The sequence below is a fragment of the Mycetocola saprophilus genome, from assembly GCF_000718085.1.
In the GTDB taxonomy this organism is placed as follows: Bacteria; Actinomycetota; Actinomycetes; order Actinomycetales; family Microbacteriaceae; genus Mycetocola; species Mycetocola saprophilus.
The window spans coordinates 1,208,920-1,264,500 of sequence record NZ_JOEC01000002.1 but is presented as its reverse complement, the minus strand read 5'-3'; the positions used below and the strand labels follow the sequence as shown (position 1 = coordinate 1,264,500).

The 55,581-nt window shown below is 65.7% G+C and carries 57 protein-coding genes, 4 tRNA genes and 1 pseudogene (2 of these 62 cut by a window edge); 22 read left to right on the top strand and 40 right to left on the bottom strand.

Annotation, left to right across the window (positions count from 1 at the left end; genetic code table 11):
• The 4 genes from murA to IE92_RS0111625 all read right to left on the bottom strand — a co-directional run.
• On the bottom strand, positions 1-1,047 hold the 5' portion of the coding sequence (gene murA, locus IE92_RS0111640) for a UDP-N-acetylglucosamine 1-carboxyvinyltransferase (protein WP_030148665.1). 324 nt of this gene lie to the left of the window's left edge; only the first 1,047 of its 1,371 coding nucleotides appear in the window; the start codon lies at positions 1,045-1,047; its stop codon lies beyond the left edge, outside the window.
• A 13-nt stretch (positions 1,048-1,060) separates the two neighbouring features.
• The gene (gene leuD, locus IE92_RS0111635) at positions 1,061-1,681 is read right to left on the bottom strand and encodes a 3-isopropylmalate dehydratase small subunit (RefSeq protein WP_030148664.1); all 621 of its coding nucleotides are present in this window, start codon (positions 1,679-1,681) and stop codon (positions 1,061-1,063) included.
• 11 nt (positions 1,682-1,692) lie between these two features.
• Positions 1,693-3,129: a 3-isopropylmalate dehydratase large subunit gene (gene leuC, locus IE92_RS0111630; RefSeq protein ID WP_030148663.1), complete on the bottom strand. Its 1,437-nt coding sequence runs from the start codon at positions 3,127-3,129 to the stop codon at positions 1,693-1,695.
• A 139-nt stretch (positions 3,130-3,268) separates the two neighbouring features.
• Positions 3,269-3,958, bottom strand: a complete 690-nt coding sequence (locus IE92_RS0111625; RefSeq protein WP_030149583.1) for a FadR/GntR family transcriptional regulator — start codon at positions 3,956-3,958, stop codon at positions 3,269-3,271.
• Positions 3,959-4,144: 186 nt separating this feature from the next.
• On the opposite strand from IE92_RS0111625, the gene IE92_RS0111620 reads away from it, so the two are divergent.
• Positions 4,145-4,723: a dihydrofolate reductase family protein gene (locus IE92_RS0111620; protein ID WP_030148661.1), complete on the top strand. Its 579-nt coding sequence runs from the start codon at positions 4,145-4,147 to the stop codon at positions 4,721-4,723.
• A gap of 85 nt (positions 4,724-4,808) precedes the next feature.
• On the opposite strand, the gene IE92_RS18380 is transcribed toward IE92_RS0111620, so the two are convergent.
• Complete coding sequence (locus tag IE92_RS18380; RefSeq protein WP_156027517.1) at positions 4,809-5,558, bottom strand: hypothetical protein; 750 nt, start codon at positions 5,556-5,558, stop codon at positions 4,809-4,811.
• Positions 5,559-5,949: 391 nt separating this feature from the next.
• Between IE92_RS18380 and IE92_RS0111610 the strand changes: the two genes are divergently transcribed.
• The 9 genes from IE92_RS0111610 (at position 5,950) to IE92_RS0111570 (ending at position 14,342) form a co-directional block, all read left to right on the top strand.
• A complete protein-coding gene (locus IE92_RS0111610; RefSeq protein WP_245601266.1) occupies positions 5,950-6,693 on the top strand; it encodes a DUF1684 domain-containing protein in 744 nt (247 codons plus the stop codon).
• A gap of 101 nt (positions 6,694-6,794) precedes the next feature.
• The gene (locus IE92_RS0111605; RefSeq protein ID WP_030148658.1) at positions 6,795-8,303 is read left to right on the top strand and encodes an ABC transporter substrate-binding protein; all 1,509 of its coding nucleotides are present in this window, start codon (positions 6,795-6,797) and stop codon (positions 8,301-8,303) included.
• A 9-nt stretch (positions 8,304-8,312) separates the two neighbouring features.
• Positions 8,313-9,290 carry an ABC transporter permease gene (locus IE92_RS0111600; RefSeq protein WP_030148657.1) on the top strand — a complete coding sequence of 326 codons (978 nt, stop codon included), beginning with the start codon at positions 8,313-8,315 and terminating at the stop codon, positions 9,288-9,290.
• Between the two features lie 150 nt (positions 9,291-9,440).
• The gene (locus IE92_RS0111595; protein ID WP_030148656.1) at positions 9,441-10,304 is read left to right on the top strand and encodes an ABC transporter permease; all 864 of its coding nucleotides are present in this window, start codon (positions 9,441-9,443) and stop codon (positions 10,302-10,304) included.
• Entirely contained in the window at positions 10,301-11,215 is a 915-nt protein-coding gene (locus IE92_RS0111590; protein WP_081863877.1) for an ATP-binding cassette domain-containing protein, read from the top strand. The genes IE92_RS0111595 and IE92_RS0111590 overlap by 4 nt, the downstream gene beginning before the upstream one ends.
• Positions 11,212-12,012, top strand: a complete 801-nt coding sequence (locus tag IE92_RS0111585; RefSeq protein ID WP_030148654.1) for an ABC transporter ATP-binding protein — start codon at positions 11,212-11,214, stop codon at positions 12,010-12,012. Before IE92_RS0111590 ends, IE92_RS0111585 begins: the two co-directional genes overlap by 4 nt.
• 39 nt (positions 12,013-12,051) lie before the next feature.
• Complete coding sequence (locus tag IE92_RS0111580; protein ID WP_030148653.1) at positions 12,052-12,240, top strand: DUF5302 domain-containing protein; 189 nt, start codon at positions 12,052-12,054, stop codon at positions 12,238-12,240.
• A 144-nt stretch (positions 12,241-12,384) separates the two neighbouring features.
• Positions 12,385-13,071, top strand: coding sequence for a TetR/AcrR family transcriptional regulator (locus IE92_RS0111575; RefSeq protein WP_030148652.1), 687 nt, complete (start codon positions 12,385-12,387; stop codon positions 13,069-13,071).
• An 80-nt stretch (positions 13,072-13,151) separates the two neighbouring features.
• Positions 13,152-14,342, top strand: coding sequence for an FAD-dependent oxidoreductase (locus tag IE92_RS0111570; protein WP_051701569.1), 1,191 nt, complete (start codon positions 13,152-13,154; stop codon positions 14,340-14,342).
• 94 nt (positions 14,343-14,436) lie between these two features.
• On the opposite strand, the gene IE92_RS0111565 is transcribed toward IE92_RS0111570, so the two are convergent.
• From IE92_RS0111565 to IE92_RS0111535, 7 genes are all read right to left on the bottom strand, one after another.
• Complete coding sequence (locus tag IE92_RS0111565) at positions 14,437-15,675, bottom strand: MFS transporter (protein WP_051701570.1); 1,239 nt, start codon at positions 15,673-15,675, stop codon at positions 14,437-14,439.
• A gap of 77 nt (positions 15,676-15,752) precedes the next feature.
• The gene (locus tag IE92_RS0111560) at positions 15,753-16,757 is read right to left on the bottom strand and encodes a TerC family protein (RefSeq protein ID WP_030148649.1); all 1,005 of its coding nucleotides are present in this window, start codon (positions 16,755-16,757) and stop codon (positions 15,753-15,755) included.
• Positions 16,758-17,124: 367 nt separating this feature from the next.
• Entirely contained in the window at positions 17,125-18,006 is an 882-nt protein-coding gene (locus IE92_RS0111555; protein WP_043321526.1) for an EamA family transporter, read from the bottom strand.
• Positions 18,007-18,097: 91 nt separating this feature from the next.
• Positions 18,098-18,173: transfer RNA gene (locus IE92_RS0111550), tRNA-Glu, on the bottom strand.
• A gap of 119 nt (positions 18,174-18,292) precedes the next feature.
• Positions 18,293-18,368, bottom strand: a tRNA-Glu gene (locus tag IE92_RS0111545).
• 78 nt (positions 18,369-18,446) lie between these two features.
• Positions 18,447-18,522 (bottom strand) — tRNA-Glu (locus tag IE92_RS0111540).
• Positions 18,523-18,836: 314 nt separating this feature from the next.
• Positions 18,837-19,775: a carbohydrate kinase family protein gene (locus tag IE92_RS0111535; protein WP_030148647.1), complete on the bottom strand. Its 939-nt coding sequence runs from the start codon at positions 19,773-19,775 to the stop codon at positions 18,837-18,839.
• Positions 19,776-19,933: 158 nt separating this feature from the next.
• Between IE92_RS0111535 and IE92_RS0111530 the strand changes: the two genes are divergently transcribed.
• Entirely contained in the window at positions 19,934-20,332 is a 399-nt protein-coding gene (locus IE92_RS0111530) for a VOC family protein (RefSeq protein ID WP_030148646.1), read from the top strand.
• Positions 20,333-20,384: 52 nt separating this feature from the next.
• On the opposite strand, the gene IE92_RS18375 is transcribed toward IE92_RS0111530, so the two are convergent.
• The 3 genes from IE92_RS18375 to IE92_RS0111515 all read right to left on the bottom strand — a co-directional run bounded on the left by IE92_RS18375 (position 20,385) and on the right by IE92_RS0111515 (position 24,120).
• Positions 20,385-22,487 carry a choice-of-anchor Q domain-containing protein gene (locus IE92_RS18375; protein WP_043321527.1) on the bottom strand — a complete coding sequence of 701 codons (2,103 nt, stop codon included), beginning with the start codon at positions 22,485-22,487 and terminating at the stop codon, positions 20,385-20,387.
• Between the two features lie 182 nt (positions 22,488-22,669).
• Complete coding sequence (locus tag IE92_RS16755) at positions 22,670-23,479, bottom strand: zeta toxin family protein (RefSeq protein WP_051701572.1); 810 nt, start codon at positions 23,477-23,479, stop codon at positions 22,670-22,672.
• Entirely contained in the window at positions 23,476-24,120 is a 645-nt protein-coding gene (locus IE92_RS0111515) for a hypothetical protein (RefSeq protein WP_030148644.1), read from the bottom strand. The genes IE92_RS16755 and IE92_RS0111515 overlap by 4 nt, the downstream gene beginning before the upstream one ends.
• A 487-nt stretch (positions 24,121-24,607) precedes the next feature.
• Between IE92_RS0111515 and IE92_RS0111510 the strand changes: the two genes are divergently transcribed.
• A complete protein-coding gene (locus IE92_RS0111510; protein WP_030148643.1) occupies positions 24,608-24,811 on the top strand; it encodes a hypothetical protein in 204 nt (67 codons plus the stop codon).
• 130 nt (positions 24,812-24,941) lie between these two features.
• On the opposite strand, the gene IE92_RS0111505 is transcribed toward IE92_RS0111510, so the two are convergent.
• Both IE92_RS0111505 and IE92_RS0111500 read right to left on the bottom strand, forming a co-directional pair.
• Positions 24,942-26,057: an LCP family protein gene (locus IE92_RS0111505; protein WP_051701573.1), complete on the bottom strand. Its 1,116-nt coding sequence runs from the start codon at positions 26,055-26,057 to the stop codon at positions 24,942-24,944.
• Positions 26,058-26,134: 77 nt separating this feature from the next.
• A complete protein-coding gene (locus IE92_RS0111500; RefSeq protein WP_030148641.1) occupies positions 26,135-26,368 on the bottom strand; it encodes a hypothetical protein in 234 nt (77 codons plus the stop codon).
• A 33-nt stretch (positions 26,369-26,401) separates the two neighbouring features.
• Between IE92_RS0111500 and IE92_RS0111495 the strand changes: the two genes are divergently transcribed.
• The gene (locus IE92_RS0111495) at positions 26,402-27,154 is read left to right on the top strand and encodes a polysaccharide pyruvyl transferase family protein (RefSeq protein ID WP_030148640.1); all 753 of its coding nucleotides are present in this window, start codon (positions 26,402-26,404) and stop codon (positions 27,152-27,154) included.
• A gap of 107 nt (positions 27,155-27,261) precedes the next feature.
• Positions 27,262-27,915, top strand: coding sequence for a GntR family transcriptional regulator (locus IE92_RS17390; RefSeq protein WP_051701574.1), 654 nt, complete (start codon positions 27,262-27,264; stop codon positions 27,913-27,915).
• Positions 27,916-27,972: 57 nt separating this feature from the next.
• Here IE92_RS17390 and IE92_RS0111485 read toward each other — a convergent pair whose 3' ends face one another.
• From IE92_RS0111485 to IE92_RS16745, 6 genes and pseudogenes are all read right to left on the bottom strand, one after another.
• On the bottom strand, positions 27,973-28,344 hold the full coding sequence (locus tag IE92_RS0111485) for a hypothetical protein (protein ID WP_030148638.1): 372 nt from the start codon (positions 28,342-28,344) through the stop codon (positions 27,973-27,975).
• Positions 28,345-28,346: 2 nt separating this feature from the next.
• Entirely contained in the window at positions 28,347-28,550 is a 204-nt protein-coding gene (locus IE92_RS0111480; RefSeq protein WP_030148637.1) for a type II toxin-antitoxin system HicA family toxin, read from the bottom strand.
• Between the two features lie 167 nt (positions 28,551-28,717).
• A complete protein-coding gene (locus IE92_RS18555) occupies positions 28,718-29,386 on the bottom strand; it encodes a GntR family transcriptional regulator (RefSeq protein ID WP_030148636.1) in 669 nt (222 codons plus the stop codon).
• Positions 29,386-30,114 (bottom strand): GntR family transcriptional regulator, encoded by a 729-nt coding sequence (locus IE92_RS17385; RefSeq protein ID WP_051701575.1) that lies wholly within the window; start codon positions 30,112-30,114, stop codon positions 29,386-29,388. Before IE92_RS17385 ends, IE92_RS18555 begins: the two co-directional genes overlap by 1 nt.
• A 70-nt stretch (positions 30,115-30,184) precedes the next feature.
• Positions 30,185-31,435, bottom strand: a complete 1,251-nt coding sequence (locus tag IE92_RS0111465; RefSeq protein ID WP_051701576.1) for a sensor histidine kinase — start codon at positions 31,433-31,435, stop codon at positions 30,185-30,187.
• Positions 31,428-32,097 (bottom strand): annotated as a pseudogene (locus tag IE92_RS16745) (response regulator transcription factor). Before IE92_RS16745 ends, IE92_RS0111465 begins: the two are co-directional and overlap by 8 nt.
• A 180-nt stretch (positions 32,098-32,277) precedes the next feature.
• Between IE92_RS16745 and IE92_RS0111455 the strand changes: the two are divergent.
• The 4 genes from IE92_RS0111455 to IE92_RS0111440 are packed head-to-tail and all read left to right on the top strand — an operon-like array spanning position 32,278 to position 35,802.
• Entirely contained in the window at positions 32,278-32,799 is a 522-nt protein-coding gene (locus IE92_RS0111455; protein ID WP_030148633.1) for a hypothetical protein, read from the top strand.
• Positions 32,799-33,893: a peptidoglycan-binding protein gene (locus tag IE92_RS0111450; RefSeq protein WP_030148632.1), complete on the top strand. Its 1,095-nt coding sequence runs from the start codon at positions 32,799-32,801 to the stop codon at positions 33,891-33,893. The genes IE92_RS0111455 and IE92_RS0111450 overlap by 1 nt, the downstream gene beginning before the upstream one ends.
• Positions 33,890-34,576 carry an ABC transporter ATP-binding protein gene (locus IE92_RS0111445; RefSeq protein ID WP_030148631.1) on the top strand — a complete coding sequence of 229 codons (687 nt, stop codon included), beginning with the start codon at positions 33,890-33,892 and terminating at the stop codon, positions 34,574-34,576. The genes IE92_RS0111450 and IE92_RS0111445 overlap by 4 nt, the downstream gene beginning before the upstream one ends.
• Positions 34,573-35,802 carry an ABC transporter permease gene (locus IE92_RS0111440; protein ID WP_051701577.1) on the top strand — a complete coding sequence of 410 codons (1,230 nt, stop codon included), beginning with the start codon at positions 34,573-34,575 and terminating at the stop codon, positions 35,800-35,802. Before IE92_RS0111445 ends, IE92_RS0111440 begins: the two co-directional genes overlap by 4 nt.
• Positions 35,803-35,953: 151 nt before the next feature.
• Here IE92_RS0111440 and IE92_RS0111435 read toward each other — a convergent pair.
• The 8 genes from IE92_RS0111435 to IE92_RS0111400 form a co-directional block, all read right to left on the bottom strand.
• Positions 35,954-36,025: transfer RNA gene (locus IE92_RS0111435), tRNA-Gln, on the bottom strand.
• Between the two features lie 56 nt (positions 36,026-36,081).
• Positions 36,082-37,068, bottom strand: coding sequence for an NAD(P)/FAD-dependent oxidoreductase (locus tag IE92_RS0111430; protein WP_030149589.1), 987 nt, complete (start codon positions 37,066-37,068; stop codon positions 36,082-36,084).
• Positions 37,069-37,073: 5 nt separating this feature from the next.
• Complete coding sequence (gltX, locus tag IE92_RS0111425; protein ID WP_030148628.1) at positions 37,074-38,588, bottom strand: glutamate--tRNA ligase; 1,515 nt, start codon at positions 38,586-38,588, stop codon at positions 37,074-37,076.
• Between the two features lie 199 nt (positions 38,589-38,787).
• Complete coding sequence (locus IE92_RS0111420) at positions 38,788-39,555, bottom strand: fumarylacetoacetate hydrolase family protein (protein WP_030148627.1); 768 nt, start codon at positions 39,553-39,555, stop codon at positions 38,788-38,790.
• Positions 39,556-39,629: 74 nt separating this feature from the next.
• A complete protein-coding gene (locus IE92_RS0111415; RefSeq protein WP_030148626.1) occupies positions 39,630-40,739 on the bottom strand; it encodes a branched-chain amino acid aminotransferase in 1,110 nt (369 codons plus the stop codon).
• 19 nt (positions 40,740-40,758) lie between these two features.
• Entirely contained in the window at positions 40,759-41,817 is a 1,059-nt protein-coding gene (locus tag IE92_RS0111410; RefSeq protein WP_030148625.1) for a 3-isopropylmalate dehydrogenase, read from the bottom strand.
• Positions 41,818-41,891: 74 nt separating this feature from the next.
• Entirely contained in the window at positions 41,892-42,404 is a 513-nt protein-coding gene (locus IE92_RS0111405; RefSeq protein ID WP_030148624.1) for a hypothetical protein, read from the bottom strand.
• On the bottom strand, positions 42,401-43,888 hold the full coding sequence (locus IE92_RS0111400; RefSeq protein ID WP_051701578.1) for a glycosyltransferase family 39 protein: 1,488 nt from the start codon (positions 43,886-43,888) through the stop codon (positions 42,401-42,403). The genes IE92_RS0111405 and IE92_RS0111400 overlap by 4 nt, the downstream gene beginning before the upstream one ends.
• A gap of 212 nt (positions 43,889-44,100) precedes the next feature.
• Between IE92_RS0111400 and IE92_RS0111395 the strand changes: the two genes are divergently transcribed.
• Positions 44,101-45,342, top strand: coding sequence for an NAD(P)/FAD-dependent oxidoreductase (locus tag IE92_RS0111395; RefSeq protein ID WP_030148622.1), 1,242 nt, complete (start codon positions 44,101-44,103; stop codon positions 45,340-45,342).
• 50 nt (positions 45,343-45,392) lie between these two features.
• On the opposite strand, the gene IE92_RS0111390 is transcribed toward IE92_RS0111395, so the two are convergent.
• On the bottom strand, positions 45,393-46,910 hold the full coding sequence (locus IE92_RS0111390) for an MFS transporter (protein ID WP_030148621.1): 1,518 nt from the start codon (positions 46,908-46,910) through the stop codon (positions 45,393-45,395).
• 89 nt (positions 46,911-46,999) lie between these two features.
• Here IE92_RS0111390 and IE92_RS0111385 point away from each other — a divergent pair, with 89 nt between their 5' ends.
• The 3 genes from IE92_RS0111385 to IE92_RS0111375 all read left to right on the top strand — a co-directional run bounded on the left by IE92_RS0111385 (position 47,000) and on the right by IE92_RS0111375 (position 48,825).
• Positions 47,000-47,554: a TetR/AcrR family transcriptional regulator gene (locus IE92_RS0111385; protein ID WP_030149590.1), complete on the top strand. Its 555-nt coding sequence runs from the start codon at positions 47,000-47,002 to the stop codon at positions 47,552-47,554.
• A gap of 91 nt (positions 47,555-47,645) precedes the next feature.
• Complete coding sequence (locus tag IE92_RS0111380) at positions 47,646-48,305, top strand: hypothetical protein (protein ID WP_030148619.1); 660 nt, start codon at positions 47,646-47,648, stop codon at positions 48,303-48,305.
• A gap of 337 nt (positions 48,306-48,642) precedes the next feature.
• Positions 48,643-48,825 (top strand): YegP family protein, encoded by a 183-nt coding sequence (locus tag IE92_RS0111375; protein ID WP_030148618.1) that lies wholly within the window; start codon positions 48,643-48,645, stop codon positions 48,823-48,825.
• Positions 48,826-48,902: 77 nt separating this feature from the next.
• On the opposite strand, the gene serA is transcribed toward IE92_RS0111375, so the two are convergent.
• The 8 genes from serA to IE92_RS0111335 all read right to left on the bottom strand — a co-directional run.
• Positions 48,903-50,492 carry a phosphoglycerate dehydrogenase gene (gene serA / locus IE92_RS0111370; RefSeq protein WP_030148617.1) on the bottom strand — a complete coding sequence of 530 codons (1,590 nt, stop codon included), beginning with the start codon at positions 50,490-50,492 and terminating at the stop codon, positions 48,903-48,905.
• A 132-nt stretch (positions 50,493-50,624) separates the two neighbouring features.
• The gene (locus tag IE92_RS17380) at positions 50,625-51,209 is read right to left on the bottom strand and encodes a hypothetical protein (RefSeq protein ID WP_051701579.1); all 585 of its coding nucleotides are present in this window, start codon (positions 51,207-51,209) and stop codon (positions 50,625-50,627) included.
• Positions 51,209-51,703, bottom strand: a complete 495-nt coding sequence (locus IE92_RS17375) for a hypothetical protein (RefSeq protein ID WP_030148615.1) — start codon at positions 51,701-51,703, stop codon at positions 51,209-51,211. The genes IE92_RS17380 and IE92_RS17375 overlap by 1 nt, the downstream gene beginning before the upstream one ends.
• A gap of 9 nt (positions 51,704-51,712) precedes the next feature.
• Positions 51,713-52,201: a hypothetical protein gene (locus tag IE92_RS0111355; protein ID WP_030148614.1), complete on the bottom strand. Its 489-nt coding sequence runs from the start codon at positions 52,199-52,201 to the stop codon at positions 51,713-51,715.
• A 64-nt stretch (positions 52,202-52,265) separates the two neighbouring features.
• Positions 52,266-52,901, bottom strand: coding sequence for a DUF4166 domain-containing protein (locus IE92_RS0111350; protein ID WP_030148613.1), 636 nt, complete (start codon positions 52,899-52,901; stop codon positions 52,266-52,268).
• Positions 52,902-53,077: 176 nt separating this feature from the next.
• Positions 53,078-54,103 (bottom strand): ketol-acid reductoisomerase, encoded by a 1,026-nt coding sequence (gene ilvC / locus IE92_RS0111345; protein ID WP_030148612.1) that lies wholly within the window; start codon positions 54,101-54,103, stop codon positions 53,078-53,080.
• 83 nt (positions 54,104-54,186) lie between these two features.
• The gene (gene ilvN, locus IE92_RS0111340) at positions 54,187-54,696 is read right to left on the bottom strand and encodes an acetolactate synthase small subunit (protein ID WP_030148611.1); all 510 of its coding nucleotides are present in this window, start codon (positions 54,694-54,696) and stop codon (positions 54,187-54,189) included.
• Positions 54,697-54,699: 3 nt separating this feature from the next.
• Positions 54,700-55,581: the 3' portion of an acetolactate synthase large subunit gene (locus IE92_RS0111335; protein WP_030148610.1), read on the bottom strand. It continues 936 nt past the right edge of the window; only the last 882 of its 1,818 coding nucleotides appear in the window; the start codon falls outside the window, past its right edge; it ends in the stop codon at positions 54,700-54,702.

Below are 55,581 nucleotides of genomic sequence, written 5' to 3'. Positions count from 1 at the left end.
GGTCTCGTGCACGATCGACACACCTGTGGCCTTGGTCAGCGCCACCACGAGCGGCTGCTGCCAGTCGGTCATGAATCCGGGGTGTACGTCGGTCTCGATGATGACCGGGTTCAGCGGGGTGCCCGGGTGACGGAAGCGAATGCCGTCATCCTGAATCTCGAACACGCCACCCACCTTGCGGAAGACATTGAGGAAGGTGCCCATCTCGGCCTGCTTGGCACCGGCAACGAAGATGTCACCCTCGGTGGCCAGCGCGGCGGCGGCCCAGCTGGCGGCCTCGTTGCGGTCGAACAGCGCGCGGTGGGTGTACCCCTCCAGGCGGTCCACACCCTCGATGCGGATCACCCGGTCGGTGTCCACGGAGATGACCGCACCCATCTTCTGCAGGATGTTGATCAGGTCCATGATCTCGGGCTCGATCGCCGCGCCACGCAGCTCGGTGGTGCCCTGGGCACGCACCGCGGTCAGCAGCACCTGCTCGGTGGCACCAACGCTGGGGTAGGGCAGCTCAACCTTGGTGCCGCGCAGACGCTGCGGGGCCGAGAGGCGGATGCCGCTGGGGAGCTTCTCGACGATGGCACCGAACTGGCGCAGCACGTCGAGGTGGAAGTCGATCGGACGGTCGCCGATGCGGCAGCCACCCAGGTCGGGGATGAAGGCCTCGCCCAGACGGTGCAGCAGCGGTCCACAGAACAGGATCGGGATGCGGCTGGACCCGGCGTGGGCGTTGATCTCGGCGAAGTGAGCGGATTCGACCGCCGACGGGTCGAGGATGAGCTCGCCATCCTCGTCCCCGTCGGTGATCTTCACACCGTGGGCACCCAGCAGGCCACGAACCACCCGAACATCAGAGATCTTCGGGACGTCGCGCAGCGTGGACGGGGTCTCCCCCAGCAGGGCCGCAACCATCGCCTTGGTGACGAGGTTCTTCGCGCCGCGCACCTGGACACGACCGTTCAGCGGCGTGCCGCCGGTGATCGTGATGGTGTCGGCGGCCATGCCAACGCTTGCGCCGGCTCGTGCGGCATCCTGAAGGAGAGAGTTCACCCGGTGTGTCCGTCTATTCTGTGGGCGCTCCCGAGGGAGCGGGGATCGGCAGCGTTTTCGGTCGCCAGGAAGCCCTGGTTTCCTCAAACGTCGAAATCTGAGTTTCGTTGCGCAGGGTCAGGCCGATGTCGTCCAGACCTTCACGCAGTCTCCACCTAGTGTAATCATCAACCTCGAAGGGAACGGTCAGCGCGCCGACGGTGGCCGTTTTCGCTTCCAGATCAACCGTCATGTTAATGCCGGGGGTTTCCTCCAGGATGGCCCAGATCGCCTCCAGGTCCTCCTCGGAGATGACGGCCGCCAGCAGCCCCTGCTTGCCCGAGTTTCCGCGGAAAATGTCCGCGAAGCGGGGGCTCAGGACCACCTTAAAGCCGAAGTCGCGCAGCGCCCAGACGGCGTGCTCACGGCTGGATCCGGTCCCGAAATCGGCACCCGCCACCAGGATTTCTGCGCCCAGGTAGGGCTCCTGGTTCAGCACAAACTCGGGGTCGGTGCGCCAGCCCGCAAACAGGGCGTCCTCGAAGCCGGTCTTGGTGACGCGCTTGAGGTAGACGGCGGGGATGATCTGGTCGGTATCGACGTTGGAGCGCTTCAGCGGAGCGGCGATCCCGGTGACGGTTTCAAACTTATCCATGGGGATACTCCTTACTTAGCGACGGCCAGATCGGCCAGGTCGGAGGGGCTGGACAGGGTGCCGCGAATCGCGGTGGCGGCGGCCACCAGCGGGGACACCAGGTGGGTGCGGCCGCCCTTACCCTGGCGGCCCTCGAAGTTACGGTTGGAGGTCGACGCGCAGCGCTCGCCCGGGGCCAGCTGGTCCGGGTTCATGCCCAGGCACATCGAGCAGCCGGCGAAGCGCCACTCGGCACCAAACTCCTTGATGACCTTGTCCAGGCCCTCGGCCTCGGCCTCGATGCGCACGCGGGCGGATCCGGGGACCACCATGACGCGCACACCCTCGGCCTTCTTCTGACCCTTGATGATCGAGGCGAAGGCGCGCAGGTCTTCGATCCGCGAGTTGGTGCAGGAACCCATGAACACGGCGTCCACCGGGACCTCCTTGAGCGGGGTGCCGGCGGTCAGGTCCATGTACTCGAGCGCACGCTCGGCGGCGGCACGCTCGTTGGGGTCGGCGAAGTCGGCGGGGTTAGGTACCGGGTCGCTCAGCGAGGCACCCTGGCCGGGGTTGGTGCCCCAGGTCACGAAGGGCTCCAGGGCATCGGCGTCGAGGAAGACCTCGGCGTCATACACGGCGCCCTCATCGCTCGGCAGGGTCTTCCAGTAGGCCACGGCCTCGTCCCAGTCCGCGCCCTTGGGGGCGTGAACGCGACCCTCCAGGTAGTCGAAGGTGGTCTGGTCGGGGGCAACCATACCGGCGCGGGCACCGGCCTCGATCGACATGTTGCAGATGGTCATGCGGCCCTCCATCGACAGCGCACGAATCGCGCTGCCGCGAAACTCCAGGACGTAGCCCTGGCCGCCACCGGTACCGATCTTGGTGATGATCGCCAGCACGATGTCCTTGGCGGTCACGCCCGGGCGCAGGGCGCCCTCGACGTTGATCGCCATGGTCTTGAAGGGCTTCAGCGGCAGCGTCTGGGTGGCCATGACGTGCTCCACCTCGCTGGTACCGATACCAAATGCCATGGCACCAAATGCGCCGTGGGTCGAGGTGTGCGAGTCGCCACACACCACGGTGATCCCGGGCATGGTCAGGCCCAGCTGCGGACCCACCACGTGAACGATGCCCTGCTCGATGTCGCCCAGCGAGTGCAGGCGCACCCCGAACTCGGCGCAGTTCTTACGCAAGGTTTCGATCTGGGTGCGGCTGGTGAGGTCGGCGATGGGCTTATCGATCGCCCAGGTCGGGGTGTTGTGATCCTCGGTCGCGATGGTCAGGTCGGGGCGACGCAGCTGACGACCTGCCACGCGCAGGCCGTCGAAAGCCTGGGGGCTCGTGACCTCGTGCACCAGGTGCAGGTCGATGTAGATCAGGTCGGGGGTGCCGTCCTCACCCTTGGCGACGAGGTGGTCATCCCAGACCTTCTCGGCCAGGGTACGGGGTTTGGTTGAGGTGCTCATTGTGGGGTGCTTTCGCTTGGGAACTACTGTGGGGTGACCGGAGGGCGACGATGCGACTCCGCGACGAGGGTTCCGATTCTGCTAAACCTCGTCGCGGCGACGAAGCAGGAGACCGGTGGTGGGGACGGTGATCAAAAAATTAGCCACGGGACACCAACCGAATCGTGTCGGCGAGGATCTCCCCCGAGATGCGTCCGGCCGCGTCGGCATCCCGGCGCTCGATGGCCCGGACGATGCCGTGATGACCCTCGGTGTGCTCGGCCAGGATGTCATCGCTCAGCTCGAACTCGACCACGTCGGCAAACGCGTCGGCCAGGCGCGAGGCCAGGGCGTCAAACACGTCCACCAGGACGCCGTTTTTGCTGGCGACCAGGATGGCCCGGTGGAAATCGAAGTCGATCGCGACAAACGCGGGCGAGCCGGAGGCATGGGTGTCGCGCTCGCGCAACAGGGCGTCCAGCGCCTCCACCTCGGCATCGTCGCGGTTCTCGGCGGCCAGGCGGGCGGCGTGGGTTTCCAGCGCGAAGCGGGTGTTCAGGACATCCAACAGCGAGGCCGCGGACAGGCGGCGTTCGAGCGAAGCCAGCGGGGTGCTCGCGGCCACGAAGACGCCGGAACCCTGACGGCTGACCAGCAGGCCCTCGGCGGCGAGCGCGCGCACGGCCTCGCGGATCGTGGTACGGCCCACGCGGAACGATTCGGTCAGCTCCCGCTCGGTGGGCAGCTTGGTTCCTACCTCGAAGGTGCCGGCGGCCAGGGCCTCGCGCAGCTGGGTCGCGACCCCGTCGGCCAGGGACGCGCGCGGTGCGGGTTGCAGGGTGCTCGGCATCACGTCTCCTTTCGCCGGTTTTGCTCGGGCTGGATCTTCTCGGACCAGTTTTACCTGGGCCGGTTTCTCTCGGCCACTTCGTCAAAGTTGTCTGTTGACCTGTCTAATGTAACCCGATTTGCCCGGGGTGTCGAGCAAGGTGAGCCTTACCCGCCCGCCGTCGGTGGCTCCCGCTAGCGTGGAACCATGACCGTTCAGACCGAGACCTCTGCCCGAACTTTCACCGGCCGCGTGTTTATCGCGGCCAGCATCGACGGCTTTATTGCCCGACCCGACGGCGACATTTCCTGGCTCGAGGAGGTCACGCCCGCGGCCGAGCACAGCACCGCGCGCTCCGACGAGGGAGCCATCACCGACTACGACGCCTTCATGGCCTCGGTGGATACCCTGGTGATGGGCCGCGCCACCTATGAGAAGGTCCTCACGTTCGGCTTCTGGCCCTATCCCGACCACCGCGTCATCGTGCTGAGCTCGACTCTGACCACGGATGACCCCAACGTCACCGTCGCTCGCGACCTGGACGAGGCGCTGGCGCTCCTTGCGACGGCCGGATCGCGCGGCGTCTACGTGGACGGCGGCGGCGTCATCCGCTCGTTCCTGAACCACGACACGATTGACGAGATCACCATCACCCGTATCCCGGTCATCCTGGGCTCGGGACTCCCCCTCTTCGGCACGGGCCTTCCCGAGGCACGCCTGGAACACCGCGGCACCGCGGTGGCCGAGAACGGCTTCGTCACCTCGAGCTATCGGGTGCTGAGGTAGGAGGCAAGCCGATTCAGACATGACTCGATTGGGCGAAGAGTGGGCGGTGCTACTCACGGTCAGGCCAGGGGTTGCTTCAGAGGGATTATCGGTCCAGTTGAATAGCGGCATTCGACTCAATGTGATCGAGCGCCTTCTCTAGTAGCGGGTGCGAAAGTAGAGCGGCGGTTTCGTCCCAGCGATCAAACCAGGGTTCCAGCCGTGAAGAAATAGCGCTCATGAGGTCTTTGACATCGTCAAAGATCAGAGCCGGTGACCGGCGAACCTGGGTTGATGGGCCACCCAGGCCAGGCATGGGTAGCCCAAAAACCACCGGCTCACAGTGGCTGATGCGATTTCGCGCCCAGTTGACGCGCTGCGTGAGCCTCGCTACGTGCCGACGTGGAACCTGTAGCGAATTCTTCAAACCCGGTTCCCAAACATCGCGCACATAGTGCGCACGGGTACCATCCTGTTTGCGTGTGCCCGTACCCAATAGGCTCACCCAGACGCCCAGCATGATTTGTGACACAATTTTCCCCGATGCCGCAGATGGCCCTGCATTGCGGACCGCATCTTGGAATGCACGCGCCGTATGGGCGTCAAGTTGATCATTAAGAGCGATGTACCAATGAGAACCAAAAGCGTCCGACATTCCTCGATGAATTGCTTCACGCAGGGCAACCTCGGCGATACGAACCGCCGCGTGCAGGTGGGAGGCAATATGACAGTCAAGAACATACAGCTCGATTGCCTCCCGTTCTCCCCGGGTGGCGGCACGAAAGCGGCGCAATCGCTGCGGCGCTAGGCTCCGAACGAGCGCCGCCTGCTCCTGGGGAGTGGGTTGCGGAATCATGCTTCCGAGCCTAGGGTGGAGACATAGTCCCCCGGCAGAGGCCGTAGTGGGTTTGGAAGCCGCCGTAGATCATCGATCACGGCGGCTTCATTTTTCCCCACATCGAGTTCGGCGTGAATTCAATGAAGTCTGCCACGAGACACCCCGCGGTTGCTGCAATGTTCCCCACACCCACACAGCCGCGGACATCGCGGGCATCCGCCGCATCGGTTGCGCGACTGGGGGTGGTGCAGGGCAAACGCTTTACGAAGGCTCACTCGCTTCGTAACATTTCCCCCGCGGACGGAATGAAATCGCCCATATCGCGGTTATTTCGAGTCATAACACCGACTTTTCGACATAATCTGTCATCGGTTGGGCGATGCTCGTCCCGACCGGGAAAATGGAAAAAATGACCCCCGCAGATATCTCCACCGTTGACGCCGCGGCCGCCCTCGAGGGCTGGCACCGCGCCCGCACCGCCTACGTGACCGGCGCCCACGGCCCGCTCTCGCTGGTGTTCACCCACTGGGGTCAGGCCGGAGAAGAACCTGTGGCCGAGGATGTGGCCCGCGCCGACTGGCCCGCCCACGTCATCTTCAGCCGTCTGCAGCGCGACAACATCGACAACGGCGAGCTTGAGCACGGCTACCGCATCTGGGACACCCAGTCCCCCGCTCAGCAGGCCTTCCAGGGCATCGGCTCGTATGGGTTCAACCCCGAGTGGATCATCGACGCCGAGTTCGAGTACGTGGACGAGTCTCGCTTCATGCCGTTTGAGCACCTGCGCGACTCCGGTGCCACCCGCGGCCTGCCCGTCTCGGGCGACATCGTGTTCACCCTGAACGGTGTCGAGCACCGCCTGGCCGCATTCGATGCCGGAGACAAGCTGCAACTCGTCTTCGCCGACGCCACCAGCCGCACCGACACCTATGCTTCGGGCCGCTTCCTGTTCATTCCGCGTCCGGACGTCTCGGCGGATCAGACCCCCGGAACCCGGTTCCCGGTCACCCTGGACTTCAACCACGCGGTGGTTCCGCCCTGTGGATTCTCCAATCAGATGAACTGTCCACTGCCCCCGGCCAGCAACCGCTTCACCGAGGCCATCACGGCCGGTGAAAAGAAGGTCATCTGGACCGAAGGTTTCTCCCTCTAGCCCCACCCTGGCTCGGCCGAATTCTGCCGCGTCCCCCGGGCGCGGCAGCTTTCTGCGCCCAAGATTTATCCCCTCCCCATCCTCCACAAGGAGCAATCACCATGTCATCTACCCGACGCCCCCGCCTGTTGGTGGGCCTGGCAGCCCTCGCGATCTCCGCGATTGCGCTGACCGGCTGCACCAGCAACGCAGGCTCCGGTACGTCCGGATCCGACAAGGACCCGATCAACGTCGGTTCGATCTACGAGCCCACGAGCCTCGACCCGATCAAGGGCGGCTCCTCCGGTATCACCGAGGCCTTCACCGGTAACGTCTACGAGGGCCTGTTCCGGATCACCGACGACGCCAAGGTTGAGCCCCTGCTCGCCACCGGCTACAAGGTCTCCGAAGACGGTCTCACCTACACCTTCCCGCTGCGCGAGGCGACCTTCCACTCCGGTGACCCGGTCACCGCCGAGGACGTGGTCTTCAGCCTCAACCGCATCCTGAGCCCCGAGTCGCTCGGTGCCCGCAAGAAGCAGCTCTCGGTGATCTCCAATGTGGTTGCCACCGACCCCAAGACCGTGACCGTGACCCTGTCGAAGAAGTCCTCGAGCTTCGTCTACAACCTCGGCTACGTGTGGATCATCAACCACAAGGCCAAGGACCTCACCAGCACCGAGGACGGCTCGGGTCCCTACACCCTCGCCGACTACCGCAAGGGTTCCTCGATTTCGCTGAGCCCGTACACCAAGTACTGGGGCGACAAGCCCAAGAACGCCGGGATCGAGTTCCACTACTACACCGACCCCACCGCACTGAACAACGCGCTGCTGACCGGACAGGTGGATGTGATCACCGGTCTGACCAGCCCGGACGCGCTGCCCCAGTTCGAGAAGTCGGGCAAGTTCAACATCATCGAGGGCACCTCGACCACCAAGGAACTGCTCGCCTTCAACGACCGGGTTGCCCCGTTCGACAACGTGCAGGTGCGTAAGGCCATCTACTCGGCCATCGACCGCAAGAAGCTCCTGGAGAGCATCTGGGACGGCCGCGGCCAGCTGATCGGTGCCATGGTTCCCCCGTCCGAGCCCGGCTACCTGGACCTCAAGGACAACAACCCCTACGACGTCGACCTGGCCAAGAAGCTGCTGGCCGAGTCCGGTCACGCCGACGGGTTCTCCTTCACCCTGGACACCCCGGACTCCGGCGTGCACCCCACCGTGGCCGAGTTCATCAAGGGTGAGCTGGCGAAGATCAACATCGATGTGAAGATCAACCTGATCACCGATGACAAGTGGGCCGAGAAGGTTTACGGCGCTCACGACTTCCAGGCCACCATGCAGGACCACGTGAACGACCGCGACATCTACTTCTACCAGAACCCCGATTTCTACTGGGGCTACAACAACGCCGACGTGCAGAAGTGGCTGGATGAGGCCGAGGCCGCCGCTACCCCGCAGGAGCAGTCGGACCTGATCGCCAAGGCCAATAAGCAGATCTCCGATGACGCGGCCAGCGTCTGGCTGTACCTCAACCCGCAGCTGCGGGTCGCCGCAAAGGACATCAAGGGTGTGCCGGTCAACGGCATGAACTCGCTGTTCTATGTGAGCAAGATCACCCGCGGCTAGGATTTCCTCATCGGATCCTATCTGCTGCGACGAACGGGACTGTTGCTGCTGAGCCTTGCGCTCGCGGTGACGGTCCTGTTCGTCGTGCTCCGACTGCTCGGCAACCCCGTCTATGCGCTGATCAACCTCGAGGCCACGCCCGAGGATATCCGCGCGGCCTCGGCGGCCCTGGGTGTTGACCGCCCCATCTTTGTGCAGTTTGCCGACTACATCGGCGGGCTGTTCCGCGGCGACCTCGGCACCTCCTTCAGCTCGCACCTGTCCGTATCCGACGAGATCCTGCGTCGCCTCAACGTGACCGTGCCGCTGACCCTGATCTCCTTCGCCCTCTCGGTGATCATTGCGATCCCGGTCGGGTTCATCGCCGCCTGGAAGTCCCGCACCTGGTACGGCACCGCGTTCTCAGCGATCAGCCAGCTCGGCGGCGCGATCCCCGTGTTCTGGGTGGGCATCCTGCTGGTCACGCTGTTTGCGCTGAACCTCGGGGTGCTGCCGGCCGGCGGGTTCCCGCGCCAGGACTGGGCCGATCCGCTGGATGCGCTCACCTCGCTCACGCTACCGGTGCTGACCATCGCGATCGTGTCCGGTTCGGAGCTTGCCCGTTATGTACGCAGCGCAACCCTCGACATCCTCGACCGCGACTATCTGCGTACCGCCCGCGCCCTGGGGCAGCCGTTCTCCACGGCGCTCTGGCGGCACGCGCTGCGCAACGGAATCGTCCCGGTGATCTCGATCCTGGCGATCCAGCTGGCCACCACCTTCGTGGGCGCGGTCGTAGTGGAGAACGTCTTTGCCCTGCCCGGACTCGGTGACATGCTGATCGCCGGAATCCGCCAACAAGACTTCCCCAACGTTCAGGGAGTACTCCTGTTTTCCACCGTCCTGGTCCTGGTGATCGGCTTCCTTGGCGACGTGCTGCAGCGCCTGCTTGATCCGCGCCTGCGCTCCTCTCTCTCCGGCAACCGCCGCGTGAAGGCCTCCGCATGAGCGCCATGAGCGGCTACGCCCGCGCTACTCATGCCATCCACAGGCGGCCCGGCAACCGCCGCGTGAAGGCCTCCGCATGAGCGCGCTGAGCGGCTACGCCCGCCCTACTCATGCCATCTACAGCCAGCCCGGCAACCGAAAGGCCTCCGCATGAGCGCCGTGATGACCCAGGGGGCCACCGTCCGCGGGTCGCGGCGACGTGCGCTCGGCTCGATCAACCTCGTGGTGGGCGGAATCCTGCTCGGGATCATCGTACTGGCCGCAATCGTCTCGATCTTCTGGACCCCGTTCGATCCGGCCGACACCACCGGTGGACGCCTGGCCGATCCCGACGGCACCCACTGGGCCGGCACCGACAAGCTCGGCCGCGACGTCTTCACCCAGCTGCTGATCGGTGCTCGCCTGGCAATCACCGTGGGGATCGGCTCGGTCCTGATCGCCGCGGTGCTCGGCATCCTGATCGGTCTGCTCGCCGGATTCTCCACCCGCTGGGTGGACGATGCCCTCACCAGCCTGCTGGATATCGCGATCGCCTTCCCCACCCTGCTGCTGGCGATGCTGATCGTCGCCTGGCGCGGTGCCTCGCTGGATTCGGCCATCATCGCGATCGGGCTCGCCGGTTCCGCGGTGATCGCCCGGCTCACCCGCGTGGTCACCCAGCGCATCCTCGCGCAGGACTATGTGACCGCCGCGCGGATCGCCGGAACCAGCACACTCGGTATCGCCCGGGAGCACGTGCTGCCGAACCTCTGGCCCACCCTCGTGGTGCCCGCGGCCCTGCAGTTTGGGGGCGCGGTCCTCGCCGAGGCCTCGCTGTCATACCTGGGACTGGGATCACCGCCGCCGAACGCATCCTGGGGACGCCTGCTGCAGGAGGCTCAGGCCACCGTAACCGTGGCTCCGCTCAGCGCGATCCTGCCCGGCATCCTGCTTGTGATCACCGTGGTGGGTGCGAACCTGCTCGCCGATGGCCTGCGTGAAAAGCTCGACCCAACCCTGCGGAGGGCCCAGTGACTGCACTCTCAGTACAGAACCTCTCGGTGCAGACCGAGGACCACCGCGCGCTGGTGTCCGATGTCTCGTTCGAGCTGCCCGCCGGGCAGCGCCTCGGCATCATCGGCGAGTCCGGCTCGGGCAAGAGCCTCACCGCCCTCGCCGTCCTGGGCCTGCTCCCCTCCGGCCTGCGCGCCTCGGGGAGCATCCGCCTGGGCAACACCGAGCTGGTGGGTGCCTCGGCGCGCACCCTCAATGGCGTGCGCGGATCGGGAATCGCCGCGGTCTTCCAGGAGCCGCTAACCGCACTGGATCCGCTGATGCGGATCGGTGAACAGCTCGCCTGGCCGCTCTCCCATCACCGCGGTCTGCGCGGGGACGCCCTGCAGAGGGCGATCATCGAGGCGCTGGCGGCGGTCGCGCTGCCCAACCCCGAGAAGATCGCCAGGTCCTACATTCACGAGGTCTCCGGTGGACAGCGCCAGCGAGTGGCCATCGCCCTCGCCCTGGCCTGCAACCCCGACATTCTGATCGCCGATGAGCCCACCACGGCCCTCGACATCAGCGTGCAGGCCGAGATCCTCGACCTGCTGGACGGCGCCGTGCGGGAGCGCGGGATGTCCCTGCTGCTGATCAGCCATGATCTTGCCGTGGTGTCCCAGATGACCGAACAGCTGCTGGTGCTGCGCGGGGGCGAGGGCATCGAACAGGGCCCGACCCGGCAATTGCTCACGACTCCGGAGGCCGAATACACCCGGCTGTTGGTGAACACCGCCCGCAGCCTCGAAGCTTACCTGCCCGAGGTGTCCGCGCTGCCCAAGGCTCCGGTGCCGCTCGATGACCCCGCGCGTGCCGACGATCCCGCACAGTCTCCCGGCAACCCGCCCGGCCACGCCAATCCGAACACGAACCCGGTGGAGAACCAGGCATGAACGAATACCTCCTCGCCGCGGACAACGTGGACTTCCGCTATCCGGGTCGCGACACCAACACCCTGCACGGCATCACCCTGGCCCTGCGCCGCGGCGAACGCGTAGGCTTGGTCGGCGAATCCGGCGCGGGAAAATCAACCATCCTGCGTCTCCTCCTCGGGCTGGATGCACCCACCGGCGGGGCCGTGCGCTTCCAGGGCCAGCCGCTGAACCTTCGTGATCGCGCCGGGCTGCGCGGATTCCGGAGCGCGGTACAGAACGTGTTCCAGGATCCCTACGGCGCCCTGGATCCGCGCGCCACCGTGGGACGCACCATCACCGAGCCCCTGCGCTCCCTGGGGATCGAGCGCGACCGCGAGGCCCTGAAATCCCGCGTCGCCGATCTGCTGGCCGCCGTGGATCTACCCGCCGATGCCGCCGACCGCTATCCGCACGCCTTCTCCGGCGGGCAGCGCCAGCGGATCGCGATCGCCCGCGCCCTGGCTCCCAACCCGCGGCTGATCCTCGCCGACGAGCCGGTGTCGGCCCTCGACATGTCGGTTCGCACCCAGATCATCGAGTTGCTGCGCGGCCTCGGCCGGGCGGATGCGTCGGTTCCGGATGAAAACCAGACCGGACTCCTTCTGGTCTCCCACGACCTCAGCATCGTTGCCGCGCTCTGTGATCGCGTGGCCGTGCTGCAGGACGGACGCATCGTCGAGGAGGGCCACACCTCCGAGGTTTTGGCGAATCCACAGCACCCCTACACCCGCACCCTGCTGGCAGCCATTCCCCGCCTGCCCCGCGCCGAAGGATAGTCCGGGTAGACTAAAGCGTCACCGACGAAGGAGGACATCATGAGTTCCACCGATGATGCGGCCCAGGCCAGCGCCGAGGAAACCAAGCGGAAGTTCCGCGAGGCCCTCGAACGTAAAAAGCAGCGTGCCCAGGGAGGCGAGGACCACCTCGATTCCACCGGGAGCGTGCGCCAGACCCAGGGCAAGGCGCCGAGTCAGCGCCAGTTCCGCCGCAAGGCCGGCGGATAAGCACCAGGTCCAGCACACAAACCGCCACGATCCAGCACGGACCGTGGCGGTTTTGTTTTGCCCGCCGTGCGACGAACATGTTCGTTCCTGAGAGTTCACCCCACGCGCCTGGATGAACGAACGTGTTCGTTCTATGGTGTGAGCATGACATCATCCGTTGGCAGTCGCCGTGAACGCCCCGCTAAGCCCCCGCTGTCGCGGGAGTGGATCATCGCCGAAACGATCCAAATCGCCCAGACCGAGGGCCTCGCCAAGGCCACCATGCGTCGCGTGGCGAACGCCCTCGACACCGGGCCCGCATCCCTGTACGTCTACATTTCAAACACTGCGGAGCTGCACGCGGCCGTCACCGACGAGCTGACCGGCACCCTGCCCGAGGATCCCGAAGGCACCTGGGCCGAACGGCTGGAGGCGCTACTCGGTGCCTACAGCCAGCTACTCTTCAGCTACCCCGGGTTGGCTCGATCCGCACTCCAGCTGCGTCCCATGGGACCCAACACGGTGAAGCTTTTTGACCGCGTGCTCGGCCTGCTCCTGGAGGGTGGCGTCGCCGCCGACCGGGCAGCCTGGGGTGCCGACATTCTGGTGCAGCACGCCACCGCGAGCGCCGCCGAACACAGCGCTCCCGCCCCCGAGGACGCCTATGCCGGGGCCTTCGCCCCCGATGTGGTGGCCTCCATTAGCACGACCATCCGTGAGGCCGACGCCCGCGAGGTCCCGCACGTCGCCGAACACGCCGAGCTGCTCCTCTCGGGCACCCCCGACCAGCGAGCCTCCTGGGCCATTCGCGCACTGATCGCCGGCATCACCGCCACCCCCCTTCCCCGCTGAGTCGAACGAACCTCCCGGACGCGCACCGCGCCGTCCCGAAGTCTCGACCGCACACCCGTCTATTTCAAAGGAACACCCTCATGACCACACACTTCCCCATCGTTATTCTCGGCGGCGGCCTGGGCGGCCTCACCGCCGCCCGCGTCCTGCACCTCGGCGGCATCGAGGCGGCCGTCTTCGACCTGGAACCCGACCGTCACGCCCGTGTTCAGGGTGGCATGCTGGATATCCACATCTATAACGGCCAGCTGGCGATCCGCGCCGCGGGCCTCTGGGAGCCCTTCACCGGCCTCATCCACCCGGGCGGCGAGTCCATGCGCATTCTCGATCACACCGCGACCGTGCTGGTCGAGCAGGAGGATGACGGCGAGCTCAACCGTCCCGAGGTCGAGCGCGGCCAGCTGCGTGATCTGCTGATCGATTCCCTCCCCGAGGGCACCATCCGTTGGGGACGTAAGGCTCGCTCGGTGCGTGAGGTTCCCGGACATCCCGGACGTCACGCGATCGAGTTCACCGATGGCGAGATCATCACCACCGACCTTCTGATCGGTGCCGATGGAGCCTGGTCTAAGGTGCGCCCGCTGCTCACCGATTTAACCCCGTCCTATACCGGCATCTCGTTCATCGAGGCCGACCTGCACGACGCCGATGCCCGCCACCCGCACGAGGCCGCGGCGATGGGCGCTGGCATGATGATGTCCTTCCGCGGCAATACCGGCATCCTCGGTCACCGCGAAACCGACGGCTCACTGCACACCTACGTGGGATTCCAGGTCCCCGAGTCCTGGATCGACACCGTCGACTGGAACGATGCAGCCGCCGCTACCGCCGCGGTCCTGGATCGCCTGGAGGGCTGGGATGAGTCGCTGCGCGGCCTGATTGCCCACGCTGACACCGCCCTCACCCCGCGCCGGATCAACGCCCTGCCGGTAGGCATCAGCTGGGCGCGCGTCCCCGGGGTGACCCTGCTGGGCGATGCGGCGCACGTGATGAGCCCCTTTGCCGGCGAGGGCGCCAACATCGCCATGTACGACGCCTCGGAGCTAGCCCAGGCAATCATCGATCACCCGGGTGACACCGAGGCGGCCCTGACCGCCTATGAGCAGGCCCTGTTTCCGCGCGCGGCCGAAGCCGCCGGAGATTCCGCCGAGAGTCTGGAGATGATGTTCAGCGCGGATTCCCCGCGCCCCCTGGTCGAGATGTTCACCCGATTCGCCGGAGAGGACGAGCCCGGCGAAGACGAGCCCGGCGTAGGCGAGGCCAGGGCGTAAGTGCCGAGATCGGACCGGCCGAGCTCGGAAGCCCCGGGCGTAAAACAGCCGGGGAAGACGATCGCAAAGCGGTCGTCCCGACAGCGAGCCGGAACTAGACCCGCGGCACCACGTCAATCGCGCCGGTTTCGGTGCGTTCGGGCTCATTCGGGGTGAAGGTCCAGACGATCGCGCCGACCATGAGCAGCGCCCCGGTCACGGCAAATGCCGGGCCGAAGCCCACCAGGTCGGCCAGGGCACCGATCACCAGCGGACCAATCACCGCGCCGAGGTCGGACACCATCTGGAACGTGGCCAGGACCGGTCCACCCCGGTGGTGCCGCCCCACCACATCGGCCACCACGGCCTGCTGCGAGGGCGCGCACAGTCCGGTTCCCACGCCGGCAATCGCACAGAGAACCAGCGAGATCACCAGGTTGTCGGCGAATCCAAACAGCGCGGTGGCGACCCCGGCCAGGGCCATGCCACCGATGATAAAGGGGCGGCGACCATAGCGGTCGGACCAGCGTCCGGCCGGCAGGATGATCGCCGCGTTGCCCAGCGCGAAGGTGGTCAGTGCCAGGGCTGCGGCCGATGCGGTGCCGGGGAAGAAGGCGGCCATCACCACCGGGACCAGGGCTACCCGCACCCCAAAGGCGGTCCATCCGTTGGCGAAGTTGGCGGCCACGGCGGCGCGGTAGGGTTTGCGAGCCCAGGCGGCGGCGAGGGTCAGGACGGGGCGCACATCCACGCCGGTCCCGGCCACTCCACCGGGCTCGGTCCCCGCGGGAACCTGAACCCGGCCAAGCGCCAGCGCCACCACGGCGCAGGCTGCAAACAGGGCGATGGCGTAGATCACAAACGGGGCGTGCAGCCCGAAGGGCGCGGCCAGGGCACCGAGGATCGGTCCGGCCACGCCACCGATCAGGAAGCTCCCCGAATACAGGCTGGAGATGCGGGCGCGCATGCTGGCCGGGCTGATCCGAATCAGCAGGCCCATCGCCGACACGGTGAACATGGTGGACCCGATGCCGGCGACCGCCCGCAGCGCCACCAGCTGCCAGTACTCCCCCGCAAACGCGCAGGCCCCGGTGCTGATGGCCACGATCAGCAGACCCGAAATGTAGATGTGCTTCTCACCAAAGCGCTGGACGAGCCAGCCCGAGGCGGGGGCGAAGATCAGCCGCATGGCGGCAAACACACTCACCACCGCGGAGATCTCGGTGTTGCCCACGCCGAAGCGCTGGGCGTAGAGCGGCAGCACGGGCGCGACGATGCCGTACCCCAGGGCAATCACAAATGAGGCGGCTACCAGCACCCATACTTCGCGCGGAACGGCGGAACGATGCGGCACGGCACCCCTTCTTCGGAAATCAAACAATCTCCTCAGAATACCGCTCGTTAGGGTGGTGCCGTGCCGGGGTGTCGTGACTAGTGCTGGTCCGCGTCGCCCGCGGCAACCTCCGCCTTGGGCTTATTGCGCGACTTCACCAGGCTGGCCACGGTGGCGATGGCCATCGAGGCGAGGATGACCGCAAGCGAGGTCCAGGTGGAAATCTCCGGGGCCCACTCGAAGCTCTGCCCGCCGTTGATGAACGGCAGCTCGTTCTCGTGCATCGCGTGCAGCACCAGCTTCACGCCGATGAAGGCCAGGATGAAGGCGATTCCGTACTTGAGGTATTCCAGGCGCTCGAGCAGGCCGCCCAGCAGGAAGTAGAGCTGACGCAGACCCATCAGCGCAAACACGTTGGCGGTGAACACGATGAAGGGGCTCTGCGTGATGCCAAAGATCGCCGGGATCGAGTCCAGGGCGAAGAGCAGGTCGGTGGTACCGATCGAGATGAACACGATGATCATCGGGGTCCAGTAGCGACGCCCGTTGATCGTGGTGCGCAGCTTGTTCTCGTCGTAGTCGTCGGCAACCTTCATCCGCTTCTTCAGCCACAGCGTGAAACGGTTATCCTCCTGCTCGCCGTCGTGGCCAAACGCCTGCTGCCAGGCGGTGTAGAGCAGCCAGGCACCAAACAGGTAGAAGATGAAGGAGAAGTTCTCAATCAGCGCGGCACCGGCGAGGATGAAGACACCGCGCAGCACCAGGGCGATGATGATGCCCACCATCAGCACCTCTTGCTGGAACTTTCGTGGCACCGAGAAGCGGGCCATGATGATCACAAACACAAAGAGGTTATCGATCGAGAGCGAATACTCGGTGAGCCAACCGGCGACAAACTGGCCGGCAAACTCGTGTCCGGCGAGGAAGTACATCAGGACCGCAAAGATCAGGGCCAGGGCCACATAGAAGCTCACCCACAGGGCGGATTCCTTCATCGAGGGAATGTGCGGGCGCTTGGTGACGATGAGCAGATCGGCCACGAGGACCAGAACGAGAACCACACACGTGATGATCTCGAAGAGAAGCGGTAACTGGGGGTGCATTTTATCCTTCACGATGATGCCCGAGCAGGGCAAAGCCGTGAAAGTCTCTCCCGCAGTTAGATAACTGCCGCCGCGCCCGGACCCACCGTCGTGGTGGATCGTGATGACGATCGCGGCGTGATGGGATACTCCCCTTCGCGTGGATCAGCATATCGTATCCATCGAGGCTTGGACAGCCGGAGATAAGCGAGGCTCCGATTACCGCTCTCCCCCGTCGGCGTATCGGAGCCTCGCGAACCGGGATGCTTCCCCCGAAGCTCCCGCGTTCAACGGGCCGCGAAGGCCCATCTCGCTGAAGCTACCGCGTGAGTGTGTGGGTTCCCTCCATGCCCGGAAGCGAATATTCGACATACCGGGGTGGCGGATCCTAGACGTCGAGGGTGGGCGGTGCCTGACGCGGCCGCGAGGACTGGACCGCTCCGGCACTCGCACACACGATCAGCACAATCGCCAGCGCCTCAAACAGGCCCAGGGTTTGCCCCAGGACAAACAACCCGGCAAGGGCGGCGACCACCGGGCCCAGGGACATCAGCACCGAGAACACTGCGGTGGGCAATCGCCGCAGAGCGTTGAGCTCGGCCGCATAGGGAATGGTGGAGGACATGATCGCGATCAGCAGTCCCAGCGCCAGGATCTGCGGGGCAAGCACCGAGCCTCCGGAGGCGATCAGGCCGAAGGGCAGGATCATGACCGCACCGATGGTCATGGCGATGGCCAGGCCATCCAGCCCCTGGAAACTCGCCCCGGTCCGGGCCGAGGTCACGATGTAGAGTGCCCACATGACGCCGGCCGATAGGGCAAGCAGCACGCCGATCGGGTCCATGGTGCCCCAGCCTCCGTGTCCGAGGAGCGCGACACCGGCCAGCGCCAGCGCAGCCCAGAGCCAGCGCATGCGGCCCCGCCCGGTAATAACCGAGAGCGTCAGCGGTCCGAGCACCTCGATGGCGACGGCCGGACCCAGCGGGATGCGATCGATCGCCAGGTAAAACAGGGTGTTCATGAGCATCAGCGAGAACGCGAAGCCGACAACCGTGAGCCACTGGGCTCGGGAGCGCCCGCGCAGGCTGGGGCGCGCGATCAGGAGCAGCAGAATCGCCGAGAACCCCATCCGCAGGGCCACCATGCCCAGAGCCCCGGTCTGCGGAAACACCAGAATCGCAATGGCCGCACCGACGTCCTGGCAGGCCATCCCGGCGAGAACCAGGGCCACACCGGTCAGACGACCCTTGGATGATGCGGCGGCGCTCATTCAGATTCCTCACTCGATGATCGGGCCGCGTCATCGGGTGAGCATCGGCGCAAAGCAAAACTCCCCCGGATGAACCGAGGGAGTTTTAGTGTGGTGATCCCAACGGGATTTGAACCCGTGCCGCCGCCGTGAGAGGGCGGTGTCCTAGGCCGCTAAACGATGGGACCGAACTACCTGATAAGTATGACACACAACCACCGCCGGGCAAAAATCCGGCGTGTCGCCGGCGCTCGCACCCCGACAAACACAAAGCGGGTTTTCATCCGGAGATGAAAACCCGCTTTAGTGGTGATCCCAACGGGATTTGAACCCGTGCCGCCGCCGTGAGAGGGCGGTGTCCTAGGCCGCTAAACGATGGGACCGAACACAGTCATGTACACATCACTGCTATGTAACTTCGTTTTACCTGCTCACACCCCGATTGCTCGAGGTGATTGCGATGGTGATCCCAACGGGATTTGAACCCGTGCCGCCGCCGTGAGAGGGCGGTGTCCTAGGCCGCTAAACGATGGGACCGAAGCAACGTGTAAAAGTATGCCACGGGATTCGAGGTGGACACAAATCGAGCCGCAACACGCCCCGTCAGCGGGCGTGTTTGGGGGTCTTTTGCCGCAGATCGGGGGCGAGTTTTTTGCGGCAAAACCAGCCAAAACAGTTTTCGGCGACACACCCGTGGGCGTGTCGCCGAAGCTGGCGTGGAGGGAGAGGGAGGTCTGAGGCTGCCCGGGAGCTAGGTGCCGTCGCCGAACGACTCGGCTCGGGTCCGAGGGAGGGCGTCGACTAGTTGCCGTCGCCGAACGACTCGGCTCGGGTCCGAGGCGGCGTGGCGGCTAGTTGCCGTCGAACGCGCGGTTGACCTCGCTGAGCATCGGCGGGTTCGCCCCGGGCCACTCGCAGGCGAGGGACGCGGCGGCGTTGGCGAAGCGGAGGTGTTCGATCCACTCGGTGGGTCCCTGACGCAGCAGCGCGGCGGGGTCCTTGCCGACGCCGCTGAGCAGGCGGTAGAGCAGGGCGGCGACAAAGGTGTCGCCGGCGGCCACGGTGTCCACCACGGTGGTGGGGCGCGCGGGTACGTCTACCGGTCGGACGCCCGGGCGGTATAGGCTGACCCCGTCGCCTCCGCGGGTGAGGACCACGGCGCGCGACCGGGACCAGATTTCGGCAACCTCGCCGGGCAGGCGGTCGGGGTAGAGCCAGCGCAGGTCTCCCACGCTGGTCTTAACGATGTGAGCCGACGCGACCAGGCGGGAGACCCGCTCGTGCTCGCGTTCGCGGGAAACCCCGAGGCTCGGCTGGAGGTTGAGGTCGAAGGAGATCAGGGTCTTGCCGGCGGCGAAGATTTTCTCGACGTGATCGGCGATGACCGAGGCTCCCGGTTCCATGATCGCCGCGAGCGATCCGAGGTGCAGCGCGCGGGCACCCTTTCCGAGCGAGGCCAGTTCGGCGTCGGTCCACTGCCAGTCGGCGGTGCCGTTGATATAGAAGGAGTATTCGGCCGCTCCCCCCTGCCCGCGATTAGCGACGGCGACGGAGGTGGGCTCGGAGGCCTGGACGCAGTCGTCGAGGGCGACGCCGTTTCGACGCAGGTTCTCCCCCACGAGGGCGCCGAAGCGGTCGTTGCCGAGGCGTCCGAAGAAGCGGGTGTTGATGCCGAGTCGGGTCAGCGCGATCGCGACGTTGGCTGGGGCTCCTCCGGGCGTGGGACGGTATCGCCCATCCGCCTCTTGAATGAGATCAATCAGGGCCTCGCCCACTACCGCTACAACCACGAACGCTCCACTTCATCTCGCGAGGCTACCGGGTGGTATCCGCGATCCCTCTGAGTATATCCACCCCGGGATTCCGCGAACTGACAGCTGTCTGCGATCGCCGCACACCCGTCCATTCTGTTCCCCGCAATGACACTCGCTCGGACTAGCCTGGGTGCATGACACTGACACTTGGATTCATCGGACTCGTTACCTCGGACATGCCCGCGGCCCTGGCCTTCTACCGTGCTCTCGGGGTCGACATCCCCGCCGGCGCGGAATCCGCGCCCCATGTGGACGCGGTCCTGCCGGATGGGACCACGCTGGCCTGGGACACGGTCGAGGTGATCCGCTCGTTTGATCCGAATTACGCGGTTGCGGGCGGCGGACACCGGATCGCCCTGGCGTTTGCCCATGAGACTCCGACCGAGGTGGATGCCACCTTCGCCCGACTCGAGGCCGCCGGATACACGGGCCACGTGGCACCGTGGGACGCACCCTGGGGTCAGCGCTATGCAACCATCCTGGACCCGGATGGCAACTCGATCGACCTCTTCGCACCGCTTTCCGAGGCCTAGGGTCCTGCCCCGACGTGTGGATGATACGTCGGGGCAGGGGCCTCGGCACGCGTTAGGCGCCGCGGCGGCGTAGCAGGATTCCGCCGCCGGCGAGCAGCAGGATCAGGGCGAGCATGGCTGCCGCACCGATCAGTCCGGCCGGCGCACCGGTGTCACCGAGCCGGCCGCCGGGAGGATTTGTTCCTACATCGGTCGGGGTTCCGGGTCCGGCGATGATCGTCGGGGAGCCCGGGGTCGGCGAGGCCGACGGGCCAACCGGCCCTCCGGTCGGCGTGACCGATGCCGACGGCGTCGGCGAGGGGGTGTCCGGTCCACCGGTTGGAGTGGGGGTCGGCGTCGGAGTTGGCGTTGGGGTGGGAGTAGGCGTCGGCGTCGGAGTCGGCGTCGGCGTCGGCGTCGGCGTCGAGAAGATCGTGTTGTGGATCGTTGCCTCGGCGACGGGCTCCTGAACGGTGTCCCCCGTTTCGGCCGTCAGACGCACCCGGAATTTACTGAGGTCGGTGCCCGCGGGGAGCGTGCCCACCACGACGGGAAACGTGGTCGCCGTGGACGCCGGATCCAGGGTGATGATCTGCGAGTGCGCGATGTAGTCGGTTCCCGCCGTTGCGGTTCCGTTTTCGGTGGCGACCGTGGCCGTCGACGGAAGCTCGCCCGGGGTCACCACGCGGACGGTGAAGGTCGCGTTGGCACCGGCCGTGACCGGTCCCCCGCCCTCGATGGTGAGGACCCAGCGCTGCATCTCGACCGCGCCCACGTCGCCCGCGGCACCCGAGATTCGCGGCTTCCCGCGCTGATCGGTGCCGAGCGGGCTCGTGGCCGCGGCGGTGTCCAGCAGCGGAGAGGTCGCGTTCAGCAGGCGCACCGGCAGTCCATTGGCGGCGGGCGCGAGGGGTGCGAGTCCCAGGTCGGCCGCGGCAATTACCCGATTTCCACTGGGGAACTCGGGCACGTTCACGGTGAAGACGCTGTCGGCGGCGGTGTGGGTGGCCTTCACCACGTCGAACAGCTGCGTGGTCCCGCTATCGATCACCGTATTGGCGAGGTGCGCGGTCAGCGAGGCATTGTCGGGGGTGTTGAGGGTGCCCTGAATGGTCGAGTGATCGATATCCACCACGGTGTCGGAGATCTTTCCCTGGTGCTGCTGGAAGAAGGAGAACAGACGGGTGTCGGGGAAACCCTGAATCGTCGAGTTCTCGATGACCACGCGGTCGTTCACCGGTACACCGCCGGGACCGGGGGTATTAACATCGGAGTAGAGAATGGGTGCCGGGGTCGTGCGGATGATCGAGGTTGCCGACAGGCGCACACTCGGGCCGCGCTGCTGGTTCGGGGCGAACACGTTCCCGAATCGAATGACGCCGCCCACCGGGGAGAAGGTCGAATCGGTGATCACGCTGTCCCGAAGGTCAAGAGCCGGGGAATCACCGGGGCGGGTCGCAAAGACCGCCCCCACGCGGATGGCCGCATCACCGATTTCACCGTTGCCGATGTGGGTAAATGTGGTGCGCTCGACCAGCAGGTTACTACCCGCGGACCCGTCCAGGCCCGCCACGAGAATGCCGTAGTTTCCCTGGCCCGAAAACACCGATTCACGCACCACAAACGGGGTTCCGGGCTGAACTGCCCCGACCCCCAGGCCGATGTCCCCACCGGTGAACGTGACGCGTTCGATCAGCACCGGGTTGCTTGGCTCCTCGGGCACGATCGATCGGATAAAGCCGGTGAGATCGGAGTCTCGAACCGTCAGGCTTCCGGCCCCACTCAATGCCTGAATACCGATCGCCTGCGGCTGGGTGCCGCCGACGTTAATCCCCTCAAAGGTCAACCCCGCACCGGAGGTAACCCGAATCAGCGCGTTTGGGTTTTGCGGCTGAGACGAGTGCACGGTGGGACGCGAACCCCCGGCCCCACGAATGGTCAGGGTGGTCGATATCTGAAGCTGCCCCTGAGAGATGGGGATATCCCACCCCGCGGGAATCTCGATCACATCGCCCGACTGCGCCTGGGCAAGGGCCGAGCGGAGGGAACCCGCGTCCCCGTCCACGGTCGTGGTGACGGTCAGGGTGGCCGCCTGAGCCGGAAGGACCGCGGCGAACACACTCGCGCCGACGATGAGGATGGTGGCGGAGCACGCCGCAACCAGTTTTTTGAACACCAGAACCCCTTTTCAATACAAACTATATTGATTCGGAATCTATCAGCGCGACACGCCGATCGCACTAGCGCGCGATGATCGTTATCCTCTCTCCACTTTTCGGGGTGACCACGACCTCACCGCGACCCGATCCTCGGGACGGCCCTGCTCTGGGAAATATCCAAGTTTGGGGCGGCCAGGTGTTAGGGGGCAACCACCGTCAGGTCCACATCCCATCCGAGGCGATAGGCGCGATCGTGCAGGGCCTGAGCGTTGGCCGCGGTCACCGCTCGCGTCACATCCTCCGGGTAGTACGCGCGGATTCCGGCGGGCGGCACGAAACGACCTCCGAGGGCATCGGCCCCCGATTCACGGGCGCTCCACCAGCGGTCCAGCGCACGCTCCACGGCGACCTTGGCGGGAACCTCGACGTCGTAGATGATCAGCTGCTCGTACCCGAACTCGTCCAGCTCGGCCAGCAGGGCACCCACGTAGTCGATGCTGGAGAGGGTGCCGTGGATCACGATGTTCTCGCCGTCGATCAGGCACGCCTCCCGCATCGCATCGGCAATCGCCGTGGATTCGGCGTGCACAAACCCGGCCAGCTCGCGCGGCATGATCGGGCGGCCATCCTCCAGGGTCGTGTCCAGCCAGTGATCCAGCAGGCCACGTTCCCGGGCGTCCACCAGGAGGGCGTCCTTGAAATCATCGGCGTCGATGTCGCGGAATCCGGCCAGGCGCGGGTCGCTGGCCAGCGCCGTTGATTTTCCGGCCCCGGGTGGACCGGCGGTCACCACGGCGGCGAGCACTCCCCCGAAGGATCCGGGGTTGCGGTCGCGAGCGGTGGCGATGAGGTCTTCCTGGAAACGCAGTCGGGAGGTGTCGTAGAGGAAGCCGTCGCCAAAGATCCAGCGGGTCGAGGCGTCCTCGCGGTCGCCCCAGGGATTGTCGAGTCCGTCGCGCTGCAGCACCCGCTCCAACTGTGCGGCAACCCGCTCGCGGGCGGCGCTCACCGGGCCCTGCGCCGCGCGGCGGCCTGGCGCACGGCCTCGTACTCGGCCTCGGTAATCAGCCCGTCCCGCAGCACGGCCATGAGCTGGCGGGCCGTTCCGGTGGCGCTCGCGGCACCGTCGTAGGCCCCCCGGGTGCCCGGGGTGTGGGCGGTGAGGCTTAGGGCGCTCAGCTTGCGGATCATCTCCTCGGTGGTGATCGTGCCGGACTGGCGGTCCAGGACGATATCGCGCAGATCAACGGATCCGCGGTACAGTTCGCGGCGGGCCAGACGCCGGGTAATCTCCTCCACCGGCACCTCAAGCCGATCGGCAATCTCCTGCGCGCTGCAGCCCTGATCGGTCAACGCAAACACCCCGCGGGTAAAGCGCAGCTCGGCAAACCCGCGACGCTCGTTGCCCGGGCCCCAGGGACCACCCTCGCGGCGACCGCGGCGGCGATCACCGAACTCGTGCGTTCCGGGCTCGTGGGCACCATGTTCATGCGCGCCGAGTTCGTGGGTGCCGGGACGACGGCGCTCCCCCTCGCGGCCCCAGGGCGGCGTGCGCCGCGCATCCGGGATTCGCCCCGACTTACGCTCCGGGGTGTTCTCCGAGTCGTTTTCCGGGGTCTGATCCTCGTTGTCCTGCTCGTGATCGGCCATGATGGCACCTCCACCCCCGAATTTACCAGCGTTGTCATCCGGAGGCACCCTCGGTGCCGACTCTGCCGACTCTGCCAGCTCTGCCGATCACTGGACCGCTAGGCGATGCGGACGTGTTCGTCACCAAGCTCCACCTCGGCCCGTGTCAGCGAGCGGGCCTACCGCGGCGCTTGCGGCAGAAATGAACGGATCGCCGCGAGCATTAGCTCCTTCTGGGCGTCCACATTTGCGCGATCCACCGGACGCTCGCGCAATAGGTCTTCCAAACTAACGTTCATCGTTTCCTCTCTAATTCCCAGACGACTCCTGGGCCCGACCCGAATAACAGGGCTGGGCCCCAAGACCCAGGTGTCTTATGAGCCCACGCTAGGCGCGGAAGCTCGTGGTTTTTGGGGAGCCCGGAACCGGGGCAGAGAATTTCAGTGTGTTAACGCTGGCTTAACCGGTCATCACGTTGAATGGGGATACAACCACAGGAGGTCACCCAATGTCCGTACTTCCCAGTTCCGCCGTCTCCGACGTTTTTGCCTGGTCGCTCGAAATCACGTGCGGCACCACCTCGGTGGTCTCCATCCCGTTGCCGATGGACACCGCCGCCGAAACCTCCCGCTCCCTGCCCGAGCGCTTCGCCCCGACCAGCCACCTCGACAACGCCGCGGTTCGGTTGCACTCGCCGCTCGCCGGCTCATAAGCCCCCGCTTCCCCGGGTGAACTCGGGATGAATCGGGATGAAGAGGATCCCCGGGTTTTCCCTCCCCCGGGGATCCGCCATTTAACCGTCACTCGGCGTAGGCACTCGGCGGTTGGCGGTCGTGACCGTTCTACTTCGCCGGGGCGATGCCCGGAGCGGTTCCCGCGGCAACCTTGGCCGCATAGTCGGCCACGGTATCGCGAGCGATGGCCTCGCGCAGGGCGGGGATCGCCGCGGAATTCAGGTTCACGATGGACTGCTTATGGTCCGGGGACCAGCCGGTCCCGGCGGTGGGCATCGTGAAGTAGTGAATGTTCTCGGCACGCAGGTCGCGCAGGCTCAGCCCCAGCTCAACCATCGTCGGGAAGTCGAAACCCGAATCCACCGAGAGGAACTTCGAGGTCTCTGTCACGAAGTTGGAGATCTTGGTCGGATCGGTCAGCGTGTCCTTGCTCAGCAGCGCGGAACCCAGCGCCTGCAGGTACAGCTGCGGGTTGCGCACCCGCTGGAAGTCGCCGGTCGGGAAGGCATAGCGCTCGCGCACAAACCCGAGGGCGTGCACGCCGTCGAGGTGGTTCATGCCCTGAGGGAAGGTCATGTTCTCGTCCTTGCGGGTGAAGCCGGTTTCCACGTTGACGTCGACGCCGCCCAGGGCGTCGGTCATGCCGCGGAACCCCTCGAAGTCGATGATCGCCAGGTTGTCGATGCGCACCCCCAACAGGGACTCCACGGTCTCCACCACGAGCGGGGTGCCACCCCAGGCGAGGGCCGCGTTGATCTTGGCGTTGCCATGGCCGGGGATCGGTACCCACAGGTCACGCATGATCGACATCACGGTCACGTCCTTGCGATTCGCGGCGATGTTCACCAGCATCAGCACGTCCGAGCGCTGGTTGCTGCCGGTGTCCTCCCCGGCGATGGTGGCATCGCCGCGGGAGTCGGATCCCAGCAGCAGAATGTTGCGGGACCCGTCGGTGGCCTGCGGCGGGCGTGGCTCCTCCTTGGGGAAGGTGTCGGCGCTGGGCAGTACGGTGACGTTGCTGTTATAGGTGTCGGCGAGGCTGGCCACATAGGAGCCGGCAATCGCGATGCCGATCAGCAGGATCGCCAGGATCGAGGAGGTGGACCACACGACAATCTTGCGGGTGCGGGTCCACGGTTTCTTCGCGGCCCTCCGCTCGGCGCGCGTGGGCACCTCGGCCTCGGCCTCGGCGGTGGAGAGTAGCTCGTCAATGGGGGAATTCATGTTCCGGATGTCCTTCGGGTGGTTTGGGAAAAAGAATGGGGTGGTGTGCGGGATTGCCCGCATAACGTGTCGGGGTTTTAGTGGGTGCCGCGCAGGGTGTCGCGCAGGCGGAAGGCGACATAGCGGAACAGCTCGATCGCTCGCACCAGGCCGCGGGAGCTTTGCTGCAGGAACGGGGAGAACGGCTCGGTGCCGGCGGCCGGGCGGCCCACCGCCTGGATCCGCGCGTAGATCGCGCGCAGGTGGCGCTCGTTTTCCCACCAGTACCGCCAGGAGGGGAAGCGCGAGGCGATGGTGTAGCGGGCACCCACGCGGGTGCCGCCGAGTCCACCGACACGTTTGCGTTGGGCCTGCAGGAGCAGGGCTGGTCCGACTGGGCCGACCTGTCCGGTGTTGCGCTGATGGGGGTGCGCGGTCCGCTGACCGCCCGCGAGTGCCCTGCAAACTGGATCCCCACCCCGGTGATCGGCGACCCGGCCCTGCTCTACCCGATCCTGGTGGACGTGACCCCCACCGAGCGCGATGACACGATGATCGGCATGGCCCTCGGGGCCGATCCCGAGTCCCGCTTCGATCCGCGCGTGGTCGCCGAGGCACTGCGCCGAATCAGCATGGCCGAGCGAGTGGATCGGGTGCGCGTGTTTGCGCTCTCCGCCGCCGACCGTGAGGGTGCCGAACGCTTCGCCGGGATGGTCGGTCCGCTGGCCGAGGTGGTGTTCTACGACGGGGAGGTGCGCGACACGATGCGCTCGATTGCCGAGTGTGGCCTGCTCATCTCCGAGCGCCTACACGGTGCCGTGGCCGCGGTTTCCCTCGGGGTGCCCACGGTCGCGCTGTCCAACGCGTCCAAGTGTGATGATTTCTGGCTGAGCGTCACCGGTACGCGCTCCCCGATCACCGTGGGGCACAGCGCCGAGGAGCTGCTGGCCGAGGTCCGTGCCGTGCGCGAGCCCGCCTATCAGACGTTTGTGGCCGCCGAGGTTGCGGCTCTTCAGGGCACTCTGGGCCGCGCGGCCGAGCGGATCAACCGCTGGCTGTCCGGAGAGTCCAGCACCACCGAGCTACTGCACCCGGCCCCGTCGGGTCCGGCAATTTGATCCAATCGGCGCGTGGATGCTCCGCGTGCCCCGTAGCTGTGTCCCACGATCGCTCCGATAGGATCGTGGTACTCCACCGAGTGAACCCCCATCCCAGAGGAGGCACCATGCCTATCGCTTCCGGCGGCGCGCCCGTCGCCCGCAAATCGCTGCGTGAGTCCGCCGCGGAACAGATCCGCGCGGCCATTCTTGACGGAACGTTGCAGCCGGGTGAGAACCTCAACGATGGTGAGCTGCAGGAGTGGCTGGGCATCTCCCGCACCCCGGTGCGCGATGCCCTGAACGACCTGGCCCGCTACGGCCTGATCGAGATGGCCCCGCAGCGCTACACCCGGGTCGCCAAGCCCCGTCCCGAGGATCGCACGCTGATCATGCAAACCCTCGGCGCCCTGGTGGGTGGCGTGGTGCGAGTCACCGTGCCCGGGCTCACCGAGGAGCAGCGCGACCAGCTGATCGCCGCCGTGCGCACCGCCGCCGGCACGGTCCTCGGCCGCGACTATGAGTCGCACGGCAAGCTCGGCTGGGACATGGTGTACCTGTTCCTGGACCTCTGCCCCAACCACATCCTGGTTGCCGCCACCCGCGACCGGATCGATGGCCTGGGCTACCAGCTCACCATCACCCGCGACGCCGCCAGCACCGACTGGGCCGCCCTCGAGGCCGGCTATCCGGCCCTGATCGACGCGCTCCAGGCGGGCGACTCGATCGCCGCCGAGCTCGCGATCGAAACCGTCTTCCAGCTGCCGCTGCCCACCGCGTAGCGCACAGACAAAACGCCCGTCCCGTTGTCGGGGCGGGCGTTTTGTGTGTGCGGAAGATCAGCCGTTGATCAGCTGACTCACCCGCCCCCTCGAAACACCGAGGATCGCGGCTATGTCACCGCCACTGAGATTTTCCGCATGAAGCGCCGCGGCAACCTCTCGTGATTGGCGAGCAGCGGCCAGCTGCCGTGCCTCGGCATCCTGCTTTGCCGCCTGCGCCTCACGAACCAGTTCGCTCAGCGCTCCCAAATCCGGAACGATACGAATCTCAAGCGAGCTATGATCGGTTTCCGGGTCGAGAGTGTCAAGGTAATCGCGCACCTGCTGCACCGCTCGGTCAAGGGTTCGCACCTGCGTTGCATTCTGTGCGTCTATTTCAAGTTCCCACCCGCGCTCCCAGCGGCGAGCGGTCACCACAATTTCGGCCATGTTCACTGTCCCTTCTCGGCTTCGGCGATAGCGTTCAGCGCATTTCGCACCACGGCGGGAGACACTTCCCGAGTTTGCGTAATGATCACCGGACGCAAGAGCCCCGGAAACGTCCACTTTTCGTGATCACCCTTACCTTGCTGACGAGTAAAACCCGCGGCAATGAGCAATTTCACGAGTTCGCGGTATTTCATCGGCCTCACCACGACCCAATTTTATCCCCCCTAAACGTGTTGTGTCGAGACGAATAACGACTTTCCTCGGGCACTCACATTCTCGACAGCTCCTCGCCCCGGCATCGGAACGACTATTTTCACGCAGCGACGAACATCGGAGATCACACAATTCCGACGGAAACCTTGAGTACGGGCGGCTAGTCCTGGCCGCGGAACGTCTCGATGAAGTTGCGACGGGTGGGTTCGTACATCGCATAGATCAGGTCGCCGGTGGCCGCGGCGTCTCCCGTGTGCGCGGCGGCGTTGATGGCCTCGAGCTGCTCAACAATCTCGGGGGCACCGGTCAGGCCCTCGCGCGGGGTGAGAAATCGCAACAGCTGGAGCGAGAGGCCCTCGACGGTTTCGACCATGATACGGTTGCCGGTGGCCTGTTCGAACACCAGGAAGAAGTCCCGGATTGCCGGTCCGAGCCCGGCCAGGTCATCACTCTTCAGGCACGCGCGAGCGTCCTCGGCGAAGCCCTGAAGCTCGGCCAGTTGGTCGGCACTCAGGTTGCCCACGGTCTTGCGGGCCGCGTGCTCGTGCAGCACGCCGGTGGTGAAGATCGCCTCGTTGATGTTGCGGAAGTCCAGCGGGACCACCCGCGTGTACTTATGCGGGACCAGCTCGACGATGCCGTTCTCGGCCAGGCGATTCAGCGCCTCGCGGATCGGGGTACGCGAGGTGCCCAGCCAGGTCAGCAGTTCCTCATCGTGCAGCTGCTCGCCGGCCTCCAGGGTGCCGTCGAGGATCGCGTTGAGGATGGTGTCGTAAATCTCGTCGCGCAGCAGGCGGCGACGGATCGGGGCGCGTCCGGTGCGGGGCATTAGGAGGCCTTCTCTGTGGGTGCCGAGGTGGAAGCAGACGGGGATGCGAGGGCAGCCTCGGGGCTGGCCGCGAGGATCTGTGCGTGGAAATCGCTCACCTCGGACTCGAAATAGCGGGTGCACGCACGCGAGGCCTCGAGGGCGTCGCCGGCGAGGGTGGCCTCGACCATCTCGCGAATCGCATCGTAGGTGGAGGTGCGGCTGATCTGGTCACTGTGGGTACGCAGGATGCGCTGCACGTGCGGATCGAACCGGGCGGGCTGGCGCAGCAGCACCCGGTTGTCATAGCGGGTGATGTAGACCTCAAAAATCTCGGTCAGGATGACCGGGGCCTGCTCGGCCTTGCGCCCGGCCGGGCCGACCAGCTTCTTCAGCAGGGTGGTGAGCTTTTTACGGTCGGCGTCGGTGAGCAGTGGCACGACCTCGCGGATTGCGGCGGCATAGAGCGCGCCGAGCACCTCCATCATCTCGCCGAACTGTACCGGGTCGATCTCGGCCACCCGGGTGGCCTTCTGCGGCAGAACCTCGACCAGGCCGGTGTTTGCCAGGCGTCCCAAGGCTTCGCGGATCGGAGTGCGCGAGGCCCCCAGCCAGGCTTCCAGTTCCTTATCGGAGAGCGTGCGTCCGGGTTCAAACTCCCCGGAGACGATCGCCGTGAGAATGCGGTCATACACCTGATCACGCAGGAGCAACCGCGGGGTGACACTGGGTTTCTTGGGCACGGGCATGCCCCCATACTAACCGAGAGACACTGTAAATATCTAATATACCAATTGGATTTGTCGGATTTTTGCCGCCCTATGCCCGCGCCAGCTCGGCCGTCGACTTCGCCAATGGCAGCTCCATTTCCAGGATCAGTCCGCCGTCGGGGTTGGCTCGCACCACCAGCTCGGTCCCGTGTGCGCGGGCGATATTGCAGGCCAGCGCAAGCCCCAGTCCATTACCGCGCACCTGCCCGGGTACCCGCACCCGGCCGGCACCACGATAGAAGGGCTCGGTGATGCGCTCCAATTCGTCGACGCCCAGGTGAGCGCCGGAGTTGACCACGATCAGGCGGACGATGCCGTCCTGTCGAATCAGCTCCACCGTCACCTTCCCACCATCGATGTTGTGGCGCACGGCGTTATTCAGCACGTTATCCAGGAGCCGCGAGAGCAGGATCCGATTGACCTCCACCACGTAGCCCACCAGGCACTCGGTCTCGACAAACACCCCGTGGGCGCGTGCCTCGGCGCGCAGTCCGAGGGCGCACTCCCCCACCAGTTTGCCCAGGTCAACCCCCTCGGTCTGCAATTCCCCGTGGGCGGCTTCGGCGAGCTCAAGCAGCGCAGTCACCGTGTCCACGCTGCGCGCGGTAGTGTCCTGCAGCTGCGAGATCAGCAGCCTGGTGTCGGTGGATTCGGGACTATCGGCGGCGAGAGAAAGAAGTGCCTGCGTGGTGGCCAGCGGGGTTTTGAGCTCATGCGAGGCATTGGCCGCAAAGCGCTCATACTCGGCGAAGGAGCGCTCCAACCGGGCGAGCATCGAATCGAAGGAGTCCGAGAGTTCGGAAAACTCATCCCGGGGACCGGTCAGTCCCACTCGATGATCCAGCGACCCCTCGGCAGCCTTGCGCGCAGCCTGGGTAATCTCGTGCACCGGACGCAGCAGGCGACCGGCCACGATCCAGGAAATTAGCCCACCCACGAGGACCACGACAGCCAGGATCGCACCGGAGCTTTCCAGCAGCACCGAGAGCAGGTCGTGCACACTGCGCACCACCACGGAGCCAGTTTTGCCATCGTCAGGGTTCGGCGAGGCAGGCACCTGAGCGGGGGGCGTCTGCAATGGGGCGATGTTCGAATCACTCGGCGTGAAACTATTAGGGGTGACGGCGCTGGTAATGGCATAGGTCGGCACATACTTCATGACCGCATAGAGCGCACCCATCATCAGCAAGCCACAGCCCAGCAGCATCGAGGTAAACACAATGGTGAGTCGAGCACGCGCGGTGACCCGCGGTCGCCAGGAAAGCAGCGAGGGCTTGGGTGCGGCGGCGGGGCTACTCAACGGGGGCCGCGATTCGGTAGCCCACACCCGACACGGTTTCGATGATCCCCGGCTGACCCAGCTTCTTCCGCAGGGTTGAGAGGGTCACCCGAATCGAGTTGGTAAAGGGATCCACGTTTTCATCCCACGCCTTTTCCAGGATGCGCTCGGCGCTCACGGTCGCCCCGTCGGCAGCCATCAGCACCTCAAGAATCGCAAACTCTTTTTTTACTCAGACGAATATAGGTGCCGTCGCGGGACACATCGTGACGGAAGGCATCCAGACGCACTCCGTGATACTCATAGACCACCGGAGTCGCCTCGGCTGTACGTCGACCGAGTGCGCGCACCCGGGCGATCAGCTCGGGGAACGCGAAGGGCTTGGCCAGGTAGTCCTCGGCGCCCAGTCGGAAGCCCTCAACCTTATCGGTCAACCGCCCCGAGGCCGTCAGCATCAGCACGCGAGCGCGGGATCCGGCGGCCGAGAGCTCGGGGCAGACCCGGTCTCCGTGAATCACCGGAAGGTCGCGATCCAGGACCACAACGTCGTACTCGTTGACCGAGTCCATCTCGAGCGCGGTGGCCCCATCGTAGGCGATGTCCGCGGCGATAATCTCGCGTCGGAATGCCTCGTGGATGGCCTGAGCTAGGAGCTCCTCATCGTCAACAATCAATACTCGCATCGGTGCACCCCTTTCCGGACGTTGCGATAATCGCCCGATGCGATCATCTGATATGCAGATATTTAAGCACATTAGATGTAAAGAAAACATCAATTATTTTATTGACATCACCTGAACACCCCCTCGGCTGTACTGGAAGCACGTTCACCCCGAACGCACCAACCAACGAGGAGATTCACCATGAAAACCATCCCTTTCACTCGTAAAACCCGCCTGGCTGCCGCACTGGCGGTCATCCCGATGAGCATCGCACTCCTGGCCGGATGTAGCGCGGGCTCCTCGGGCAACAGCCCGTCCCCCGAGGCCGGCGGTGACAGCAAGCCCGCCACGGGTAACGGCGGTGGCACCACCGATCAGCAGTACCAGGAATGGGTCCTGAAGTTCAACGGCTGCATGGAAAAACTCGGCCATGAAATGCCCGAACCCGGAATGGCAATGGAGGGCTTGGAGGAAGGCCCCGAGCTGGACGCCTACCTGGCAGATTCGAAAAAGTGCATCGAGGAGGTCGGTGAGGCTCCGGGCGCAAACAAGAAGTCGAAGGAGGAGGTCAACGAGGCCGCTCTGAAGTTCTCGCAGTGCCTGCGCGACAACGGCATCGATGTCCCGGACAGCGACCGTCCCAACGCGATCACGGTCCCGCAGAACGCCGACAAGGCCGTGCTCGACAAGTGCAATAAGGAAGCCGGAATCGGAGCCAACTAATGGGAGTAACCACACACCCAGCCTCACGCCGCAAGCGGCTCGGGCTCATCATCTCGCTCGCCGCGGTGGTTGCGATCGGTGCCGGAGCAGACTTCTTTGTCTTCCGCGGCGGCAGTGCCGCCGCCGATCCCCCGCCACCCGCCGCGCCGCCGCCCACCGCCGAGGTGGTTCGGCAGACCCTCCAGGAAACCATTACCGCGCAGGGCAAGCTGGGTCACGGCGAAGCTCGTGACCTGGCCACCGCCCTGGCTGGCATTATCACCGGCCTACCCGCGGGCGGTGCCACCATCGGACTGGGCCAGACCCTGTTCTCGGTGGACAATAAGCCGGTCACCCTGATGCGCGGGTCCATCCCCGCCTGGCGCGAATTTACGTCCGGCATGGACAAGGGCCCGGACATCAAGCAGCTCGAGCAGAGCCTCGCCGACCTGGGTTTCTTTGGGGGAACCCCGGATGAGAAGTTCACCGCGGCCACCACAACCGCGATCAAGAAGTGGCAGAAATCACAGAGCCAGGAGCAGACCGGAACGATCGCACTGGGCACCATCGTGTTTGAGCCCGAGGATGTTCGGGTGAACTCAGTGGAGACGGTGCTTGGGAGCAGGGCCGGGGGCGAAAAACCGATCCTCACCATCACCGGACTCGGACGCAAGATCACCACCGACCTCAAGCTCGCCCAGCAGTCCATCGCGATCGTGGATGGCAAGGTCACCGTCAACCTACCCGATGGAACCAAAACCACCGGCACCATCGCCTCGGTGGGCACCCCCATGAGCCGAGATGGCGAAGGTGGAGGTAAGGCCAGCACCGTGATTCCGGTGGAGATCATCCTGGATGATCCCGCGGCCGGGGCAGGACTCCAGGAGGCCGCGGTGTCGATCGATTTCCCCACCAAGAGCGCCGAAAACGTGCTCGTGGTCCCGGTCGGGGCCCTGACCCCGGATGGGAAGGATGGCTACTCGGTCGAGATCCTCAACGCCGATGGCACCACCAAGAAGGTCTCCGTAACCCCGGGCCTGTTCGCCGGAGGTTCGGTGGAAATCACCGGTGACGGAGTCGCCGAGGGCGACCAGGTGGTGATTCTGAAACTATGAGTGCACACGTGATCGAACTCAACCAGGTAACCCGAGAACACGGAAGTCCGCCGGTGCGCGCGGTGGACGGAGTCTCCCTGATCGTGGAGGCCGGCGAGATGGTGGCAATCGTGGGGCCGAGTGGGTCGGGCAAGTCCAGCTTGCTCAACCTGATCGGAACCCTCGATCGACCCACCACAGGCTCGGCCCTGATCGACGGTGCCGACGTCGCCCGCATGAGCGACAATGCTCTCTCGGCGCTGCGCGCCTATCGGGTGGGGTTTGTGTTCCAGCAGTTTCACCTCTCCGAGGGGGTCACCGCCATCGACAACGTGGCCGATGGGCTCCTCTATACCGGGGTCGGCGTGCGCGAGCGCCGCCGCCGGGCGGTGGACGCCCTCACCCGGGTGGGGCTCGGTCACCGCACCACGCACAAACCCTCCCAGCTCTCCGGCGGCGAGCGTCAGCGCGTCGCCATCGCGCGAGCGGTCGTCTCCCGTCCGCCACTGCTGCTGGCCGATGAGCCCACCGGTAACCTCGACCAAACCTCCGGTGCCAGCGTGGTTGAGCTGCTGCACGAGCTCAACCGGGATGGAACCACGATCGTGGTCATCACCCACGACGTGGAGCTCGCCCAGAAACTCCCGCGACGGATCATGATTCGTGACGGTCGCGTGGTTTCCGACAGTAAGGACACCCCATGAAACGCCGCCGCACAGCACGGGAACAGGTGAGCGCGCTCCCGGCCAAGACCCGCTCGCGACTCCTGCGCAAGGACGTGCTGCGCCTGGGAGCTTCGGGCCTCAAGTCACGGCCCACCCGGGTGGTCCTGTCGGCACTGGGCATCGCGATCGGCATCGCCGCGATGATCGCGGTGGTGGGCATTTCGACCTCGAGCCAGGCGAAACTCAACGAGCAACTCAGCTCGCTGGGCACCAATTTGCTCACGGTGGGGGCCGGAAAGTCGCTGTTCGGCGACCAGTCCAAACTCCCCGAGACCGCCGCCGGGCAGGTTTCCCGCATCGAGGGGGTGGAAAAAACCGCCTGGCTGGCAGAATTGGAGGGAATCAAAAGCTATCGCAGCCGGCTAATCGACTCCGGGCAGTCCGGTGGCATCACCGCCGCGGCCGTGTCGGACACCCTGCTTGATGTGACCGAGGCGAGTATGAAGTCCGGAAACTGGTTTAACGAAGCCACTGCGAACTACCCCACGGTGGTCCTCGGAGCCAAGGCAGCGCAGCGACTTGGCGTGGTCACCCCTGGCACTCAGGTGTGGATTCACGATCAGCTCTTCACGGTGCTGGGCGTGCTGGACCCGGTGCCGCTAGCCCCCGAGCTTGACACGATGGCGATGTTCAGCGAACATACGGCGATTGAGACGCTCGGTTGGGAGAAGAACCCCACCACGATCTATGAGCGTTCCTCGGATGAGTCGGTGGATGCGATTCGCGCGCTTCTCCCCCGGGCCGTGAATCCCGAGAACCCCGAGGAGGTGGAGGTCTCGCGTCCATCGGACGCACTGGCCGCCAAGAACGCCGCCGATACAGCTTTCACCGGTCTGCTGGTGGGACTCGGTTCGGTTGCGCTCCTGGTGGGAGGCATCGGCGTGGCCAATACGATGGTGATCACGGTCCTCGAGCGTCGCCGAGAGATCGGCCTGCGCCGTGCCCTCGGCACCACCCGAAAGCACATCCGCTCGCAGTTCCTCGCCGAGGCGCTGCTCCTCTCAGCCCTAGGTGGAGTGGCCGGAGTGGGCATCGGCATGGTGGTGATCACGGTGTTTGCCAACGCCAACGGGTGGCCGGTTTCGGTACCGCCGCTGGTGATCATCTCCGGCGTCGCGGCCACGATCGTGATCGGGGCGGTGGCCGGCCTCTACCCGGCAATCCGTGCGGCTCGCACGCCACCCACGGCGGTGCTGGCCAGCTAAACACCGCAAGACGCACGAAACCCCCTCGGTTTTCCGAGGGGGTTTCGTGTTGAGGTTAACCCAGCGTAGACCGACGGACGCTCTCGGAGTCCATGGTCTCCCATCGCCACAAACAAAAACTCCCCGCTTCGAAAAGCGAGGAGTTTATTTGCTGGGGTACCTGGACTCGAACCAAGAACAACTGAACCAGAATCAGCCGTGTTGCCAATTACACCATACCCCATCAGTTCGGAACCTTTTTCTCAGTGCCGTGCTGATGTTTCTAGAATAGCCCGAGGCTTAGCTGGACGCCAAATCGACGGCGTGAATGCGCGTGTCGAGCGTGTCGCGGAGGACCGCTGCGGCCGTGCGCGCACCGGCACCGGCGGCCACGATCAGCTGCTGCGGACCGGGAGGGGTGATATCCCCCACCGCGTATACGCCGGGCACGCTGGTACGTCCCTCGGCATCCACGGTAATCAGCGCGCCCACCTCGGGGTCGGCGGAATCCGCCGCCGGGCCCACGTGAGTACTCACGGTACGTTCGAGGCCCAGGTCGGCGAGGAAACTGTCCGGGACGGTCCACTCCGGGCGCACAAAACCGGCGCTGCGCTCAAGAACCTCACCATCGGCAAACCGGACGCCGGTCAGCCCGGTGCGGTCCCCCAGCAGCTCGGCAATCGGACGACGGTCCAGGCGGATCCCCGCCCCGGCCAGCTCGGCCTCGGCCGAGGCCGGAACACGGTCGCTCCCGTTACTCAGCGCGATCACATCGTTTGACCACAGCGAGGTGTGCAGTGCGCGGCGCACCAGGTCCTCGGTTTCGCCGAGCATCAGCAGCGGCTGGTCGCTCTTTTCGAACCCGTCGCACTCGAAGCAGGAGTGGATCGAGGTGCCGTAGAACGCCCGCAGGCCCTGGACCTGCGGCAGACGCTCGGTCAGTCCGGTTGCCAGCACCACCCGGCGCGCACGCACCTCGTGGTTGGCGGCCCCGCGCACGCCGGTGGCCTTGACCACAAAGCCCTCCCCCTCCGGGGTGATGCTGTCGACCTGGGCGAAGGCCACGGTTCCGTTTTCGTAGGCTTCCACGTCCTCCCGGGCGAGGCGCCGCAGCTCAAGCGGCGGCACCCCGTCCCGGGTGAGGAAACCGTGGGACATCAACGTCGCGGCGTGCCGCGGACGGTTTCCATCCAGCACCAGCACCCGCTGACGCGCGCGCACCAGGTTCAGTGCACAGGACAGTCCGGCGGGGCCCCCGCCCACAACCACAACGTCAACATCCATCATTATTACTATTCCCCTCGCAGTGCGGACAGGCGCTCGAGGCGCGCCAGCGTCTCGGCCTTGCCCAGGATTTCCATCGACTCAAACAGCGGCGGGGAGATCCGGCGACCGGAGATTCCCACCCGGAGCGGACCATAGGCGATCCGCGGCTTGAGCTCGAGGCCGTCGATCAGGGCGGACTTCAGCGCCTCCTGAATCGGGTCGGTCGTGAAATCTGCCACACCCTGCAGCGCGGCGATTGCGGCGGCCAACACATCCGTCGTGTTGGCCGGAAGGCTCTTCAGCGCGTCCTCCTGGTACTCCAAGCTGGCGGCGTCGGTGAACAGGAAGCCGAGCATGGCCGGAGCCTCGCCCAGCAGGCCGATGCGCTCCTGCACCAGCGGGGCGGCCGAGGTCAAAATCGCACGCTCGGCCTCGGTCACCTCGGCACCCAGCACACCCGCGGTCTGCAGGTAGGGAATGGTGCGCTCGGCAAAATCGGCCACATCCAGCAGTCGGATGTGGTCTCCGTTGATCGATTCGGCCTTCTTGAGGTCGAAGCGTGCCGGCGAGGGGTTCACATCGGCCACGTCGAAGGCGGCGACGAACTCGTCGATGCTGAACACGTCGCGGTCCGCGGACAGGCCCCAGCCCAGCAGCGCCAGGTAGTTGACCAGACCCTCGGGGATGAATCCACGCTCGCGGTGCAGGAACAGGTTCGACTCGGGGTCGCGCTTGGAGAGCTTCTTGTTGCCCTCACCCATGACGTAGGGCAGGTGGCCGAAGCGCGGGATCGCGGTGGCGACACCGATCTCGATCAGGGCCGAGTACAGGGCGATCTGACGCGGAGTCGAGGGCAGGATGTCCTCGCCGCGCAGCACGTGGGTGATGCCCATCAGCGCGTCATCCACCGGGTTCACCAGGGTGTACAGCGGCTGACCGTTGGGGCGCACCAGCACGAAGTCACTGAACGAACCGGCGGGGAAGGTGATCTCCCCGCGCACCAGGTCGTCAAAGCTCAGGTCGGTGTCCGGGACGCGCAGACGCAGCGCGGGCTCGCGGCCCTCGGCACGGAAGGCGGCCTTCTGCTCCTCGGTGAGGTCGCGGTCGAAGTTGTCGTAACCGAGCTGCTTGGCACGGCCGGCGGCCTCGTTACGGGCGTCGATTTCCTCGGCGTTGGAGAACGACTCGTAGAGGTGACCGGAAGCCTTGAGCTTCTCGATGACCTCGGCGTAGATCTCCGAACGCTGGGACTGACGGTAGGGGCCGTGCTCGCCGCCGACGCCCTCACCCTCATCCCAGTTGATGTGGAGCCAGCGCAGGCCATCGAGGATCTGCTGGTAGCTTTCCTCGCTGTCGCGGGCCGCATCGGTGTCTTCGATGCGGAAGATGAGCTTGCCGCCGGTGTGGCGGGCATAGGCCCAGTTGAACAGCGCCGTGCGGATCAGACCGACGTGCGGGGTACCGGTGGGCGACGGGCAGAAACGGACACGAATGTCGGAGCCGGTCGCGGTGGTTACGAGGTGTGAGAGAGAGGTAGACATCGGATTCATTCTATCGCGAACCGGCCCGCGCGGACCCGACGAGTATGTGCCTCATGGTTATGACGCTAACAGCGCCGAATGCGCCCTCCCAGGACCGCGTCGGTTTTCGAACGGGCGCGCGACGGATTACCCCGAACCAACAAGCAGGGCCCCTCCTCGACCGCGAATACGGAAGGAGGGGCCCGGCGAGAGAGTCGGGTTAGCGCACCGGGTTACTCAGGATGCCCAGGCCCTCGATCTCGCACTCCACGCGGTCGCCGGGGTTCATCTCGCCCACGCCCGCGGGGGTGCCGGTGAGGATGATGTCGCCGGGCAGCAGGGTGAAGGCGGCGCTGACGTACTCGATGATCTTGGGGATGTCGTGAATCATGTCGTCCAGCACACCGTCCTGGCGCACCTCGCCGTTCAGGCGCGAGATGATGCGCTTGCCGGCCGGATCAAACTCGGTTTCCACGATCGGGCCGATCGGGCAGAACGAGTCCAGGCCCTTGGCTCGGGCCCACTGGCCGTCGGATTCCTGCAGGTCTCGGGCGGTCACATCGTTGGCGATCGTGTAGCCAAACACGACCTTGTCGGCGTCGGCGGCGGGCACGTTCTTGGCCACCGAACCGATGATGATCGCCAGCTCCGCCTCATAGGACACACGCTTCGTGATCGGCGGGATCACGATCGGGTTCTCCGGCCCGATGACCGAGGTGTTGGGCTTGAAGAACAGCAGCGGCTCGGCCGGCGGGGTCGCATCCGCGCCACCCATCTCGGTCACGTGGTCGCGGTAGTTCTTGCCCACCGCGACGATCTTCGAGCGCGGGATCACCGGGGCCAGCAGGGTCACCTCGCCCAGCGGCACACGCTCGCCGGTAGTGTCGAAACCCGCGTACATGGGGTCCCCGTCGAGGACCACGATCTCGGTCTCGTCGATGATGCCGTAGGCGATGCGATTGTCGTGACTAAAACGTGCGATCTTCATGCGCCCATCCTAAACCTGAACGACACCGCCCCGACTCGAATCTCCGAGCCGGGGCGGTGTCGTGAATGCCTGGATTAGCCGTCGACGCGGACCATCCAGCCGTGACGGTCCTCGCGGCGACCGTACTGAATGTCGGTGAGCTCCTCGCGGATGCTCAGGGTCAGCTCGCCGGGCTCGGCGTCCTCGGATCCGATGGTGAAATCGGTGGACTTGAGCTGGCCGATCGGGGTGATGACCGCGGCGGTGCCGCAGGCGAACACCTCGGTGATGGTGCCGTCGGCCTCGCCCGCACGCCACTCATCGATGCCGATGGCGCGCTCCTCCACCGTGTAGCCACGGTCCTGGAGCAGCTGGATGATGCTCGCGCGGGTGATGCCCTCGAGGATGCTGCCGGTGAGCTCGGGGGTGACCACGGTCTTGTCGTTGCGGACGAAGAACACGTTCATGCCGCCGAGCTCGTCGATCCGGGTGCCGGTCTCGCCGTCCAGGAACATAACCTGGGCGCAGCCGTTGCGGTATGCCTCCTCCTGCGGGAGCAGCGAGGCGGCGTAGTTACCACCGCACTTGGCGGCACCGGTACCGCCGCGTCCGGCGCGGGAGTACTCGGTGGACAGCCAGATCGAAATCGGCTTGATACCACCGGTGAAGTACGCACCGGCGGGGCTGGCGATCACTAGGTAGCTGGCCTTGTGAGCCGAGCGCACACCGAGGAAGGTCTCGTTGGCGATGGTGAACGGACGCAGGTACAGGCTGGTGTCCGGGGCGCTGGGAACCCAGCGCGCATCGGCCTTGACGATCTGACGCACCGACTCCACAAAGTCCGCGACCGAGAGCTGCGGCAGGGCCAGGCGGGCGGCCGAGCGCTGCAGACGCTCGGCGTTCTGGTCGGGACGGAATGTCCAGATCGATCCGTCGGCGTGACGGTAGACCTTGAGACCCTCGAAGATCTCCTGGCCGTAGTGCAGCACCGAGGAGGCGGGGTCGAGGATCAGCGGGCCGTAGGGAATGACGCGGGCGTCGGCCCAGCCGTTTTCCACGGTCCAGTCGATCTGCACCATGTGGTCGGTGAAGTGGTTACCAAAGCCCGGGTTGGCAAGGATCTGTGCGACCTCCTCCGCGCTGCGCGGAGAGGTGTTTGCCTCGTGCGAGAACGCGAGCGGGGCGGTGGTGGTGTCATGTGCCATGATTCAAATCCTTCAAACGTTACTGTGCTGCGGTGACCAGGGCGGCGATCGCGTCGCCCACCTGAGCGGTGGAACGGGTGGCCCCGTTACGACCGGCGATATCGGCGTCCACGGCGGCCACAACTCGCTGGGCAAGTTCGGGGGCACCGAGGTGATCAAGCAGCAGTGCTGTGGAGAGGATCGCCGCGGTGGGATCGGCGATCTGCTTCCCAGCGATGTCGGGAGCGGACCCGTGTACCGGCTCGAACATGCTGGGGAAGGTGCCGTCGGGGTTGATGTTGGCCGAGGCAGCCAGTCCGATGCCGCCGCTGATTGCGCCGGCCAAATCGGTGAGAATGTCGCCGAAGAGGTTGTCCGTGACGATGACATCAAATCTAGCAGGGTCGGTGACAAAGAAGATAGTTGCCGCATCCACGTGCAGGTAGTCCACGGTTACCTGCGGGTACTCGGTGGCCACCTCGTTGACGATGCGCTGCCAGAGCTTGCCGGCGAAGGTCAGCACGTTGGTCTTGTGCACCAGGGTCAACTTATTGCGACGCTGGGTGGCGATCTCGAACGCGTGGCGGACAACCCGCTCGACACCGTAGGCGGTGTTGACCGAAACCTCGTTGGCGACCTCGGCGGGGGTCCCCACACGGATCGCGCCACCGTTGCCCACATACGGACCCTCGGTGCCCTCGCGAACCACCACGAAGTCCACATCCCCGGCGTTGGCCAGCGGGCTGGGAACACCCGGGTAGACCTTGGTCGGGCGCAGGTTGACATAGTGGTCCAGGCTGAAGCGGAGCTTGAGCAGCAGGCCGCGCTCGATGTTGGCATCGCGCAGTCGCGGGTCGCCGGGAACGCCACCGATGGCACCCAGCAGGATCGCGTCGTGCGCGGCGATGGCCTCCAGGTCGGTGTCGGTCAGGACATCGCCGGTCTCCAGATAGCGGGCCGCGCCGAGCGAAAACTCGGTTTTGTCGATGCTGAGTTCGGAACCCTCCACGACGGCGTCGAGAACCTTCACCGCCTCGGCTACAACCTCGGGTCCGATTCCGTCTCCGCGAATCACGGCAAGTTTGACACTGCGCGACATTATGCTCCTGCTCAGCCTGGGGTGGGTGTTGTTGAATCCACCTTACTCGTGCGCGGGAGTGCGCGGGAACGCGGTTACTGCAGCAGAAGCAGGACCGCGAGTGGCAGCGTCACCGCGTATCCGAGGCCCAGGCGTTCGGGGCGTGCTAGCAGTGGCGGCAGGATTGCGGCCACGATCAGGACGTAGACCATCGCCAACGGAGGGACCGTGCCGATGCCGAGGATCCCGCAGACCAGCTGAACCGGCAGTGTCATCAGGGCCGCGGTCACCCATCCGGTGCCGATATCCACCGGACCCAGGTGCCAGGTTCGGCGGGCAAAGCGGCGCTCAAGCGCGTTGCCGGTGCAGGCGACCACGATCAACACGATCACAAAGAAGACCGCGACGCCCACCACGCTCAGGGTCGCAACCTGCTCGGCGCGCACCGGGTCGCGTAGCAGCGCCAGGAGTTCCTTATGCGTGGATGTGCGTACCTGATCCACCAACACCAGGTAGCGCGGGATCGAGGCGAGGGTCGCCACAAAGACGAAGGCGATCCAGGCAAACACCGAGGAGGTGCGCGGAGGCACCGGCGTGGGGATGCTCATCGGGTCTCCTCCCGGACGTACTCGGTGACCACGGTGCGGCCCAGCGGATAGCGCTCGCGCTCCACAAACCCGTGGCGGGCAAGCTCCCGCTTCATCTCGGTGATTTCCGGGGTGGTGCGCAGGGCCGCGGCTACCCAGATCCGCTCGACGTGTTCCAGCCTCTTCCCCAGCTTGCGTGGGGGCAGGGTGACGTCGTTGAAGATGCCGCGTTCGATGTCGCTGCGCACAAACGCGATGTCGTCCAGCCCGGCAAACGCCGCCGGATATCCGTCCACGGTCAGGCGCGGACGGATCGTGGTGGTCCTGTCGTTTTGCAGGAAGAAGGCATCCCCCGGCGAGGCGTGCACGGCGATGGTCTGTGCGGTCTGCAGGAAATCGCTACCGTTCTGTTTGGCATAGGGGCCGCGCTGGGCCAGATAGGTGGGCAGGCTCGCCAGCGCGATCGCCGCGACCAGCGCCCACACCAGCCAGCGCCGCGAAAACACCGAGGCCGCCAGCGCCAGCAGCAGCGCAAACCCCGGGGTGGTGAATGACATGTAGCGGGAGGTATAGAGCGGACCAAACAGCGAGTTGGCGATCAGCATCAGGATCAGCGGACCGAACGCCCAGGCCGCGGCGAGCGCCACCGGCGGCGTGCCAAACCGGGCCAGGATCTGCGGGAGGCGACGACCGGCAATCACCAGCAGCACAATCACCAGGATCGCCAGCAGCCAGGATCCATCCAGCCACGGCTCGACCAGCGTGGTCCAGGCGTTGACGATCGGCTGCCCGGAGAGCCAGGCAATCTGTCCGCGCTGTCCGTAACCGGCACGGACCAGCGGGATCACCGCGGCCAGAATAATCAGCGTCGAGATCCCCCAGCGCAGCAGGGTCCGACGATCCCGATGTGCAAACAGCAGGTAGGCGAGGTGTGCGGCGAGGATCAGCCCGGCATACATGAACAGGTAGATCGTGACGATGGTCACCACCGTATACAGCGCCCAGGACCACCAGGTGTTGCGTCGGGCGGCCGAGATCAGCGCGATCACGCCCCACACCACGAGGGCCGCGCCCAGTGCATAGGAGCGCCCCTCGATCCCCATGAACGTGGTGCGCGGCAGGACCAGATAAATCAGCGCGGCAATCACGCCAAACCGGGGTCCGGCGAGCTTTGCTCCCAGCACCACCAGGCCCGCGGTCCCCAGACCCACGGCGAGCGCCGAGAATCCACGCAGTGCCACCTGGGAGTCGCCAAATACCTGGATCCAGAAGTGGATCAGAGCGTAGTAGAGCCCGTGCACCGCATCCTTATGCTGGAGGAATTGCCAGAGCCCCGGGCCGTCCAGGCGCGCGGCCATCAGCGTGGCGATCTCATCGAACCAGAACGAGGGAATCGCGCTGCCGATCCAGGAGATTCCGGCGGCCACCAGGCCGAGCAGGACCGCGAGGGCGGGGACGCCGCGCAGGACACGCGGGATGGACGGGGTGCGCAGGGTCGCGGGCAAGCTTGGTCCTTTCTCTCCCCGATTCACGGGGTGCCACCCGGATGGGATACGCATCAGAGCTCAACCCTAGCGCCGCCTACCCGTATATTTGCCGAGCGCCCTACCACCCTTGTTTTCCCCGCGGTTCGCGGCGAGGATGGAGGCGGGACCAGCCCACAAGGCGCGGCCCGGCACACGGAATCAACGAGGACTCCGGTGCAGAAGGAGGAACCATGAGTAGTGCTCCGCGTTCGGCGATCGTGATCGGTGCGGGAATGGTGGGTTTGGCCACGGCCCTGGAACTCTGTCGGCGCGGGGTCGCCGTGACCGTCCTGGATCGGGAGGGCGTGGCCGCGGGTTCCTCCCTCGGCAATGCGGGATGGATCAGCCCGGGCCTGGCGATGCCCCTTGCGGACCCAGCCATCTGGCCGAACGCGATCCGCTCGCTGCTGGATCCCGACGCACCCCTGCACATTCCCCCGCGGATCGATCCCCGCCTCTGGGGATTCCTCGCCCGCTTCGCGTCCCACGCTACGCACCGGCGCTGGGACCACACGATGGCGGCGCTCACCACGCTGGACACCCTCGCCCTGGACGCCTTTGACCGCCTGGCCACCGCCGGGGTGGCCGAGCCGACCCATGCGACCCCGTACACCGTTGCCTTCGAGCGTGGGCGCGATGCGCGCGGGTTTGTGGATGAGCTGGCCCGCGTCGCCCGAGCCGGACAGGACGTGACGCTCGAACGGGTCCACACCGCCCCGGCCCAGCTCTCCGGCGCGGTCAGTGCCGTCTATACGCTGAGCGGGCAGCGCTTCCTGGCGCCGGGACCCTTCGTCGCCGATCTTGCCCGGGCGCTTCGAGACCACGGCGGCACCATCCTGACCGGCGAGCGGGTGGACCGCATCGACCCGCAGCGTGGCCGGGGTCGCCGCGAGGTGCGGGTGCGCACGCGCTCCGGAACCATCCACACGGCCGACGCCGTGGTCATCGCGACCGGTGCCTGGCTTCCGGATCTCGCCCGACGCTTCGGGGTGCGTACCCGCGTGCAGGCGGGTCGCGGATACTCGTTTAGCGTGCCCACCGCCGAACCGGTCCACGGCCCCATCTACTTCCCTACCCAGCGGGTGGCCTGCACCCCGTTCCGCGGCGGACTACGGGTGGCCGGAACCATGGAGTTCCGTGGACCCGACGAACCCCTGCAGCAGCGCAGGATCCAGGCGATCGTGAACTCGGTGCGCCCGCTGTTTCGCGGGGTCGACCTGGATGATCGCTCGAATGAGTGGGTCGGCTCCCGTCCGGTGACCCCCGACGGTCTCGCCCTGATCGGGCGCACCCGGGCCCCGGGCGTGTACGTGGCCGGCGGGCATGGGATGTGGGGCATGGTGCTCGGGCCGATCACCGCCGAGCTGCTGACCGAGCAGATCATGACCGGCATTTCCCCCGAGGTCCTCACCCCGTTCGACCCGCTGCGCTAACCACGAAACCCCGGATGCACGGGGCATCCGGGGCTGTGGGGGGGGTGAGATTAGCGGGCGTTTCGCAGCGTAAACACACCGATGATCGCGGCGGCGGCCACCAGACCCGCGCCGATCCAGGCCACCACACCGGCACCACTGTCGAAGGCGTGACGGGCGGATTCCAGCAGGGTCGCGGCCAGCTCGGGCGGCAGGGTCTCGGCCACGTTGGCCGCGCCACCCAGGGTTTCCCCGGCGGCGTGCACCTGCTCGGGGGTCAGATCCTCGGGCAGCACCACCCCGGCACGGTAGTAGGCCGACAGCACGGTACCCAGCGTCGCGGTACCCAGCACCGCCCCCAGCTCATACGCGGTCTCGGACACGGCCGAGGCCGCCCCGGCCTTCTCGGGTGGAGCCCCGGAGATGATCAGCTCGTTGGACACGGTTTCGGCGGCACCGATACCGAGGCCCAGCAGGGCGAAGGCCACCATCATCTCGTAGGCGCCGATATCGCCGCCGGTGAGGGCCACCAGCACGTAGCCGGCGATACTCGTGAGCAGCGCGACCGGGATCACGATCGAGGGACGCACCCGCTTGGCGACCGGCACCACGCCGAGGCCCGCGATGATCATCACGATCAGACCGGGCACCAGCACCAGCGCCGCATCAAACGGCTTGAGTCCCAGCACCAGTTGCAGGTGCTGCGAGACGAAGAACAGTCCACCCACCAGCGCAACCACGCTGAGCAGGTTGATCAGCACCGCACCGGAGAACTGGCCACGGCGGAACAGGGTCATGTCCAGCATCGGGCTCTCGATGCGCAGCTGGCGACGCACAAACGTCACACCGCAGGCGAGACCGATCAGCAGGGTGATGACCGCCAGGGGCACGTTGGCACCCTCGGCGAAGGTCTTGATCGAGAACACAAACGGGGCCATGGTACCCAGCGCCAGCGGGATCGACAGGTAGTCGATCTTGCCGGGGTTGGGGTCCCTGGACTCGGGGATCAGGATCGGCAGCAGGATCACCAGCGGCAGCAGCATGGGCACGGCCAGCAGGAAGACCGAGCCCCAGGGGAAGTGCCCCAGCAGCAGGCCACCCACGACCGGTCCCAGGGCGCTTCCGGCGGAGAACGCGCTGGCCCAGACGGCGATCGCCAGGCGACGCTCGTTACGGTCGGTAAAGATATTGCGCAGCAGCGACAGGGTCGAGGGCATCAGCATGGCGCCGAAGAAGCCCAGCAGTGCGCGAGCCAGGATCAGTTCCCCGGCAGATCCGGCAAACGCGGCAAAGACCGAGACCAGACCGAAGCCGATCGATCCGATCAGCAGGAGTTTTCGGCGACCCAGACGGTCGCCGAGGCTGCCCATCGGGACCAGCAGGCCCGCGAGGATCAGCGGATAGATATCGACCACCCAGAGCAGCTCGGTTGCCGACGGGGTCAGCGCTTCCGAGATCGCGGGGAGGGCAAAGTTTAGGACGGTGTTATCCACCGAGACGAGCAGCACCGGGAGCATCAGCACAACGAGTGCGGCCCAGCGGCGGGTGCGGCTGAGCGAGTCTGCCGCGGTGCGGTTGACGGAAAGCATGTTCACCTCTTCAATTACGAACTCATTTACTGTACCGTCTGGACGGTATACAATCAATACGATCGTGATTTTTAGTCGAAAGGAGTCACATGGCTGCCGAGAGCACAACACGAGAACGCATCCTCGATGCGTTCGAATCCCTGCTCATCACCCAGGGGGAACGCGCCACCACCATCGAGGCGTGCGCCGCCCAGGCGGGCATCTCGAAGGGTGGACTGCTCTACCACTTCGGCTCCCGAGACGCGCTGATCCTCGGGCTGATTGCCCGGGCCGATGGTCTCTCGGCCGAGTACCTGGCCGAGATGACAGCCTCCCCCGACGGGGTCGTGGATAGCCTGATCCGCACCTCGCTGTTCAGCGATGACCGCTTCGACCACGCCACCATCGCCCTCAACCGGCTGGCCCAGGAGGATCACCGAGCCATCGCCTGTCTCCAGCGTTTCCGCCGCGACACCATCGCCCTGCTCGAGAAGGAGCTCGGGGATCCGGTCCTTGCCGAGACGGTCATGCTGATCAGCGACGGCATGTACTACGACTCGGTACTGCGCACCCCCGAGGACAGCACCGTGCCCACCCCCAATGCGGTGCCCGCCGAGGCTATCCTGGCGGTCGTTCACCGACTGCTCCCCTCCCGAACCTCCTAGCTTCCGCACAACCGCTCGATATCGCCCAGCCCCGGAACCACTCCCGTCTGAGACTTCACTCGCCCCACCCAACCCGAAGAGGAGAACTGCAATGACCCGCCCGCACCCGCGAGCGCGCCTGCGCCGCTCAAACCGAATCGAATTTGCCACCTATGTGGCGCTCGCCGTGGCGGTCGCCATCGTTTTGGTGTTTGTCCTGCTGGATGTGCTGGATCAGATCCTGCCCCTCCCCCGGATCCTGGTGCTCGCCCTGGGCATTCTGGTGGTGATCGCCGCCGGCTTTGGAATCCTGGTCCTGATGAGTGTGAAGGCACGCCGCAAGATCGGTACCCTGCGCACCGAGCGCCCCGATGCCCTGGTGTGGTGGATTACCCCGGCCGACAGCTTCGGCCCCGCGCTCGCGGCCCTGGGCGGACCCGAGCTCACCCGTCGCGAACTCGCCGACGGCCTGGCCCTGGTCGCCGAACCCAGCGGACTGGGGTTCTTCCAGACCGAGCGGGCAGACGCCCAGCAGATCTTGGCCCTCCCCGCGGATTCCCTCATCCGGGTGGAAACCGGCCGCCTCACCGCCGGCGTGAATCGCCGCATCGGCATCGCCGTGACCGTGCGCGATTCGTCCGGCGATCAGCACCTCCTGGGGTTCCTCGGGGTCCACGACGTGCTGCCCGCCTTCCTCACCCAGCACGCCACCCGGGCCCTCGCCGCCGAGATCCGCCGCACCCTCGCGGAGTCCACGGAGCGACCCGCTTAGCCCCCACTGGTGATCGAACTCTATGGGATGCAGGGTGTTCTTGCCACTCACCTGAGTCGTGAGGCAAACACCGCCTTTGTGCGGGAACTCAAGCAGGCTCTGGGCCGCCGCCCGCGGGCACCTCGGCGGCCTGATACGCCCATCGCTCCCGAGTCCGTGTAATCGCAAATGTCTGGCCATGACATCTCTGGGAAACCAAAGACCGGCCTTACCGTCCGCGCGCCACGATCTGCGGGTCGCGTGCGTGACCCGCACTGGGGGCTATTTTCCGCACGACACGCAACTAATCTGACATCAGGATTCGGGCGCGCCGCGTCGGACCGGAGAAAGGGGCATCATGGCGGGAAAGTTTGAGCTCTACACGGATAAGGCCGGGCAGTATCGGTTCCGGCTGAAGGCAGGAAACGGCGAGATTATCGCGGTTTCCGAGGGATACGCCTCCAAGTCCGGCGCGCTGAACGGCATCGAATCGGTACGGCGCAACGCTCCCGAATCGCCCGTAGTGGAGATCGAAAAGTAGCGTCGTCACAGACCAAAAACAAAACCCCGGGCCCGAGAAGCACTCCCCCCCCCGCCCCGCCGTTCTGTGTTCGAGTGTTACGCGGTGATACCCACGGCGCGCACGATCGCGGCGTCGATGTCGGTGCGCACCTGCTCGAGCAGCTCCTCCGAAACCGGGGAGTCCACGGTCAGCACGGTGAGTGCCTGGCCGCCGGCCTCGGTACGGGCAATCTGCATGCCGGCGATGTTGATGTTGGCCTCACCGAAGCGCGCACCGTACTGGGCGACGATTCCGGGACGGTCGGTGTAGAGCATGACCACGTGGTGCTCGGCGATCGGCACCTCGATGTCGTAGCCGTTGATGGCCACGAGCTTCTCGATCTGCTTGGGACCGGTGAGGGTACCGGACACCGAGATCTGAGACCCGTCAGCCAGCGCACCGCGCAGGGTGATGACGTCGCGGAAGTCCTCGCTCACCGGGTCGGTGACCAGGCGCACCTCGACACCGCGGGCCTCGGCCAGCAGCGGGGCGTTCACGTAGGAGACCGACTCGCTCACAACCTGGCTGAAGATACCCTTCAGCGCGGCCAGCTTCAGCACCGAAACATCGAAGTTGGTGATCTCACCGCGGATGTCGACCTCGACGCTGGAGAGCGGGGAGACGGTCAGGGCGGAGAAGATCTGGCCCAGCTTCTCGACCAGCGAGATGCCCGGACGCACGTAGGGGTCGATGACGCCACCGGCAACGTTCACCGCGTCCGGCACCAGGTCGCCACCGAGGGCGAGGCGCACGGACTTGGCCACCGAAACGCCGGCCTTCTCCTGTGCTTCCTCGGTCGAGGCGCCCAGGTGCGGGGTCACGATGATGTTTTCCAGACCCAGCAGCTTCTGGTCGGTGGGGGGCTCGCTCACAAACACGTCGAGACCGGCACCGGCGATTTCCCCAGCGACCAGGGCGTCGTGCAGGGCGTCCTCGTCGATCAGGCCACCGCGAGCCACGTTGACCACATACGCGGTCTTCTTCATGGCCTTGAGCTGCTCGGCACCGATCATGCCGATGGTCTCGGGGGTGCGGGGCATGTGGATGGTGATGAAGTCGGACTGGACGAGCAGGTCGTCCAGGCTCAGCAGGGTCACGCCGAGCTGCTGCGCACGAGCCGAGGTGACGTAGGGGTCATAGGCCACAACCTTGACGCCGAAGGCCTTCAGACGCTCGGTGATCAGCGCGCCGATGCGACCCAGGCCGATGATACCGACGGTCTTCTCGAACAGCTCGGTGCCGGTGTACTTCGAGCGCTTCCACTGTCCCTGAGCCAGCGCGTTGTGTGCGGCGGGGATGTGACGGGCGAGCGAGAGGATGTGACCCACGGTCAGCTCGGCGGCCGAGATGATGTTCGAGGTGGGGGCGTTGACCACCATGACACCGGCGTTGGTGGCGGCCTTGATGTCCACGTTGTCCAAGCCCACGCCGGCGCGGGCGATGACCTGCAGGTGCGGGGCCGCGGCAATGGCCTCGGCGTCTACCTGGGTGGCCGAGCGCACCAGAATGGCGTTTGCCTCGGCCAGGGCCGAGAGCAGGGCGGGACGGTCGGTGCCATCCACGTTACGAATATCGAAGTCGGGCCCGAGGGCATCGACAGTGGCGGGCGAGAGTTCTTCAGCAATCAGGACGACGGGTTTCGACACGAAAACAAATCCTTCTGGAACGAGGGTTGGGAAGACTCGCGCCGCATCATCGGGACGCCAGGTACGTACACTCTACTAGGTGATTCATGCCCGTTACGCCGCGCATGAACGATCGTTCACCGCGAGGTGGTATTAGGCGAGGAAAAACGCGGCGGCGAGGCTCAGGGCGATGGCGGAAGACGCGGCCACACCCACCAGATAGGTGAGGATCATCGAGATCCAGCCGCGACGACGACCAATCCGGTAGGAGAGGTAGAACGCGATCAGCGGGACGATGATGCTGAGCACCAGCATGGTCCAGCCGAGCGCCGACACCGATCCGCCGGCCTCGGAAACCCGGCGCGGAATCGTAATCGCGCTGCCCACGCCGCCCCACACCTGGTAGGCGAAGAGCAGGCCAAACACCACGGCAATCGCGATGGTCAGCCAGCGGCGAACCTTCGAGATCGGGGTCGCCTTCTCGGCCGGGGTGGCCAGGGCGTCGAGGTCGGCATCGTCCAGATCCGTCTCGTCAAGATCCGAATCGTCCAGGGCCGCATCGTCGAGGTTGACCTCGTTGCGGGTCACCCCGCCGATCCGCGACTCCGTGGCGGCGGTGTCACCCGAGGCGGTTTCGGGAGCTGCGATGTTCGTCGCGGATACCTCGCCCGCATTCACGTGCTTATCGTCTCGCGCATCGGGGGTGGCCGGGGTGGTGCCGGGGGTGGATTCGGTCATTAGCGCACTCCAAGCAGGAAGGGAATCGGGGCCAGCACGATGGCACCCACGACGAGAGCCACCACGCGCCAGCGCAGCGACTCGGCATGACGGGTGTTCCACAGGGTCGCACCAAACCACAGGGCAGGGGCCAGCACCGCGAAAATCTTACCGATCGAGGTCATCCCGGTGGCCAGCGGATCGGCCCCACCAAAGACGATGGTTCCAATCGACAGCAGCCAACCGATCATGTAGAGCAGGTACACGCCGGCGAGGATCCCGTGCACAAGCAGCAGCACCGAACTCATCTGAGTGCCGCCGGTGTTAACGGCAACCTCTGCCTTGGGTCCACCCACCACGCGCCATCCCGGAGCCACCTCGGTGCCCGCGGCGGGGACCGTGGATTCCTTGAGGGGCTTCTTCTTGGGGGCTACGGCCGGGTTGTGACCAACCAGCGTGGCATCGGTCGCGTCGCCGGCCCAGCTCAGGGCGTCGTCATCGGAGGGGGTGCTCATACCTCCAGATTACCGGACGCGCCGCGCCTCTCGACCAATGCCAGACATCAGCTCTGCGGGACACTCCGAACGCAGGGTATACGCGGGTCGATTCTGCACCGTCAGCGTGACCGCGGGGCCCCCGCTCAGCAACAAGAACCGTTGCCCCGGCATCAGACGATAACCAATGCCTCCCGCGGCGCGCGGCGAAACCGTGACTTCCTGCATCGCGACGATGGACGTTACCGGAATGCGCACAACGCGCAGCGGGGACAGATAGCCGCGAATCTCACCCTCGCTCACACACACCGTGGTTCGGTTCAGGATTCCCACGGCACTCGCAAGACCAAGGATCAGGAGCACCCAGATTCCCGCCGCGACAAGCACCGGGAAAGCGGGGGTTCCCCAGAGGGACCCCAGCGACCCGATAATGAGGCCTTCCGATCCGGCGGCAATGACCGCCGCCGTGATACCCAGCCAGGTCAGCCCGCGTGGACCACGCAGCGTTTCGGTGTACATCCTCCCCCGATCATCCCCGTCGTGTCCCGGCACCAGGAATGGGTGAGGGGTCCTTCTCTAGAACCTAGACCAGGGAGTAGGTGAAATGGCCGCGGTAGTTGGTGACGGTGCCGAGCAGCGGATTGGTCACGAGCACCTGCACGGTCCGGCGATTATTCTCCGAGTCCCAGCCGTCCTCCACGCGCACGCTCACGCCGAGCAGTCGCGGCAGGCGCAGGCGGAGCGGCCCAAGGCGTAGCGCGCACTCCTCCGAGCGCAGGGACAGGTGACCGCGTTCGGTCGCGGTGCAGCGCAGGATGATCTCGATCACGCGCCAGGATCCCACCCGGTTGCGCAGGGTGCCCGGTGTGGGTCCGGCGAGGAGGATGTCGCTCATGGCCCGGGTGGCCCGGCGGAAGCGGAATAGGCGGAAGGCGGCGAGGGTGGGGGCACCGTGCTCGTCGGTTCCGGGCTGGTTGAGGATCGTGAAGGGGACGTTGCTCTCGTGCCGATCCAGCAGCATCGCCGGACCCACCACGGGCATGGCGAGCCAGGTCAGCCGGCCAAACTTGGTTCCGGCGGAATCGAAGACGCCGGTGCCCACACCGACACCGGACTCCCCCGGACCGACCACATACTCGCGCACCTCGGGCTTGAGCCTGTCGATATCCGGACCGAGAGCCTCGGTATACACGGATCGAACGGTGTGCGGATCGGTCATGCGTGCGGGTCCCCTTCGCGCGTGGTGCTGAGGCCCACCCTAGCAGGACGCACAAACCCGCCCCGGAAGAAATCTTCCGGGGCGGGTTTCGGCTAGTAGCTAGCGACTAGCGTGCGGCGGAACCGTCGGTCCTCGTAGCGAGCACCTCCGAATCCTGCTGCGATCCGTGAACGCTTTTAGCGTGCGGCGGAACCATCCGTGTAGTCCTCATCCTGCTGCTTCCAGGCGAAGAGCGAACGCAGCTCGCGACCGGTGGTCTCGATCGGGTGCTGCTCGGCCTTGGCACGGAGCTCCAGGAACTCCTTGCCGCCGTTGTCCTGGTCGTCGATGAAGCGCTTGGCGAATGCACCGGTCTGGATGTCGGAGAGAACGGCCTTCATGTTCTCCTTGACCTCGGGGGTGATCACGCGGGGGCCGGAGACGTAGTCGCCGTACTCGGCGGTGTCGGAGACCGACCAGCGCTGCTTGGCGATGCCACCCTCCCACATCAGGTCCACGATGAGCTTGAGCTCGTGCAGCACCTCGAAGTAGGCGATCTGCGGCTGGTAGCCGGCCTCGGTCAGGGTCTCGAAGCCGTACTGAACCAGCTGCGAAACGCCACCGCAGAGAACAGCCTGCTCACCGAACAGGTCGGTCTCGGTCTCCTCGGTGAAGGTGGTCTTGATGACACCGGCGCGGGTTCCACCGATGGCCTTGGCGTAGGACAGGGCGATGTCCCAGGCGGTGCCGGTGGCGTCTACCTCAACGGCAACGATGTCCGGGATTCCGCGGCCGGCGACGAACTCGCGACGCACGGTGTGGCCCGGAGCCTTCGGGGCGATCAGCACAACGTCGACACCGGCGGGTGCCTCGATGTAACCGAAACGGATGTTGAAGCCGTGGGCGAAGGCCAAGGTCTTGCCCTCGGTCAGCTTGTCCTTGACCGACTCGGTGTAGATCGAGCGCTGGTGCTGGTCCGGCGCCAGGATCATGATGAAGTCGGCCCACTCGGCGGCGTCGGCAACGTTCTTGACGGCGAAGCCGGCCTCTTCGGCCTTGTTGATGGACTTGGATCCGTCCTTGAGGCCGATAACGACCTCAACGCCCGAGTCCCGGAGGTTGAGCGCGTGTGCGTGGCCCTGCGAGCCGTAGCCAATGATGGCTACCTTCTTGCCCTGAATGAGCGTCAGGTCGGCGTCCTGGTCGTAGACAATCTCAGTCACTGGTTATTCTCCTTGTTTGATCCCGCGGCCGCCGGTGCGGATCCGCAAGTGGTGGACCGTGTTCCCCGTTGGGGCACGGAAATTTAGTGTTTGAAAACGCGCTCGGTGATGGACTTGGAACCGCGTCCGATGGCGAGCAGGCCCGACTGTGCAAGCTCCTTGATCCCGAAGGGTTCGAGGACACGGAGGAACGCCTGGGTCTTGCCGGTGTCTCCGGTGACCTCGATCACCAGGGCGTCGGTGGCCACATCGACCACCCGGGCACGGAACAGGTTCACGGCTTCGAGCACCTGAGAGCGGGTGGTGTTATCCACCCGAACCTTGATCAGCATGTGTTCGCGCTCCACCGACTGGGTCGGGTCCAGCTCCACAATCTTGATCACGTTGATCAGCTTGTTGAGCTGCTTGGTGACCTGCTCAAGGGGCAGGCCCTCGACCTCGGCGACCACGGTGATGCGCGAGAGGCCTTCGACCTCGCTGGCACCCACCGCGAGCGACTCGATGTTGAATCCGCGACGGGCAAACAGACCGGCAACGCGGGTCAGCAGACCCGGCTTGTCCTCCACGAGGAGGCTGAGAACGTGACGCGACATGGCTTAGACCTCCTCATCGAATGCGGGAGCGTGCTCCCGGGCGTACTGAACAAAACTATTGGATACTCCCTGCGGGACCATCGGCCACACCATCGAGTCCGCCGAGACGACGAAGTCGATGACCACGGGGCGGTCGTTGGTTTCCAGCGCGAGCTTGATGGCGGCGTCGATCTGGTCCTCACGCTCGACCCGGATGCCCAGGCAGTCATACGCGTCCGCGAGCTTCAGGAAGTCGGGGATGCGCACGGTGTCGTGGCCGGTGTTGAGGTCGGTGTTGGAGTGGCGTCCGTCGTAGAACAGCGTCTGCCACTGGCGCACCATGCCCAGCGAGGAGTTGTTGATCACCGCGACCTTGATCGGGATGTTGTTGAGGCGGCAGGTGGCGAGCTCCTGATTGGTCATCTGGAAACAGCCGTCCCCGTCAATCGCCCACACCACACGCTCGGGTTCGGCAACCTTGGCACCCATCGCGGCGGGAACCGCGTAGCCCATGGTGCCGGCACCACCGGAGTTGATCCAGCCGTTGGGACGCTCATACTTGATGAACTGTGCGGCCCACATCTGGTGCTGACCCACACCCGACACGAACGTACCCTCGGAGCCGGTGAGTTCACCGATCCGCGAGATCACGTGCTGCGGGGCGAGCAGGCCGTCGGTGGTCGGCGCGTATCCCAGCGGGAACTCGGCGAGCAGACCGTTCAGGCGGGTCCACCACTCGGCGATGTCCGGGGTGGTCTCGGGCAGGGCCTGGGCGTAGGCGGCGGAGAGGTCGCCGATGACGTCCTTCACATCGCCCACGATCGGCACATCGGCGATCCGGATCTTGGAGATCTCTGCCGGGTCGATGTCCACGTGCACAACCTTGGCGTCGGGGGCGAACAGGTC

Excerpts from the sequence above, each read along its gene's own strand:
- leuD (WP_030148664.1), bottom strand. The coding sequence starts at position 1,681 with ATGGATAAGTTTGAAACCGTCACCGGGATCGCCGCTCCGCTGAAGCGC.
- leuC (WP_030148663.1), bottom strand. The coding sequence starts at position 3,129 with ATGAGCACCTCAACCAAACCCCGTACCCTGGCCGAGAAGGTCTGGGAT.
- IE92_RS0111625 (WP_030149583.1), bottom strand. The coding sequence starts at position 3,958 with ATGCCGAGCACCCTGCAACCCGCACCGCGCGCGTCCCTGGCCGACGGG.
- IE92_RS0111620 (WP_030148661.1), top strand. The coding sequence starts at position 4,145 with ATGACCGTTCAGACCGAGACCTCTGCCCGAACTTTCACCGGCCGCGTG.
- IE92_RS18380 (WP_156027517.1), bottom strand. The coding sequence starts at position 5,558 with ATGATTCCGCAACCCACTCCCCAGGAGCAGGCGGCGCTCGTTCGGAGC.
- IE92_RS0111610 (WP_245601266.1), top strand. The coding sequence starts at position 5,950 with ATGACCCCCGCAGATATCTCCACCGTTGACGCCGCGGCCGCCCTCGAG.
- IE92_RS0111605 (WP_030148658.1), top strand. The coding sequence starts at position 6,795 with ATGTCATCTACCCGACGCCCCCGCCTGTTGGTGGGCCTGGCAGCCCTC.
- IE92_RS0111595 (WP_030148656.1), top strand. The coding sequence starts at position 9,441 with ATGAGCGCCGTGATGACCCAGGGGGCCACCGTCCGCGGGTCGCGGCGA.
- IE92_RS0111585 (WP_030148654.1), top strand. The coding sequence starts at position 11,212 with ATGAACGAATACCTCCTCGCCGCGGACAACGTGGACTTCCGCTATCCG.
- IE92_RS0111580 (WP_030148653.1), top strand. The coding sequence starts at position 12,052 with ATGAGTTCCACCGATGATGCGGCCCAGGCCAGCGCCGAGGAAACCAAG.
- IE92_RS0111575 (WP_030148652.1), top strand. The coding sequence starts at position 12,385 with ATGACATCATCCGTTGGCAGTCGCCGTGAACGCCCCGCTAAGCCCCCG.
- IE92_RS0111570 (WP_051701569.1), top strand. The coding sequence starts at position 13,152 with ATGACCACACACTTCCCCATCGTTATTCTCGGCGGCGGCCTGGGCGGC.
- IE92_RS0111560 (WP_030148649.1), bottom strand. The coding sequence starts at position 16,757 with ATGCACCCCCAGTTACCGCTTCTCTTCGAGATCATCACGTGTGTGGTT.
- IE92_RS0111555 (WP_043321526.1), bottom strand. The coding sequence starts at position 18,006 with ATGAGCGCCGCCGCATCATCCAAGGGTCGTCTGACCGGTGTGGCCCTG.
- IE92_RS0111530 (WP_030148646.1), top strand. The coding sequence starts at position 19,934 with ATGACACTGACACTTGGATTCATCGGACTCGTTACCTCGGACATGCCC.
- IE92_RS0111515 (WP_030148644.1), bottom strand. The coding sequence starts at position 24,120 with ATGGCCGATCACGAGCAGGACAACGAGGATCAGACCCCGGAAAACGAC.
- IE92_RS0111510 (WP_030148643.1), top strand. The coding sequence starts at position 24,608 with ATGTCCGTACTTCCCAGTTCCGCCGTCTCCGACGTTTTTGCCTGGTCG.
- IE92_RS0111505 (WP_051701573.1), bottom strand. The coding sequence starts at position 26,057 with ATGAATTCCCCCATTGACGAGCTACTCTCCACCGCCGAGGCCGAGGCC.
- IE92_RS17390 (WP_051701574.1), top strand. The coding sequence starts at position 27,262 with ATGCCTATCGCTTCCGGCGGCGCGCCCGTCGCCCGCAAATCGCTGCGT.
- IE92_RS0111485 (WP_030148638.1), bottom strand. The coding sequence starts at position 28,344 with ATGGCCGAAATTGTGGTGACCGCTCGCCGCTGGGAGCGCGGGTGGGAA.
- IE92_RS18555 (WP_030148636.1), bottom strand. The coding sequence starts at position 29,386 with ATGCCCCGCACCGGACGCGCCCCGATCCGTCGCCGCCTGCTGCGCGAC.
- IE92_RS17385 (WP_051701575.1), bottom strand. The coding sequence starts at position 30,114 with ATGCCCGTGCCCAAGAAACCCAGTGTCACCCCGCGGTTGCTCCTGCGT.
- IE92_RS0111455 (WP_030148633.1), top strand. The coding sequence starts at position 32,278 with ATGAAAACCATCCCTTTCACTCGTAAAACCCGCCTGGCTGCCGCACTG.
- IE92_RS0111450 (WP_030148632.1), top strand. The coding sequence starts at position 32,799 with ATGGGAGTAACCACACACCCAGCCTCACGCCGCAAGCGGCTCGGGCTC.
- IE92_RS0111445 (WP_030148631.1), top strand. The coding sequence starts at position 33,890 with ATGAGTGCACACGTGATCGAACTCAACCAGGTAACCCGAGAACACGGA.
- IE92_RS0111440 (WP_051701577.1), top strand. The coding sequence starts at position 34,573 with ATGAAACGCCGCCGCACAGCACGGGAACAGGTGAGCGCGCTCCCGGCC.
- IE92_RS0111430 (WP_030149589.1), bottom strand. The coding sequence starts at position 37,068 with ATGATGGATGTTGACGTTGTGGTTGTGGGCGGGGGCCCCGCCGGACTG.
- gltX (WP_030148628.1), bottom strand. The coding sequence starts at position 38,588 with ATGTCTACCTCTCTCTCACACCTCGTAACCACCGCGACCGGCTCCGAC.
- IE92_RS0111420 (WP_030148627.1), bottom strand. The coding sequence starts at position 39,555 with ATGAAGATCGCACGTTTTAGTCACGACAATCGCATCGCCTACGGCATC.
- IE92_RS0111415 (WP_030148626.1), bottom strand. The coding sequence starts at position 40,739 with ATGGCACATGACACCACCACCGCCCCGCTCGCGTTCTCGCACGAGGCA.
- IE92_RS0111410 (WP_030148625.1), bottom strand. The coding sequence starts at position 41,817 with ATGTCGCGCAGTGTCAAACTTGCCGTGATTCGCGGAGACGGAATCGGA.
- IE92_RS0111405 (WP_030148624.1), bottom strand. The coding sequence starts at position 42,404 with ATGAGCATCCCCACGCCGGTGCCTCCGCGCACCTCCTCGGTGTTTGCC.
- IE92_RS0111395 (WP_030148622.1), top strand. The coding sequence starts at position 44,101 with ATGAGTAGTGCTCCGCGTTCGGCGATCGTGATCGGTGCGGGAATGGTG.
- IE92_RS0111390 (WP_030148621.1), bottom strand. The coding sequence starts at position 46,910 with ATGCTTTCCGTCAACCGCACCGCGGCAGACTCGCTCAGCCGCACCCGC.
- IE92_RS0111385 (WP_030149590.1), top strand. The coding sequence starts at position 47,000 with ATGGCTGCCGAGAGCACAACACGAGAACGCATCCTCGATGCGTTCGAA.
- IE92_RS0111380 (WP_030148619.1), top strand. The coding sequence starts at position 47,646 with ATGACCCGCCCGCACCCGCGAGCGCGCCTGCGCCGCTCAAACCGAATC.
- IE92_RS0111375 (WP_030148618.1), top strand. The coding sequence starts at position 48,643 with ATGGCGGGAAAGTTTGAGCTCTACACGGATAAGGCCGGGCAGTATCGG.
- IE92_RS17380 (WP_051701579.1), bottom strand. The coding sequence starts at position 51,209 with ATGACCGAATCCACCCCCGGCACCACCCCGGCCACCCCCGATGCGCGA.
- IE92_RS17375 (WP_030148615.1), bottom strand. The coding sequence starts at position 51,703 with ATGAGCACCCCCTCCGATGACGACGCCCTGAGCTGGGCCGGCGACGCG.
- IE92_RS0111355 (WP_030148614.1), bottom strand. The coding sequence starts at position 52,201 with ATGTACACCGAAACGCTGCGTGGTCCACGCGGGCTGACCTGGCTGGGT.
- IE92_RS0111350 (WP_030148613.1), bottom strand. The coding sequence starts at position 52,901 with ATGACCGATCCGCACACCGTTCGATCCGTGTATACCGAGGCTCTCGGT.
- ilvN (WP_030148611.1), bottom strand. The coding sequence starts at position 54,696 with ATGTCGCGTCACGTTCTCAGCCTCCTCGTGGAGGACAAGCCGGGTCTG.